The sequence below is a fragment of the Vagococcus sp. WN80Y genome (assembly GCF_059621045.1).
In genome coordinates this window covers 115,343-161,349 of record NZ_JCAQHY010000007.1, presented here as the reverse complement: position 1 = coordinate 161,349, position 46,007 = coordinate 115,343, and the positions used below count along the sequence as shown (strand labels likewise).

At 36.8% G+C, this 46,007-nt stretch carries 50 protein-coding genes, 1 tRNA gene and 1 other annotated feature (1 of these 52 cut by a window edge); of the genes, 42 read left to right on the top strand and 9 right to left on the bottom strand.

All coding sequences use genetic code 11. The features are described from left to right. Positions 1-262: 262 nt before the first annotated feature. Both AC5KOD_RS02325 and AC5KOD_RS02320 read right to left on the bottom strand, forming a co-directional pair. Positions 263-640 (bottom strand): hypothetical protein, encoded by a 378-nt coding sequence (locus AC5KOD_RS02325; RefSeq protein WP_496912934.1) that lies wholly within the window; start codon positions 638-640, stop codon positions 263-265. Further along, positions 637-1,938, bottom strand: a complete 1,302-nt coding sequence (locus AC5KOD_RS02320) for a Y-family DNA polymerase (protein WP_496912933.1) — start codon at positions 1,936-1,938, stop codon at positions 637-639. Before AC5KOD_RS02320 ends, AC5KOD_RS02325 begins: the two co-directional genes overlap by 4 nt. Positions 1,939-2,254: 316 nt before the next feature. On the opposite strand from AC5KOD_RS02320, the gene AC5KOD_RS02315 reads away from it, so the two are divergent. Further along, positions 2,255-3,016 (top strand): class I SAM-dependent methyltransferase, encoded by a 762-nt coding sequence (locus tag AC5KOD_RS02315; RefSeq protein WP_496912932.1) that lies wholly within the window; start codon positions 2,255-2,257, stop codon positions 3,014-3,016. 61 nt (positions 3,017-3,077) lie between these two features. On the opposite strand, the gene AC5KOD_RS02310 is transcribed toward AC5KOD_RS02315, so the two are convergent. Next, entirely contained in the window at positions 3,078-3,389 is a 312-nt protein-coding gene (locus AC5KOD_RS02310; protein WP_496912931.1) for a DUF1827 family protein, read from the bottom strand. A gap of 331 nt (positions 3,390-3,720) precedes the next feature. Further along, positions 3,721-5,943 carry an ATP-dependent Clp protease ATP-binding subunit gene (locus tag AC5KOD_RS02305; protein ID WP_496912930.1) on the bottom strand — a complete coding sequence of 741 codons (2,223 nt, stop codon included), beginning with the start codon at positions 5,941-5,943 and terminating at the stop codon, positions 3,721-3,723. 389 nt (positions 5,944-6,332) lie between these two features. Between AC5KOD_RS02305 and ykzS the strand changes: the two genes are divergently transcribed. The 20 genes from ykzS (at position 6,333) to AC5KOD_RS02205 (ending at position 25,651) form a co-directional block, all read left to right on the top strand. Next, positions 6,333-6,521: a protein YkzS gene (ykzS, locus tag AC5KOD_RS02300; protein ID WP_496912929.1), complete on the top strand. Its 189-nt coding sequence runs from the start codon at positions 6,333-6,335 to the stop codon at positions 6,519-6,521. A 180-nt stretch (positions 6,522-6,701) separates the two neighbouring features. Then, the gene (locus tag AC5KOD_RS02295) at positions 6,702-6,968 is read left to right on the top strand and encodes a phosphocarrier protein HPr (protein WP_209527462.1); all 267 of its coding nucleotides are present in this window, start codon (positions 6,702-6,704) and stop codon (positions 6,966-6,968) included. Further along, positions 6,968-8,689 carry a phosphoenolpyruvate--protein phosphotransferase gene (gene ptsP / locus AC5KOD_RS02290; RefSeq protein WP_496912928.1) on the top strand — a complete coding sequence of 574 codons (1,722 nt, stop codon included), beginning with the start codon at positions 6,968-6,970 and terminating at the stop codon, positions 8,687-8,689. The genes AC5KOD_RS02295 and ptsP overlap by 1 nt, the downstream gene beginning before the upstream one ends. A gap of 266 nt (positions 8,690-8,955) precedes the next feature. Next, positions 8,956-10,008, top strand: coding sequence for an LTA glycolipid anchor biosynthesis glycosyltransferase, IagA/BgsA family (locus AC5KOD_RS02285; protein ID WP_496912927.1), 1,053 nt, complete (start codon positions 8,956-8,958; stop codon positions 10,006-10,008). Between the two features lie 40 nt (positions 10,009-10,048). Next, the gene (locus AC5KOD_RS02280) at positions 10,049-11,254 is read left to right on the top strand and encodes a glycosyltransferase (protein ID WP_496912926.1); all 1,206 of its coding nucleotides are present in this window, start codon (positions 10,049-10,051) and stop codon (positions 11,252-11,254) included. A gap of 21 nt (positions 11,255-11,275) precedes the next feature. Then, on the top strand, positions 11,276-12,328 hold the full coding sequence (locus AC5KOD_RS02275) for a lysylphosphatidylglycerol synthase transmembrane domain-containing protein (RefSeq protein ID WP_496912925.1): 1,053 nt from the start codon (positions 11,276-11,278) through the stop codon (positions 12,326-12,328). 238 nt (positions 12,329-12,566) lie between these two features. Then, a complete protein-coding gene (locus tag AC5KOD_RS02270; RefSeq protein WP_496912924.1) occupies positions 12,567-13,448 on the top strand; it encodes an NAD(P)-dependent oxidoreductase in 882 nt (293 codons plus the stop codon). Positions 13,449-13,568: 120 nt separating this feature from the next. Next, on the top strand, positions 13,569-13,802 hold the full coding sequence (locus tag AC5KOD_RS02265; protein WP_496912923.1) for a YkuJ family protein: 234 nt from the start codon (positions 13,569-13,571) through the stop codon (positions 13,800-13,802). Positions 13,803-13,988: 186 nt separating this feature from the next. Beyond that, positions 13,989-14,999 carry a signal peptide peptidase SppA gene (sppA, locus tag AC5KOD_RS02260; protein ID WP_496912922.1) on the top strand — a complete coding sequence of 337 codons (1,011 nt, stop codon included), beginning with the start codon at positions 13,989-13,991 and terminating at the stop codon, positions 14,997-14,999. 275 nt (positions 15,000-15,274) lie between these two features. After that, positions 15,275-15,766, top strand: coding sequence for an RDD family protein (locus AC5KOD_RS02255; RefSeq protein ID WP_496912944.1), 492 nt, complete (start codon positions 15,275-15,277; stop codon positions 15,764-15,766). Between the two features lie 15 nt (positions 15,767-15,781). Then, positions 15,782-16,717 carry a hypothetical protein gene (locus tag AC5KOD_RS02250; RefSeq protein ID WP_496912921.1) on the top strand — a complete coding sequence of 312 codons (936 nt, stop codon included), beginning with the start codon at positions 15,782-15,784 and terminating at the stop codon, positions 16,715-16,717. Between the two features lie 123 nt (positions 16,718-16,840). Next, positions 16,841-18,124: a trigger factor gene (gene tig, locus AC5KOD_RS02245; protein ID WP_496912920.1), complete on the top strand. Its 1,284-nt coding sequence runs from the start codon at positions 16,841-16,843 to the stop codon at positions 18,122-18,124. A gap of 256 nt (positions 18,125-18,380) precedes the next feature. After that, positions 18,381-19,625 (top strand): ATP-dependent Clp protease ATP-binding subunit ClpX, encoded by a 1,245-nt coding sequence (gene clpX, locus AC5KOD_RS02240; RefSeq protein ID WP_496912919.1) that lies wholly within the window; start codon positions 18,381-18,383, stop codon positions 19,623-19,625. 192 nt (positions 19,626-19,817) lie between these two features. Then, a complete protein-coding gene (yihA, locus tag AC5KOD_RS02235) occupies positions 19,818-20,414 on the top strand; it encodes a ribosome biogenesis GTP-binding protein YihA/YsxC (protein WP_496912918.1) in 597 nt (198 codons plus the stop codon). Positions 20,415-20,432: 18 nt separating this feature from the next. Further along, on the top strand, positions 20,433-20,738 hold the full coding sequence (locus AC5KOD_RS02230) for a nucleoside triphosphate pyrophosphohydrolase family protein (protein WP_496912917.1): 306 nt from the start codon (positions 20,433-20,435) through the stop codon (positions 20,736-20,738). Positions 20,739-20,845: 107 nt separating this feature from the next. Then, entirely contained in the window at positions 20,846-21,616 is a 771-nt protein-coding gene (locus tag AC5KOD_RS02225) for an IclR family transcriptional regulator (protein ID WP_496912916.1), read from the top strand. Positions 21,617-21,623: 7 nt separating this feature from the next. After that, the gene (locus tag AC5KOD_RS02220; RefSeq protein WP_496912915.1) at positions 21,624-22,424 is read left to right on the top strand and encodes a hypothetical protein; all 801 of its coding nucleotides are present in this window, start codon (positions 21,624-21,626) and stop codon (positions 22,422-22,424) included. Positions 22,425-22,700: 276 nt separating this feature from the next. Beyond that, positions 22,701-23,531, top strand: a complete 831-nt coding sequence (kduI, locus tag AC5KOD_RS02215) for a 5-dehydro-4-deoxy-D-glucuronate isomerase (RefSeq protein ID WP_496912943.1) — start codon at positions 22,701-22,703, stop codon at positions 23,529-23,531. A 19-nt stretch (positions 23,532-23,550) separates the two neighbouring features. Next, entirely contained in the window at positions 23,551-24,342 is a 792-nt protein-coding gene (locus AC5KOD_RS02210; protein WP_496912914.1) for a gluconate 5-dehydrogenase, read from the top strand. A gap of 88 nt (positions 24,343-24,430) precedes the next feature. Further along, on the top strand, positions 24,431-25,651 hold the full coding sequence (locus tag AC5KOD_RS02205) for an MFS transporter (RefSeq protein WP_496912913.1): 1,221 nt from the start codon (positions 24,431-24,433) through the stop codon (positions 25,649-25,651). A 95-nt stretch (positions 25,652-25,746) separates the two neighbouring features. Here the strand turns inward: AC5KOD_RS02205 and AC5KOD_RS02200 are convergent, their stop codons facing one another. Continuing rightward, entirely contained in the window at positions 25,747-26,493 is a 747-nt protein-coding gene (locus tag AC5KOD_RS02200) for an LPXTG cell wall anchor domain-containing protein (protein ID WP_496912912.1), read from the bottom strand. Between the two features lie 267 nt (positions 26,494-26,760). Here AC5KOD_RS02200 and AC5KOD_RS02195 point away from each other — a divergent pair, with 267 nt between their 5' ends. After that, positions 26,761-27,801 carry an aldose epimerase family protein gene (locus tag AC5KOD_RS02195; RefSeq protein WP_496912911.1) on the top strand — a complete coding sequence of 347 codons (1,041 nt, stop codon included), beginning with the start codon at positions 26,761-26,763 and terminating at the stop codon, positions 27,799-27,801. 64 nt (positions 27,802-27,865) lie between these two features. Here the strand turns inward: AC5KOD_RS02195 and AC5KOD_RS02190 are convergent, their stop codons facing one another. After that, entirely contained in the window at positions 27,866-29,788 is a 1,923-nt protein-coding gene (locus AC5KOD_RS02190) for a fructose-1,6-bisphosphatase (RefSeq protein ID WP_496912910.1), read from the bottom strand. Between the two features lie 267 nt (positions 29,789-30,055). On the opposite strand from AC5KOD_RS02190, the gene AC5KOD_RS02185 reads away from it, so the two are divergent. Beyond that, positions 30,056-30,736, top strand: a complete 681-nt coding sequence (locus AC5KOD_RS02185) for an O-methyltransferase (RefSeq protein ID WP_496912942.1) — start codon at positions 30,056-30,058, stop codon at positions 30,734-30,736. A 121-nt stretch (positions 30,737-30,857) separates the two neighbouring features. Here the strand turns inward: AC5KOD_RS02185 and AC5KOD_RS02180 are convergent. Then, a tRNA-Arg gene (locus tag AC5KOD_RS02180) sits at positions 30,858-30,931 on the bottom strand. A 293-nt stretch (positions 30,932-31,224) separates the two neighbouring features. Between AC5KOD_RS02180 and AC5KOD_RS02175 the strand changes: the two genes are divergently transcribed. The 16 genes from AC5KOD_RS02175 to recN all read left to right on the top strand — a co-directional run bounded on the left by AC5KOD_RS02175 (position 31,225) and on the right by recN (position 42,800). Beyond that, positions 31,225-31,860 carry a TetR/AcrR family transcriptional regulator gene (locus AC5KOD_RS02175; protein ID WP_496912909.1) on the top strand — a complete coding sequence of 212 codons (636 nt, stop codon included), beginning with the start codon at positions 31,225-31,227 and terminating at the stop codon, positions 31,858-31,860. 89 nt (positions 31,861-31,949) lie between these two features. Then, positions 31,950-32,029: a sequence feature (ribosomal protein L21 leader region), on the top strand. Positions 32,030-32,048: 19 nt separating this feature from the next. Continuing rightward, entirely contained in the window at positions 32,049-32,357 is a 309-nt protein-coding gene (gene rplU / locus AC5KOD_RS02170) for a 50S ribosomal protein L21 (RefSeq protein WP_496912908.1), read from the top strand. Positions 32,358-32,390: 33 nt separating this feature from the next. Next, positions 32,391-32,735 carry a ribosomal-processing cysteine protease Prp gene (locus tag AC5KOD_RS02165; RefSeq protein WP_496912907.1) on the top strand — a complete coding sequence of 115 codons (345 nt, stop codon included), beginning with the start codon at positions 32,391-32,393 and terminating at the stop codon, positions 32,733-32,735. 14 nt (positions 32,736-32,749) lie between these two features. Beyond that, the gene (gene rpmA / locus AC5KOD_RS02160) at positions 32,750-33,034 is read left to right on the top strand and encodes a 50S ribosomal protein L27 (RefSeq protein ID WP_496912906.1); all 285 of its coding nucleotides are present in this window, start codon (positions 32,750-32,752) and stop codon (positions 33,032-33,034) included. A 119-nt stretch (positions 33,035-33,153) separates the two neighbouring features. Next, entirely contained in the window at positions 33,154-33,555 is a 402-nt protein-coding gene (locus tag AC5KOD_RS02155; RefSeq protein ID WP_496912905.1) for a GNAT family N-acetyltransferase, read from the top strand. Positions 33,556-33,705: 150 nt separating this feature from the next. Further along, a complete protein-coding gene (locus AC5KOD_RS02150) occupies positions 33,706-34,770 on the top strand; it encodes a M24 family metallopeptidase (RefSeq protein ID WP_496912904.1) in 1,065 nt (354 codons plus the stop codon). Positions 34,771-34,867: 97 nt separating this feature from the next. Further along, entirely contained in the window at positions 34,868-35,425 is a 558-nt protein-coding gene (gene efp, locus AC5KOD_RS02145; RefSeq protein ID WP_496912903.1) for an elongation factor P, read from the top strand. Between the two features lie 44 nt (positions 35,426-35,469). After that, on the top strand, positions 35,470-35,895 hold the full coding sequence (locus tag AC5KOD_RS02140; protein ID WP_496912902.1) for an Asp23/Gls24 family envelope stress response protein: 426 nt from the start codon (positions 35,470-35,472) through the stop codon (positions 35,893-35,895). After that, the gene (gene nusB / locus AC5KOD_RS02135; RefSeq protein ID WP_496912901.1) at positions 35,888-36,337 is read left to right on the top strand and encodes a transcription antitermination factor NusB; all 450 of its coding nucleotides are present in this window, start codon (positions 35,888-35,890) and stop codon (positions 36,335-36,337) included. The genes AC5KOD_RS02140 and nusB overlap by 8 nt, the downstream gene beginning before the upstream one ends. A 114-nt stretch (positions 36,338-36,451) precedes the next feature. Continuing rightward, entirely contained in the window at positions 36,452-37,285 is an 834-nt protein-coding gene (locus AC5KOD_RS02130; protein ID WP_496912900.1) for a bifunctional methylenetetrahydrofolate dehydrogenase/methenyltetrahydrofolate cyclohydrolase, read from the top strand. A 23-nt stretch (positions 37,286-37,308) separates the two neighbouring features. Continuing rightward, on the top strand, positions 37,309-38,664 hold the full coding sequence (gene xseA / locus AC5KOD_RS02125; protein ID WP_496912941.1) for an exodeoxyribonuclease VII large subunit: 1,356 nt from the start codon (positions 37,309-37,311) through the stop codon (positions 38,662-38,664). Beyond that, complete coding sequence (locus tag AC5KOD_RS02120) at positions 38,657-38,884, top strand: exodeoxyribonuclease VII small subunit (protein ID WP_496912899.1); 228 nt, start codon at positions 38,657-38,659, stop codon at positions 38,882-38,884. The genes xseA and AC5KOD_RS02120 overlap by 8 nt, the downstream gene beginning before the upstream one ends. A 2-nt stretch (positions 38,885-38,886) precedes the next feature. After that, positions 38,887-39,783 (top strand): polyprenyl synthetase family protein, encoded by an 897-nt coding sequence (locus tag AC5KOD_RS02115; RefSeq protein ID WP_496912898.1) that lies wholly within the window; start codon positions 38,887-38,889, stop codon positions 39,781-39,783. A 16-nt stretch (positions 39,784-39,799) separates the two neighbouring features. Further along, entirely contained in the window at positions 39,800-40,630 is an 831-nt protein-coding gene (locus AC5KOD_RS02110; protein ID WP_496912897.1) for a TlyA family RNA methyltransferase, read from the top strand. 28 nt (positions 40,631-40,658) lie between these two features. After that, positions 40,659-41,114: an arginine repressor gene (locus AC5KOD_RS02105; protein ID WP_496912896.1), complete on the top strand. Its 456-nt coding sequence runs from the start codon at positions 40,659-40,661 to the stop codon at positions 41,112-41,114. A gap of 12 nt (positions 41,115-41,126) precedes the next feature. Beyond that, entirely contained in the window at positions 41,127-42,800 is a 1,674-nt protein-coding gene (gene recN / locus AC5KOD_RS02100) for a DNA repair protein RecN (RefSeq protein ID WP_496912895.1), read from the top strand. A 159-nt stretch (positions 42,801-42,959) separates the two neighbouring features. On the opposite strand, the gene AC5KOD_RS02095 is transcribed toward recN, so the two are convergent. Beyond that, positions 42,960-43,073: a DUF4044 domain-containing protein gene (locus tag AC5KOD_RS02095; protein ID WP_496912894.1), complete on the bottom strand. Its 114-nt coding sequence runs from the start codon at positions 43,071-43,073 to the stop codon at positions 42,960-42,962. A 71-nt stretch (positions 43,074-43,144) separates the two neighbouring features. Continuing rightward, entirely contained in the window at positions 43,145-44,098 is a 954-nt protein-coding gene (locus AC5KOD_RS02090) for a magnesium transporter CorA family protein (protein ID WP_496912893.1), read from the bottom strand. A 294-nt stretch (positions 44,099-44,392) separates the two neighbouring features. On the opposite strand from AC5KOD_RS02090, the gene AC5KOD_RS02085 reads away from it, so the two are divergent. The 3 genes from AC5KOD_RS02085 to rsmH form a co-directional block, all read left to right on the top strand. Further along, positions 44,393-44,758, top strand: coding sequence for a DUF3397 domain-containing protein (locus AC5KOD_RS02085; protein WP_496912892.1), 366 nt, complete (start codon positions 44,393-44,395; stop codon positions 44,756-44,758). A gap of 299 nt (positions 44,759-45,057) precedes the next feature. After that, positions 45,058-45,489, top strand: coding sequence for a division/cell wall cluster transcriptional repressor MraZ (gene mraZ, locus AC5KOD_RS02080; protein ID WP_496912891.1), 432 nt, complete (start codon positions 45,058-45,060; stop codon positions 45,487-45,489). 20 nt (positions 45,490-45,509) lie between these two features. Next, positions 45,510-46,007, top strand: partial view of a 16S rRNA (cytosine(1402)-N(4))-methyltransferase RsmH gene (rsmH, locus tag AC5KOD_RS02075; protein ID WP_496912890.1) — the 5' portion only. 456 nt of this gene lie beyond the right edge of the window; the window shows 498 of its 954 coding nt (coding positions 1-498); its start codon is at positions 45,510-45,512; its stop codon lies off the right edge, out of view.

Below are 46,007 nucleotides of genomic sequence, written 5' to 3'. Positions count from 1 at the left end.
AACAGATACCTAGAAAAAATTTGTATTCTTCTCTAGGTTTATTTATGTTGCATTAAAAATCACAACAAACAATTTTAAAATAGTTCAGTTTTTACTTGACCTTTTTATAGCTGGCTTAATAGTAACTCTATCTATTTGTTGATACAGTTTCATTATATATGTTAATTATTATTAATGGAAGAGTAATTGTACGTTTGTGTTTTTTTTAGTTATTAAAGATACATTTAATTATTTAATTATTTTTTTAAAATCATTTTTATCATTATCGGTTAAAATTGTACCATTTATGAAACTCGTATAAAATTATGTGTCTAATTTCGTCATAGTCTATTTTTTGATTAGCAACGTAAATACTTCGGGAATCGTGACCTTGAATTGTGCCAATAATCGCTTCGTGGTACTGTTCTGCTTGAGTGACGTCTTTTTTTTGAATGACAATAGGAAGATTTTTTAGTAAGGCTTGTTCTAAGAGTTCACTGATTTCTTTATGTGACAGTTGGGGCTTTTGAGGGATTAGTTGAGCTTCCTTTTCTCCAAGAGCCTCCATCATGGCAGTATGTTCTGAGAGATAAAAACCAGCCCATTTTTTCATCCCTCTATCTTGATAATTATCGAAAAAGCCTGCTTCATCCGAGTTCATTGTAGTCCCTCCAAACCGCCAGCATGGCCACCTACTAAATTGCTGCGAGAAATAGCTGTCCCGCCTTCCAATAATGAGTTTGCATGAAGAAGAGCATCATAACCGTATCGTTGTCTAATAGTATCAACCAATGAATCTAAGCGGTGGTTTGCTAGCTGTTTATTGCTTTCGGTAAAAAGGTCTAGCTGAATATCAGTGTGCTCGACTAGACTTGAATAGGTGATTCCGAGGTGGCGAACGGTTTGCCCCTGCCAATGCCGATTGAATAAAGTTAAACAATAGTCAGCTAATTTTAGAGAGTGATTGGTCATTGGGATTTTCATCTGTCTTGAAAAATGTCGTTTACCCTCTGAGTCAGTATCTGAAAAACCGACAAAAAGCTGAATACACTCAGTTTGATAATGATTCTTGCGCAAGCGAGCGGCAACTTGATCAGCCATCTCACGAATGACGATTTCAATTTCGTCTTGCTTGGTGTAATCTCTGGTTAATATCTGAGAATTATTGAGTGACTTTTCTTGGGGAAGATATCGATCAGCTAAGTGACTTCGATCTACTCCCCAAGCATGTGCCCAGAGCTGTTCACCGATGATTCCCAGGCGTTCTTTTAGCCGGAATTGGTCTGTATGAGCCAATTCATAAATCGATGTGATTCCCATTTTATTTAGTGTTTTAGCTGTTCGGTGACCAATTCCCCACATCTCAGTCATAGGTGAGATTTTCCAAATAGTGTTAGGAACGTCTTCGTAGCGCCATGTTGCGATGAAGTCATCATTGTGCTTAGCTTCAATGTCTAAGGCGACTTTTGCTAATAAGGGATTATCACCAATGCCAATGGTGCAGTAAAGTCCTGATTCTGTTAAAATGGTGGTTTTAATTATTTGTGCCACCTCATAAGCATTTTTACCAAAGAGGTGATAACTATGGGTAATATCAATAAAGAATTCATCGACTGAGTAGCAAAAAAAATCCTCATCGGCCGCAAATCTTCGAATGATTTCGGCAATCTCCATGTTCCTTTTGAGGTATAAAGACATTCGAGGAGGGACAATTTTTAAGTCAGGATGCTCAGGTAAATCAAATTTACGCATAACATTGGTAATACCGAGTCGTTCTTTGGCTGCAGGAGAAGAGGCTAAAATTAAGCCTCCGATGTTTTCTCCGTTACTCATGACGACTAACATTGTCTCAAGTGGTGGCCATCCGTTTTCAACACACTCGATTGATGCATAAAATGATTTCATATCGATACACAAAATCTCTCTTCTAGGCTCGTTATCATATCGTTTATCGCTCATTTTAATCTCTCTCCAGTATAAAATAGTAATGAGGAACATTTGTACATACCTAATTATACGAACGTATGTTCTTTTTGTAAAGGAAGAAATAGTTAAGTATAAATGGAAAAATAGCAAGTGGATATGATAGACTAATTATAAGAGCCTTATAGAAAGGATTGTTATTATGGTGAAACAACGAAGTAATTTCTCGGAACAGTTGAGTTAACTGACAGAACTGAGCTGAGTTGAATCATGCATTAGTCACAATCTGTCAGTGGTTCTCTGTTCCGCTTCTAACCTGATGATAAAGTGTAAGGAAGAAAGGAAGAGAAAGATGATAACAAAAGAACAGGCTAAAGTAATGTGGCAATTAGAGGAGAAAAGAGGATTCTCAGGGTGGGATTTTTCGTATCTCGACGATCGTTGGAAGTTGTCTGAAGTACCATGGGAGTATGAAAATTTGATAAAGGATCATCTAAAGTTAACAGACATGCTGCTGGATATGGGGACAGGTGGCGGCGAGTTTTTACTGACCTTAAAGCATCCTTATTTACAAATTGCTGCGACGGAGGGCTGGTTACCAAATTTTAATTTGCTACAGAAGCAATTAGTTCCCTTAGGAATAGCGGTACAATTTGTTGAAGAGGATGACCAATTAGCTTTTCCTGATCAGATGTTTGATTTAGTTATCAATCGGCATGAATCATTTGATATTAAAGAAGTGAGCCGAGTACTAAAGCCAGGTGGGATTTTTATTACTCAGCAAGTCGCAACTGGAAATAATCAACGGTTGATTCAATTGATGACACCGAATATGCCACCTCTTTTTCCCGAGGTTAATTTAAAAGCGATGAGTCAAGCTTTTATTACTCATGGTTTCGAGGTACTTTTGGCTGAAGAGGCGTCATTGCCCTTTTATTTTTTTGATGTGGGGGCATTTGTTTATTATGCGAAAGCAATTCCTTGGGAATTTCCTAATTTTTCTGTTGAGAAAAATGTCGAGGAGCTTTGGCAACTACAAAAAGAAATTGAAGAGGTTGGCTACATAGAAAGCAGAGAAGAGCGTTTCATTTTAGTTGGAAAAAAAGAAAGTTAAATCAATAAAAGACGAGAAAAGGTTCTTTTCTCGTCTTTTGTTGACTCATAATAGTTAAAAACTAGGCTTCGACAACTGTTTCACTTTTTGAAGGGAGTGGAATAGATATTTCTACAATACCATCTAGCTGGATAATACTTAGAGAATCTTTGTCGTCGGGGTCTTTTACTAGCCGTCTAAGGACAGTCTCAACCTCATCTTTTTTGATGTTACGTTGTTTATTTGTAATCAGTATTTCTTTATGAGCAGGGGCTTCAGTATAGATAACGGAAGTTTTCCCAAGCGTAAACACTTTAATAAAGTTCGCATCAGTGCTTTCTAATTGTTTGTTGACTAAATCAGGATAACTATTAGTGACGTCAATCAGTTTCATTTCTCTCACCTCACACATTCATTTTACAAATCGGAATACTTAAGGTTAAGCTTTCTGATTCTTTATAAGATTGTCTTAAGCATAGTATAACGCTTTTGCCTCAATAACTCAAAGATATCTGCTTGATTTTTATGCAAAAAATGTGCTTTTTATACTAAGTAACTGAAATCGTTGAAAACGTTTCGTTTTTTCTATTTAGATCAGTGATTGGATAGGATAGTTCTAGCTTTTTTTAGCCATTCATGAATGGTGGGCTTAAATAAAAGAAAAATAGAGACTTAGCAAATGAAAAAGTGATGGGCTAAGTCTCTATGTTTCTCTTTAGCGATAATTAGTTAGGAATATCTTCTGTTATAACTATCGCTTCTTCTTGTAGAACGGCAATTTGGTCATCCTCATCAATAACCGCTTGTAGTTGTTTAATGGTTGGATGATCTAAGTAAAACTCTGCAATATTATCTTCTAGTTGCTCTTGAATTACTCGGCGAAGTGGGCGAGCCCCCATTGTTGGATCGTAACCTAAATCGACTAACTTTTCTTTCACAGCAGGAGTTACATTGATGTGAAGGTGTTGATCAGCTAGCATTCTGTTGACATCAGCCAACATTAAATCAACGATTGTTAAGAGACTTTCCTTAGTCAATGGTTGGAATTCGATAATTCCGTCAAATCGGTTTAAGAACTCTGGCTTAAAGTATTGATCTAAACGGTCCAATATCGCTCGTGATTTACTTTCTCGACTTGCGCCAAAGCCAACATTTGCTTCTACGTTACTTGTTCCAGCATTACTGGTCATGATGATTAAGGTGTCCTTAAAGCTAACAGTTCGTCCTTGAGAATCAGTTAAACGTCCGTCATCAAGAATTTGTAAGAACATATGTAAAACATCTGGATGGGCTTTTTCAACTTCATCTAATAAGATTAAACTGTAAGGATTACGACGAACTTGTTCGGTTAATTGACCAGCTTCATCATAGCCAACATAGCCAGGAGGAGCTCCAATTAGTTTCGCTACACTATGTTTTTCCATAAATTCACTCATATCAAAACGGATCATTGTTTCATCAGAGCCAAACATTTCAAGCGCTAATTGTTTCGCCAATTCTGTTTTCCCAACACCAGTCGGCCCTACGAATAGGAAGGAACCAATTGGTCGACTCTTTTTATTTAGACCAACACGGTTACGACGAATAGCTTTGGCTACTTTATCGACAGCCTCATCTTGACCAATGACGTGATGTCTTAAATCAGTTGCTAAGTTTTTCAATTGAGTTTGTTCTTTTTCTTTCAAATCACCAACTGGGATACCTGTTTGCATTTCAACGACTTTTTCCATGTCTTTTTCGGTGACAATTGGCATATCCTCATCACTGACTTGTTTGTCTTTTAAGGCGGTTAATTTGGCCACTTGATCACGATAGTAAGCAGCTTTTTCATAATCTTCTTCAACAGAGGCAAGTTGTTTTTGCTTTTCTGCCTCTACTAGGCGCTCTTCAATAACTTTTGGGTCCATAGTTTGAATAGTTAAATTCTTTTTTGACCCTGTTTCATCTAATAGATCGATTGCTTTATCAGGTAAAAATCGGTCTTGGATGTAGCGACTAGAAAGTGTAACTGCACTATTAATCGCCTCATCAGTATATTTAACATGATGATAGTCTTCGTAGCGTTTTTGAATCCCTTGAAGAATCTTTATGGTTTCTTCCTGTGTTGGTTCGTTAACTTGAACAGGCTGTAAACGTCGTTCTAAAGCAGCGTCTTTTTCAATGATTCGATATTCATTGAGGGTTGTAGCTCCTACCATTTGCAACTCGCCTCGAGCTAAAGCTGGTTTCAAGATATTTCCTGCATCCATGTTGCCATCCCCAGCGCTCCCAGCACCAACTAACTCGTGAACTTCATCAATAAAGAGGATAATTCGTTTATCATTTTGAACCTCAGTCATTAATTGTTGCATCCGCTCTTCAAACTGACCACGAATCCCTGTTCCTTGAACTAATGACACGACATCCAACTGGATCACTTCTTTATCTGCAAGCTTTTGCGGAATATCACCACTTGCGATCATTAGCGCCAAACCTTCGGCAACAGCTGTTTTACCAACTCCAGGTTCCCCAATTAAGACAGGGTTATTTTTAGTTCTTCGGTTAAGAATTTCAATCACACGAGTTATTTCTTGGTCACGACCAATAACAGGATCGATTTTCCCTGCTCTAGCTTGTTCTGTTAAGTTTAATCCGTATTCATCCAAGAGAGTTCGTTTCCCACCGTTTTGAGGGCCACGAGGAGGCAAGCCTCCCCCACCTTGTTGTGGATTCAGTTGATTTGGTTGTCCTTGCTGATTTCCCATTTGTTGAGAGAGGGCGCGGAACCAATCATCAATTGAACTAAAACCATAAGGATCTTGGTTTGCTGCCATTTTATGTTGACCTTGTTGTTGGGCTTTTAATTCTTGGTAACAACTTTGGCAATAATCTAATTGTTTTCTTTCGCCTCCGACATTTGCATAGAGGTGAATGGAGGCTTCATTTTTTTGACATTTTTGACATAGCATTCATGCTCACATCCTTTTATTAGTTGTCTAGCTAAATCGGTTTGACCAATCCTAATCAAACAAGGATTAATCATTAGCCTATTGGTTAAAACGGGGTTGACCTATTTTGACCTTTGAATTAATTATAACATTTTTTTTGAGACAATCAAGAAATGTGATTGCCCATTTATCAGAGCTGTTTATTTCTTATTTAAAGGTAAGGGGTTTAGATGAGCTAGCTATCGAAAATGTGCTAAAATAGAGACATCCTTTCAATTATTCTTTATTTCTCAGTTACTAGATAATTAGGAGTAAGGCAGACAATTAAAAATAGAAGGGATCAGACTAATATGTTTCAAAAAGAAAAGCAGTTAGTATTAATCTGATATTATGGAAGGTGAGGTGGAAAAATGATTGTTAATCCTTATGAAGAACAGCTAAAAAAATTAGTGTCAGGGGAGCTTCAAGACCTTGTGGTAGAGCAAGAAGATTTTTTAGTTTTTCGTGAGGCATGGCTGGCTCATCCTCAGCGGAAAGAGATTGTAGGCGAGGCCGGTTTAAATGGTCGAATTGTTTATAGATTTCTGAAAGAAATGTAAAAAATTGAAAATATTAGGTGAAACTTCGTCAAAAGATATAAAAATGTTGTAACTGTGCCAAAAAAATGGTAATCTTTACAATTGAAAGGGTAAATAATTAAAACCTTAAATTTAGTCCATGAAAGGCTTTAAGTAAAACCCTCGATTAAACAAAAACATACTCAAAGGAGAACGATTCTTATGGAAAAAAAAGATTTTCACATTGTAGCTGATACAGGGATTCATGCACGTCCTGCAACTTTACTAGTTCAAACTGCTAGCAAATTTAACTCTGATATTAACTTGGAGTATAAAGGCAAATCAGTTAACTTAAAATCAATTATGGGTGTTATGTCTCTTGGTGTAGGCCAAGGTGCTGACGTCACTATTTCAATTGAAGGTGCTGACGAAACTGAAGCTTTAGCAGCAATTGTTGAAACAATGACTAAAGAAGGCTTGTCTGAATAATGGCGGAAATGTTAAAAGGGATTGCGGCAAGTGATGGTGTTGCTATTGCAAAAGCTTATTTGTTAATGCAGCCTGATTTGTCATTTTCTAAAAAAACAGTAGAAGATTCTGAAGGTGAACTGGCTCGTCTTGAAGGCGCGTTAGCTAAATCAACAGAAGAATTACAAGCCATTCGTAATAAGGCAGCTGAAACATTAGGTGAGGAAGAAGCGCAAGTTTTTGATGCTCATTTGATGGTCTTATCTGATCCAGAAATGATCGGCAGTATTGAAACAAGTATTCGTGACAACAAAACGAATGCTGAATCTGGTTTAAAAGAAGTTACTGATATGTTCATTGGTATGTTTGAAGGCATGGAAGATAATCCTTACATGCAAGAACGTGCTGCAGACATTAAAGACGTAACTAAGCGTGTTTTAAGTCACTTATTAGGAGTTAAATTGCCAAATCCATCAATGATTGATGAAGAGGTAGTAGTAGTCGCTCATGACTTAACGCCAAGTGATACAGCACAATTAGATCGTCGTTTTGTTAAAGCGTTTGTGACGGATATTGGGGGACGTACGTCTCACTCAGCTATTATGGCGCGCTCTCTTGAAATTCCAGCAATTGTTGGAACTATGGAAGTAACGACTAAAGTAGCTGAAGGCGATATTTTAGCTGTCAATGGTATTGATGGCGAAGTATTCATTCACCCGACTGACGAACAAAAACAAGCGGTAGAAGCAAAAGGTGACGAGTTTGCTGCTCAAAAAGTTGAATGGGAAAAGCTGAAAAATGCTGAAACCGTTACAGCGGACGGTAAACATATTGAATTAGGTGCAAACATTGGTACACCAAAAGATCTTGATGGCGTTAGAAATAATGGTGCGGAGGCGATCGGTTTATACCGGACGGAATTCCTATACATGGACTCACCTGATTTCCCAACGGAAGAAGATCAGTACCAAGCCTATAAAGCGGTGTTAGAAGGCATGAATGGTAAGCCAGTTGTTGTTCGTACAATGGACATCGGTGGCGATAAAGAATTGCCATACTTAACACTACCACATGAAATGAACCCATTCTTGGGCTATCGTGCAATCCGTATTTGTTTAGCTGAAGATGAAATGTTCCGGACACAGTTACGTGCGCTTTTACGTGCGTCAGTTCATGGACCACTTCGTATTATGTTCCCAATGATTGCGACACTTCAAGAATTTAGAAGTGCAAAAGGTCTATTGGAAGAAGAAAAGGCTAAATTGGTTGCTGAAGGTGTGACAGTATCTGATGATATTCAAGTTGGTATCATGATCGAAATTCCAGCTGCGGCTGTAATTGCGGACAAATTCGCTAAAGAGGTTGACTTCTTTAGTGTTGGTACGAACGATTTGATTCAATATACAATGGCTGCTGACCGGATGAATGAGCGCGTTTCTTACTTGTATCAACCATATAACCCTGCTATCTTACGTTTGCTTAAGAACGTGATTGATTCAGCTCATGCTGAAGGTAAATGGGCGGGTATGTGTGGCGAAATGGCTGGGGATCAAACAGCTGTACCGTTACTTGTTGGTCTAGGTTTAGATGAGTTTTCAATGAGTGCTACTAGCATCTTGAAAACACGTAGCTTGATGAAACGTTTAGATACAGCTAAGATGGCTGAATTGGCTGATAGAGCAATCAATGATTGTGATACAGCGGATGAAGTTGTTGCGTTAGTTGAAGAGTATACTAAATAATAAATTGAAGCCCCGAGTCAGTTCAAGTTGCTGACTCAGGGCTTTTTTGTTTATCTGACTGTTCCAAAGTAATAAGGCTTTTCTAAGAAACAGCGATAGATTTATGAAATCTGATTAATTATGGTATAATATCTCAAGAAGAAAATTGTCATACATTAACCTTGAGGTCAGATAAAAGGAAGTATGCGACACTTATTGAAACAAGTAGAAGGCTAAAGCTTAGGGACAACCTTAGTAATGTTATTGTAACTATTGGAGGGAACTGTATGAAAGTATTACTGTATTTTGAAGGCGAGTTCGCCTTAGCAAAATCAGGCATCGGGCGGGCTTTAGAGCATCAAAAGAGGGCGCTAACCGAGGTGGGAATTGCGTATACGACAGACTCTACTTGTACTGATTACGATATTTTACACATTAATACATATGGAATAAACAGTAAGCTGATGATAAAGAAGGCTCGGAAAATGGGAAAAAAAGTGATTTATCACGCTCATTCGACGGAAGAAGATTTCAGAAATTCATTTATTGGGTCTAATCAAGTTTCGCCATTGGTTAAGAAATACTTAGTAAGTCTTTATACTAAGGCTGACTATCTAATCACTCCAACGCCTTACTCTAAACGATTATTAGAGGACTATGGAATAAAGTTACCAATTCGGGCGATTTCAAATGGAATTGATTTGGAAAGATATGCGAAAGATTCTCGGAAAGAGGAACTTTTTAGGAATTATTTTCAGATTTCTGAGGATGAAAAGGTCATTATTTGTGTCGGGCTGTATTTTGAGCGGAAAGGTATTACTGATTTTATTAAATTGGCAGAAGAATTTCCGGATTACCGGTTTATCTGGTTTGGTCATACGCCACTTCTATCTGTTCCTGTACATGTAAGAAAGCTCGTGCTAGAGGATCACCCAGAAAATGTTGAATTTCCAGGCTATATTAAAGGCGATATTATTGAGGGGGCTTTTTCGGCCTCCGATTTATTCTTTTTTCCTTCTTACGAAGAAACTGAGGGAATTGTGGTATTAGAAGCTTTGGCCAGCCATCAATGTGTCTTGGTCCGAGATATACCTGTCTACGATGATTGGTTGGAGGATGGGATTAATTGTTATAAGGGTGCTTCAAATCAAGAGTTTTATGATTTAATTAAAGGAATTGTTGAAGGGGAGTTGCCCGATACTCGTCAACAGGCTTTTGAAGTAGCAAAACAAAGAAGTATTGTTGAAGTTGGTAAGGGGCTGAAAGAAGTTTATGAGGAGCTTTTATCTTCAAAGACAATGACGTCAACGGATGCTGATTACGCTTATCAGCAAAATTAGTTTAGTGTAGGGGATATCAGGTAATATGGAGGAAAGAACAGTGAAAATTGGTTTTTTTACGGATACGTATTTTCCACAAATTAGTGGCGTTGCTACATCCATTAAAACGTTAAAAAATGAATTAGAAAAAAAGGGACATGAGGTTATTATTTTTACGACATCAGATCCTAATGCAGAAGAAGAGTCTGGAATTGTCAGAATGCCAAGCATCCCTTTTATTTCGTTTAAGGATCGCCGTGTTGTGGTGAGCGGAATGATTGATGCTTATGAACAGGCAAAAGGTCATAATTTAGATATAATCCATACTCATACAGAATTTGGGACTGGCTGGTTAGGGAAATACATTGCCAAACAATTAAGTATCCCGACCGTGCATACGTACCATACGATGTATGAGGATTATTTGCATTATATTGCCCACGGCAAGCTGATTCGTCCTTACCATGTTAAACAGGCTTCTCGAGCTTTTTGTCGTAATCTTAGTGGCGTCGTTTGTCCTAGTGAACGAGTGGTTGATAAATTACGTCAGTATCAAATACACGCCCCAATGGCAATTATTCCAACAGGGGTTAATTTGGAAAAGTTTGAAATGACTGGCGATGAAATTGCTTCACTTCGAGAGGAATATATGTTGGCCGAAACAGATGTTTTATTATTATCTTTAAGCCGTTTATCATATGAAAAGAATATTCAAGCAATTATTAAAGGGATGCCAGCTATTTTAAAGGCAGTTCCTACTGCCAAATTGTTAATTGTTGGCAAGGGGCCTTATTTAGAAGAGTTGCAGGAACTTACTACGGACCTTAAAATAGATAATTCGGTGATTTTTGTCGGAGAGGTGTCGAATGATCAAGTTGGGCGTTATTACCGAGAAGTGGATTATTTTGTTAATGCCTCAGACTCAGAGTCACAAGGGTTAACTTATATTGAAGCTCTTGCTTCATATACAAAAATAGTTGCTAAAGGAAATGATTATTTGAGGCAATTGATTGTTGATCCGTCTTTGGGTCAAACCTTTGTGAAAGATGAAGAGTTTGCAGAAGCGTTTATTACGTACTATCATCAAGAAATAGTCGATCAACCAGACATTCGTCAAGCTAAATTATTTGAAATTTCAAGTGAAAATTTTGGAAATAAGATTGAGAAATTCTACCATGAGGCACAGTCTTATTATGATGTTTTTATCGAAGAGGACGAGGAAGATCGCGCCCATCTACCTTTACGTTTATTTAAGAAAAAAGAATAAATTCTTATTGGAGGTTAGTTGATGACTAAAAAGAATCGCCTATATTTGTATCTCGCTCTTTTAATTGGATCAGGAGTTTTGATCAATGAGTTACGAAAAATTAGCCTTCAGGAGCTTTTACAAGAATTAACGGATTTAAACATTGTTTGGTTTTTAGTTGCTATTGGGTGTATGTTGGCCCATTGGTCAATTGAAGGGAAAATAATTCAGGGGTTGTTAAAACGACAGCAAGGTGATTTTTCTTTTAAAAATGCCGTTAGAATACCGTTAATTGAGCATTTATTTAATGCAATTACGCCTTTTTCAAGTGGTGGTCAGCCAGCTCAACTCTTAGCGCTAGTTAAATCTGGCGTTGATCCTGGTGTGAGTGGTTCGGTATGTCTGATGAAGTTTGTTGTCTATCAAGTGATGATTGTGTTGAATTTTGTTGCATGTATCATTTTTGGTTTCCGCTTGATTGCTCATGAGTTACAGGAGCTTTCTTATTTTGTTTTATTGGGTTTTGCTATTAATGTCATTGTAGTGGTTGGATTATTGATGCTGATGTATTGTTACCCGCTAACCAATGCTTTAGTTACGCTGATTATGAAGGTAGTTAAGAAAGTTGTTCGTGGGAAACGTGGTGATGAATTGGAAACAGCTGTTTTTGAAAAAATGGCTAATTTTTATGATGAAAGTCAGTACATGCGTCGTGAGAAAAAAGTGATGCAACGAACCTTTAGTTTAACCTTTATTCAGTTGATCTGCTATTACATTGTACCTTATTTTATCTTACTTAGCCTTGGTGTAAGTCAGGTAGATGTGTTACAAATCGTTGTTTTTCACGCGTTTATTATTCTTATTATTTCTCTTTTTCCAGTTCCTGGTGGGACGGGAGGAGCAGAGTATAGCTTTACTTTATTGTTTGGAAGTTTTATAGCTGTGACTAGTAAATTAGTTGTTGCGATTGTTCTATGGCGAATTGTGACGCATTATATAGGGATTTTATTGGGAATGGTTGCTTTGTTTATTAAGCCAGATGTACCTAAAGTAAAAACTGTACCTGTTGAGGCTTCCTTAACAGAATTATCTTAAATAATAGGGTGGGACGAGTTATTGAGTCTCAGCCTTTTTTTGATTAGAAATTAAGTGGCGGTTGGTAACTACTTAGATAATCATGGGTATTTAACCTGATTTTATAGGTGATAGACTTGGCAATTATTTCATTTTTTAGGCTTTCTTGTTGGTAAAGAATGACAGTAAGGTTATAATAGAGATAGAATTTTCAGGAGTAAAATGACTTAAAAGGATGCAATCAGGGAGGAACTTATCAATGAAAACAATTGGATTTATTGGAACAGGTGTCATGGGAGCATCGGTTGTGAAGCATTTGCTAAAAGATGGTTATACAGTTAACGTGTACAATCGTACAAAAGCTAAAACAGATGAGCTTGTTTCGCTAGGGGCTATCTGGAAAGAGAACCCTCGCGTGATAACTGAAACGAGTGAGTTGATTTTTACAATGGTTGGCTATCCAGCAGATGTTGAAGAAACTTATTACGGAGAAGTGGGAATTTTCTCAACAGATGTCACAGGTAAAGTATTGGTGGACATGACGACTAGTACGCCATCGTTAGCTAAAAAAATTGCTAAGAGTGCCAGTGAAAAAGGTAGTGCAAGTTTGGATGCTCCTGTTTCTGGTGGGGACTTGGGAGCTAAGAATGGGACATTAACGACAATGGTTGGTGGGAATCAACAAACTTATGAGCAAATAGCGCCAATTTTTCAGGTCTTTAGTTCGAAAGTTAATCTTCAGGGTGAAGCTGGTGCTGGCCAGCATACTAAAATGGCCAATCAAATCATGATTGCCGGAACAATGACAGGAATGACTGAGTTATTAGTTTACGCTGAAAGAGCGGGATTAGATTTAGAAAAAGTATTGGATACAGTTGGTGGTGGCAGTGCAGCTAATTGGTCATTGACTAATTATGCTCCACGGATTTTAAGAGAAGACTTTTCGCCAGGATTTTTTGCTAAACATTTTTTAAAGGATTTAAAAATAGCATTAGATGAGGCGGACAGGTTGGGAATTGAATTGCCAGCTACAGCACGCGCTAAAGAGTTGTACCAAACGCTGACAGAAAAAGGGTTTGAGAATGATGGGACACAGGCATTAATAAAGCTTTGGTGGCCAAATGGAAAGCCGCAAGATTAAAATTAGATTAAGAGTTGCATAAATTATAAAAAAAAGTAAAAAAAATGATTATTTTCGGTGCATCTATTATAATAGTCTGATACAATGTAACAGAAAGTGAAATTGAAGGAGGCTTGCCCTATGAAACATTCACAATTGGTTGCAATTATCAAAAGATTGGAAGCAATGACTGAAGCGACTGATAACGAAATTCAAGTTCGCCGCTTTGAACGTGAAGGAAATGAACGATGTATTGTTACTTATGACTCAGCAAACGAGATGTTTGAATTAACGGAAACTGACACGCAACAGGTGTATCAATTTGATGATATTGATTTAGTTGCGATGGAGATTTACGAACTATTACAAGCCTAATAAGGACATAAACCAACTCAAGGAGAGATCTTTTCTTCTTGAGTTTTTCTATATAATTATTTAATTGTACTATCGTTCTGCGAGGGTGCCTGTGGTAAACTTATATGAGAAGGCTGTATGATGGAAAGTTGCAGTTTATAATTATTCCGAGCTGTAAGAGGTCGGACAATAAAAAGGAGAATTTGTATGACGAGTAAACGGTGGATAGCAGTTGGAATAGCTTTGGGTTTGTTTTTACTTTGGTTACTGGCACCAACAGCAAATGAGAAAACGTCTGTAGAAGAGTTGTTGGAATCCTCTAAAATAACTGAAAAATATGTGCGCCAGCGCGGCGATGAAAAAATAGCGTTGTTGGAAATTAATGGAACAATTGCGGCTAGTTCAGGAGACTCGCTGTTTTCGACGGCAAGCTACAATCATGATTTTTTTATGGCACAGTTAGCTGAGATTGCTGAGGATGAGTCAGTTCAAGGAATTCTTTTAGAAGTAAATACACCTGGTGGTGGAGTCTATGAAAGTGCAGAAATTGCCCGTGCAATTAAGCAAATTCAAGCTGATCGTAAGATTCCGTTTTATGTCTCTATGAAAAACATGGCGGCAAGTGGCGGTTACTATGTCTCGGCAAGTGCTGATAAAATTTATGCGGCGGATGAAACAATGACGGGGTCTATTGGGGTGATTATGTCTGGTTTAAATATGTCTGGCCTGATGGATAAGTTAGGCATAACAGACGAAACTGTTAAAAGTGGCGACTTAAAAGATGTCGGTTCAACTACTCGGAAATGGACAGAAAAAGATCGTCAGGTCTTACAAGAAATGATTGATAGTTCATATGGTCGATTTGTGGATATTGTTGCAGATGGTAGAGGAATGTCGAAAGAACGTGTTCGGGAAATTGCAGATGGTCGTATTTATGACGGGGTTCAAGCCAAAGAAAATGGACTAGTTGATGAACTTGGGTTTCCGGAAGAGGCGATGGCTGCTTTACAAAATGAGAATCATTTGAAAAATGCTTCAATTATTCAATATGAAATGCCACGTTCATTCGCTGATAATCTGGCTAATACATGGCTGGGAGCGAAAGTTAAAGGGATTTTTGGGCAAAAAGAATCGCAAGCGGATGCTTTTGCAAAGGTACTTAATAATTTTAGCTCAGACGAAGCGCCACGGATGATGTACTTATACGGAGGTGAGTAAGAATGACTGAACAAAAATATGTTGAGGATGAGCAAGAGGAAGTCAGGGAAGAAACGTCTGCTGTTGAGTTTCCTTCTGAAGATAATTTGGAGGAATGGCAAGCTAAAAAGGGTGAGCAATCCGAAGAGACAGAGAGTGTTAAAGAGGAATTGCCTAAAGAGATATCTGCTAAGAAGAGTGCAGCAGATTTTTTAATACAAAATGAAAAGAATCGTGACAATCGATTACATAGCCAACAAGAGAGAGCGGATAACCGCAAAAATTGGCAACGTTTTGTGGAGTCGCCGAAGCGTCAACAGGAGTTTAATAATTTTCCAAATTACTTTTTTGCGGGTTTTTGGATACGTGGTTTTGCTTACTTAATTGATTTAATTTGTATCAGTTTTATCACGAGTGTTTTATTAGATAGCTTATTAGGTTTTATTGGATTGACTGCAAGTAGTGGAAATTTGACACCTTACGGAGTGTTAAGTCTAGTTATTTACCTGATGTACTTCATTTTATTAACAAAGCTAACAAATGGACAAACAATTGGTAAGATGATATTTGGCATTCAAGTGGTTTGTTTTAAAGAAGAGAGCCTAAGTTGGGGAACGGTTCTAATCAGAGAAGGCGCTTGCCGTTTTATATTGAAATCTGGTTTATTTTTACTAGGTTATCTACCAGCTGCATTTACTCCTAATAAACAGCACTTGGGTGATTTCTTCAGCGATACAAGTGTTGTGACATTAAATAGTATTAAGGCTTATGAAGGGGCAAAATTTTAGAAGGAGTGACGGCCAGTGAGCGAAGCAATTGAGTTTCCCTTGAATTTTGAGCGGTATATGGAGATGGGGCAGCTAGCGTTAGATGTGGGGCAGTTAGATGAAGCTTTTATAAATTTTGAAGAAGCTTATAATTTGCGTGAAGATTTTCAAGCGAATCAATCACTGGTAGCGGTACTTATGGCTAAAAGTGAATTTATTGAGGCTAAAAAAATTGCGGATGAAATGAAGCAAAATTATTTAAGTGATAGTCAACCGTTTGAAATGTATCTAACGCTATTGGTGGGAGCACAGTATTTTATTCAAGCTCGAAAATTAGTATATAGATGTCTATTTTCTGAGAGTATAAAAGACTCCATATTGACAGAAATCGAACAAGGTGAGCAGTTCTTTCGCAAGTTTCAAAGTAAGGAGTTAATTACTAGAAAAGAGATGATTCAAGGGATTTCTGATTTGAATTTTTACCAACAGGGTAACAGCTTGCGTGAATTGGAACGCTTGCCAGAGTCGGATTATCTCACTGTCTCTATAAATTTAATTGAACAGCAATCGCTCCCGTTATTGCTTAATAACGGGTTAATTGAATCCTTAGTTGAATTGGGAGGAGAGTATGAGTTTACTACTCAAACGGTAGATGGTCTTCAAAAAGTAAAGAGTGGACTGCTTCCATTAGTTAATGAACAGAAAAGCTACTTAGCAAGTCGAGCGATTTTATTGACTCAATTAGAAAACACTGAATCAGAAATGAGTCGTTCTTTATTAGAGGAACTACGCTTGCAGTTTATTCTCCTTTATCCTTTTGCTGATGAAATAATTATCGAGCCAGAGGAGTGGGTGAAGCTGTTTATGGCTAGCTACTTTGGTCAAGACTCTGATCACTCAAGTGAGGTGAGAAAAGAGTATGTTAAGCTTCAAAAATTACTAAGAAATGAGTTAGCTCTGCTGACCTTTTAAGCGATTTTCCTATGTAAGGAAAATCGGGGATAATTGTTTACAAGCACCGCTTGATAGTGTATTATTGTGAGGTATGCAATTGATAGAATGAATAAAATTAGATATTCTGGAGGGAATTATTAGATGACAGCCAAGTGGGAAAAGAAAGGCACCAATGATGGTGTATTAACATTTGTAATCGACAAAGATACTATTGCGAAAGAATTAACAACAACTTTCAATCGCGTGAAGAAAAACCTTAGTGCGCCGGGTTTCCGTAAAGGAAAGATTTCTCGTCAACTTTTTAATAAAATGTATGGCGAAGCGTCTCTATATGAAGATACATTAAATGCTTTATTACCTAAAGCTTATGATACTGCTGTAATTGAGGCTGGAATCGATCCAGTTGCTCAACCAAAAATTGATATCGAGAGCATGGAAGCTAACTCTGATTGGGTTATCACTGCTGCGGTTATCGTTAAACCAGAAGTGAAATTAGGCGAATATAAAGATTTAACAGTTGAAAAACAAGACCGTGCTGTAACTGATGAAGAAGTTGATGAAGCGATCAAAACTAAACAAGAGTCTTTAGCTGAATTAGTTATCAAAGAAACTGAACCGGCTGTTAATGGCGATACCGTTGTCATTGATTATAAAGGAATGAAAGACGGCGTAGCCTTTGATGGTGGTACTGCTGATAACTATTCATTAGAATTAGGTTCTAACTCATTCATCCCAGGATTTGAAGAGCAATTGGTTGGTGCTAAAGCTGGCGATGACGTGGAAGTTAAAGTAACATTCCCAGAAGAGTATCATTCAGAAGATTTAGCGGGCGCGGAAGCAATTTTTGAAGTTAAAGTTCACGAAGTAAAAGGAAAAGAATTACCTGAACTTGATGATGAGTTTGCCAAAGATGCTGATGAAGAAGTTGAAACACTAGCTGAATTGAAAGAAAAAATCCGTAAAGAGCTAGAAGAAAGCAAAGAAAACGCTGCTGAAGAGGCTGTTCAAGAGTTAGCTATTCAACAAGCTGTTGCTAATGCTGAAATTGTAGACTTACCACATGAAATGGTTCATGATGAAGTTCATCGCGCAATGGATGAGTTCTTAAACAATATGCAACGTCAAGGAATCGCGCCTGATATGTACTATCAATTAACAGGTACAACAGAGGCTGACTTACACACTCAATTTGAAGGTGAAGCAGAAACTCGTGTGAAAACTAACTTAGTAATTGAAGCTGTTTCTAAAGCTGAAAATTTTGAAGCTTCTGATGAAGATATTCAAAAAGAACTTGAAACGTTAGCAGAAGCTTATGGCATGGAAGTAGATGCAGTCCGTAAAGTATTGACAGATGACATGTTGAAACATGACATCGTGTTGAAAAAAGCGTTAGATGTTATTACTGAGACAGCTAAAGAAGCATAAGGTATTAATAGGTTGGTGACTGTTTTGTACGGTTGCTACTAAATGATAGTAATACTTTTAGAGGTATGAAAGCTGTTTTTCCAGAGATGTCATAGATGATAAAAGAGCGAAGGATTTCCTTTGCTCTTTTATTCTCTTTAATCAATATTATTCACAACAGAGTGATTAATATGTTAAGATAAGTAAAATTGTTAAATATTGTAAAAAGAGTCCCTTATTCAAGGAGGCTTTTTACAAACCTATTAGGAGGGTTATTATGTACGATAATACGGACGATAATGGTTCGGTTCGTTGCTCATTCTGTGGGAAATCTCAAGAAGAAGTAAAAAAAATTGTAGCTGGACCAGGAGTCTACATTTGTAATGAATGTATCGACCTGTGTAAAGATATTATTGATGAAGAGTTTCATGAAGATGCTGTTCACGATTTCTTAGATGTTCCCAAACCAAATGAAATCTTAAACGCATTAGATGAGTATGTAATCGGTCAAGACCGAGCTAAGAAGGTTCTTTCAGTTGCGGTTTATAATCACTATAAACGTGTGGGGAATATGGAAGAAGTAGAAGATGGAGTAGAGTTACAAAAGAGTAATATTTGTTTAATCGGACCGACTGGTTCTGGTAAAACGTTCTTGGCTCAAACGTTAGCTCGGACATTAAATGTGCCATTTGCAATTGCAGATGCGACAAGTTTAACTGAGGCGGGCTATGTCGGTGAAGATGTAGAAAATATTTTATTAAAGCTTCTCCAATCGGCTGATTTTAATGTTGAACGGGCTGAAAAGGGAATCATCTATATTGATGAAATCGACAAAATTGCGCGTAAGAGTGAAAATGTCTCGATTACTCGTGATGTCTCTGGTGAAGGTGTACAACAAGCCTTACTAAAAATTCTAGAAGGAACAGTTGCTAGCGTACCGCCTCAAGGTGGCCGTAAGCATCCTCAACAAGAGTTTATTCAAATTGATACGACTAACATTTTATTTATTGTTGGTGGTGCTTTTGATGGCATTGAAACAATTGTTAAGGAACGTTTAGGTGATAAGGTTATTGGATTTGGTAAATCAAATTCTAAATTGGATGATAATAAGAGTTTAATGCAAGAAATCATTCCAGAGGATTTATTGAAATTTGGATTGATTCCTGAATTTATTGGTCGTTTACCTGTCACGGCTGCTTTAGAAAAATTAACCGTGGATGATTTGGTTAGAATTTTAACTGAACCTAAAAATGCGTTAGTAAAACAATACAAGAAGTTGCTTGCGTTGGATCATTCTGATCTTGAGTTTCAGACAGAGGCGCTACAAGCGATTGCTAATCAAGCAATCGAGCGCAATACTGGGGCTCGTGGCTTGCGTTCGATCATTGAGCATATTATGATGGATATTATGTATGAAATCCCGATGCGTGAGGATATTAAGAAGGTTATTGTTACTGAGGATACAGTAAAAAATGATGCGAAGCCAACACTTGTTTTGGAAGACGATAAAAAAGTGAGCTAAGTATAAAATGAGTGAATCAGCGTTAAGCCTAGGCTTACGCTGATTTTTGTTGCTGTTGTTGATTTGTAATATTAATCGCCTAGTTAGTTTATAGTAATTATGTTAAAATGAGTGGTGGAATAAATCTGGTTTATTTGAGAGTGTTCAAGAGATTGGGGCATTGCCACAGTCGAAGTAGGGAGTGAAAAGAAAATGAAGGTACATAACGCAGAGATATTAATTAGTGCAGTTTCACCTAAACAATACCCAGAAACGGATTTACCAGAGATAGCATTGGCTGGTCGTTCTAATGTAGGGAAATCATCATTTATTAATACTTTGATAAACCGTAAAAATTTGGCGAGAACATCAGGGAAACCAGGAAAAACTCAGACATTGAATTTTTATTTGATTGAAGATATTTTTCGTTTTGTAGATGTTCCTGGCTATGGTTATGCGAAAGTTTCTAAGTCAGAGCGAGCTAAATGGGGCGAGATGATTGAAACCTATTTGACGCAACGCAATCAACTGCGAGCGGTGATTTGTGTGGTTGATATTCGTCATAAACCTAGTGTTGAAGATATTCAAATGTATCAGTTTTTAAAATTTTATCAAATACCGGCAATTGTTGTGGCAACGAAGGCGGATAAAATACCTCGAGGCAAATGGAATAAGCATGAGTCAATTGTCAAAAAGGCATTAGAGTTTGATAAAAGTGACGCCTTTGTTTTATTTTCTTCAGAAACTAAACAGGGGAAAGAAGAAGCATGGCAAGCTATTGAACTGTATTTGGAATTAGAAAATGACTAAAGTAGGGGAATGAGTTACATGGATTTTAATAACTATCAATCGTTGGCTAATCGGACGCTTTATGGAAGTGAACAAGTATTAACTAATTGTGCCTTAGGCTTAGCAAGTGAAACTGGTGAAGTATTGGAAGTTATTCAAAAGTATACATTTGAGAATCATCAATTAGATAGGGATGAGTTAGTGAAGGAAATGGGTGATGTGCTGTGGTATTTATCACAGATTGCTGAATGGGCAGATATCCCCTTTGAAGAGGTTGCTAGTACTAATATCGAGATGTTAAAACGCCGTTACCCAGAGAGTTATAAAATGTCGTCAAATGGTTAGAAGATGAAAAGATGCTTGTAAAATTTACAGGTGTCTTTTTTTTACTTTACTTTTGTTTTGATTTCTTATATGGTATAGATAGTTTCTTATAAAGAAAAGGTGATAAAGTGGCAAATGAGAAAAAACCCTATGGAACTGTTTTGATTCGAGCAGCCAAAATAATGGATTTTCTTTCTGAATCGGCGGGAACAGAATGTCTAAAGGATATTTCTGAGGCAACGAAAATGACTCCTTCAACAACGTTAAAAATACTAGATACATTATTGTTGATAGGGTATGTAACGAGAGATAGAGTGACGAAAGAATATTCTTTAGGACCTTCTCTAGTTCGTTACGCGAATAAGTATATTAATGATTCTGTCTTAGTTAAGGTCGCGGTTCCGTATTTAGAGGAACTTCATGACCAAGTAGATGAAACGATTCATTTAGGGATCTACAGTGGCAATGAAGTCATGTATTTAAATAAACTGGAGCCAAAAAAGCAATCGATCTATATGACATCAAAAGTGGGAAGTACTAGACCGCTCTATAGTTCAGCAATGGGAAAAGCTATTTTAGCGACTTTTACGGAAAAGGAGTTAGTCGACTATTTAGATAATACGGAATTAATTCCGTTTACAGCTAATACGATGACTAATACGATGGCTTTGAGAGCTGAGATTGAGAATGTAAAAGAGTTGGGTGTGGCATTTGATGATGAGGAGATGGAACAAGACTGCTTTTGTATTGGTGCAACTCTTTGTTTAGAAGACAATCAGTATGGAGCATTTAGTGTCAGTATGCCGAAATTCCGGGTGACAGAAGAGGAAAAAAAACGATTAATTATGTTAATTAAAGCGACCAAAGAGGCTATTGAAAAAGAATTAATGGAGGCGTGAGATTGAGATGAGTATTAATTTGGCTATTGTTGATAAAGAGGGTATGGTTAGAAAAGAGCATGGTGATGAGAGATCAACTTACATTGGCTTTAAGGAAGTTTATTATCCCGGGGATACTATTCGAGTTGAATTGACGACAGAAAATAATTATTTAGTCGTGTCTCTAGATGGGTTACTTGAATCAAGTTTAGTTTATGTGCCGAGTAAGGAATGGCGCTATCAAGTTGTTTCAGAAACTGAAGCTACGGCGTATCACCCTAATTTATTTAAGGGGGATCGACATTACTTAGCTGTTCGATACGCAGTTGATTCTGAAATTGAAGCCTATCAAAATTTGGCAGTCAATGCTCATGACCAAAAGGAGGATAGTGGTGCGTATCCTCATGCAAGTGCTAATGTTGAAACTCGAAATGATACAACTTTTTTTGCGCGGAATGCGATTGATGGTATTTTAGCGAATGAAGATCATGGTAGTTATCCTTTTCAATCATGGGGGATTAATCAAAACCCAGAGGCTTGTTTGAGAATCGATTTTGGGCGCCCTGTTACAGTGGATAAGCTAGGTGTTGTTTTGCGTGGCGACTATCCTCATGATAGTTATTGGACAGAAGGATTATTTGCTTTTTCTGATGGATCAGAAGTCGTGGCTCAATTTGATAAGGTCTTAACTGAGCAAGTGATAGAATTTGATGCGAGAAAAGTTGAATGGCTAACTTTTTCTAAGTTGGTTAAGGCTACTGATGATTCACCGTTTCCAGCCTTAACACAACTAATGGTTTACGGAAAAAATGGTTTAGTGGAAAAATAAGTCAAAGGTTTTTAAAGAAGAGTCAAAAGCGTACGTTCTTTTGCCTCTTCTTTTTTTGTTTCAATGGGACTAATGGATAAAGTTAATTCTTTTAAAAGAATTGAATGAAAGCCCTTGAATTATTTTTACTTACGATATATACTGTAGTTGTATTTCTTTTAAAGAAAGTTAAGTTTCTTATTTGGAAATTTAACCGTAGTGATAATGACTTTTTAATCTGTGGTAGTAGGGTGAGTCGTTATTTAAAAAAATTGAAGGAGAAGATTGTAGATGAAAATGGAAACAAGATATGCGCATAGCCCAGAGGATATTAAACATTATTCAACTGAGCAATTACGAAAAGAGTTTTTAGTAGAAGAGTTATTTGTTCCTGGCGAAGTTTTATTGACTTATACTCACAATGATCGAATGATTTTTGGTGGAGTAACCCCAACGACTGAAGCTTTGGAGATCGTCCTGACAAAAGAGCTTGGTGTTGATTACTTTTTAGAGCGTCGTGAACTTGGTGTAATTAATATCGGTGGAGCAGGTAGTATTTCGATTGATGGTAAAGAAGAAACGATGAAAAAGCAAGATGGCTACTATATTGGGAAAGAAACAAAGCAAGTTTTATTTAAATCTGATGATGCTCATAATCCTGCTAAATTTTACTGTGTATCAGTTCCAGCTCATAAAATTTACCCAAATGTTAAGATTAGCATTGATGCAATCACTCCGATGGAAACAGGCGAACCGAAAACGTTGAATGAGCGTAAAATTTATCAATATGTGCATCCTAATGTTTGTGAGAGTTGTCAATTGCAAATGGGCTATACGATTTTAGCTGAAGGCTCATCATGGAACACAATGCCTTGCCATACGCATGAAAGAAGAATGGAGACCTATTTGTACTTCGATATGGATCCTGATACACGGGTTTTCCATTTTATGGGCAAGCCAGATGAGACAAAACATTTAGTTATGTCAAATGAGCAAGCGACTATTTCTCCAAGTTGGTCAATCCATACAGGAGTAGCGACTGCTGATTATACCTTTATTTGGGCAATGTGCGGTGAAAATATCACTTATACGGATATGGATATGCTTGCAATGGATCAACTAAAATAGACTAAGAGGAGAGCTTAAAATGACAGAATTTAAGATGGATAACTTTAATTTAGATGGTAAAATAGCCTTAGTAACAGGGGCAGTTTATGGGATTGGTTTTGGAATTGCTTCTTCTCTTGCGACTGCAGGCGCGAAAATAGTTTTTAATAGTATTAATCAGGAATCTGTGGATCAAGGACTGGTCGCTTATAAAGAAGCTGGAATTGAAGCTTATGGTTACGTATGTGATGTGACGGATGAACCTGGAGTTCAAGCGATGATCAAAAAAATTGAAGAAGAAGTCGGTGTAATTGACATTTTAGTTAATAATGCTGGAATTATCAAACGAATTCCGATGTTAGAAATGTCTGCGGAAGATTATCGTCAAGTTATTGATGTCAATCTTACAGGACAGTTCATTGTGGCGAAAGCAGTGTTGCCTTCGATGATTAAAAAAGGGCACGGTAAAATAATTAATATCTGCTCGATGATGAGTGAGCTAGGCCGCGAAACGGTTAGTGCTTATGCTTCGGCAAAGGGTGGCTTAAAAATGTTGACGAAAAATATTTGTGCAGAGTTTGGTGAGCATAATATTCAATGTAACGGGATTGGACCAGGGTATATTGAAACACCGCAAACTGCTCCATTGAGAGTGGAAGGACATCCTTTTAATAACTTTATCATTGATAAAACTCCTGCGGCTCGTTGGGGGACTGTTGAAGATTTGCAAGGTCCAGCTGTTTTCCTAGCTTCAGATGCCTCAAATTTTGTTAATGGGCATGTCTTATATGTTGATGGTGGAATCTTAGCATCTATTGGTAAACAACCGTAAATCACAGGTATAATAAGTAGGCATTGATTGAAAGGAGAGTGGTGTTCTATACCATTCTCCTTTTCAGGTTATTAGAAGAGAAATTAGGATGAGAAAGGGTTTAACTGACGTGTTGAAAAATTCGTTTTATGATGATTTAAGTGAAACTAACCAATATATCATTAAATGTTGTTTCTTTATCTTTTTTGTTAATGGACTGTATGCGATGGTTTTTGGTTCAATCTTACCATTGTTAAGTGAGGCTTATGACTTAAATGATACAGTTAGTGGTATGTTGATTTCTAGTCACCAGGCTGGAAATCTTCTCGCAGGATTTCTTGCTGGGATTTTGCCGGTTTATCTGGGACGTAAGAATGCTATTTTATTTTTAAGTAGCTTTGTTGTTATTGGTTTTATATTAATTATAGTAACAGGTGAACCTTGGCTATTGTTGATTGCTTTTTTCTTTACTGGGATTAGCCGCGGCAGTATTTCAAATTTTAATAATAAAACAGTAAATGATGTCTCAAATAGTAGTCCGGCTGCACTTAATTTTCTTCATAGTTTATTTGCAATAGGAGCATTGTTGGCACCTTTTTTGGTTATTTTTTCGACAGATTTATTCGCTGAAAAAGGTTGGCAGGTGACTTGTGGAGTGATTATTATGTTAGTATTAATTTCGCAAGTTATGTTTTCTAAAATGCCAATTGAAAGTAAGGTAATCCGCGTAAAAAATGCCTCAAAAAGAACTAATTATGATTTTTTTAAAGATAGATTATTTTGGAACACAGTGATCATTTTATTTTTTTATTTGTGTGCGGAAGCAGCAATTACGGGCTGGTTGGTTAAGTATTTTGTTGATGCAACTATTATGAGTGTTCAACAGGCACAATTGTTAGCATCATTACTTTGGTTGGCGATTCTTATTGGTCGTCTAGGCTGTACTTTTTATGGGGATCGTATTAAACGCAGTCGCTTGCTTTTGTCTATTAGCGTTGGAACTAGTTTTTTTTATTTTTTGTTGTTATCAACAAAAAGTTATGTTCTCATTATTTTAGCAGTTTTTGGGTTAGGAGCATCAATGGGTGGTATTTATCCGACGGCAATGACGATTGCAGGTGCTTCTATTAAGAAGTATCCAATGGCAATGGGATGGCTTTTAATTATTGGTGGGATTGGTGGGATTACAATGCCGATTGTGACAGGAATTTTATCTAGTAATTATGGAATATTTGCTGGTATGGCAGCGATTATTATCGCAATTGTTGTCATGCTTCTCGCTGTGGGGCTTTATATTTATTCTGAGAGGAAAGAAGAGAGTGTAAAATGAGTGGTAGAGTGACGACAAGTTACCTAACGAAAACGAGGGTGAGACAAAAGTCTCGCCCTCGTTTTTTCACGTATGTTATGTCCCAGCTTTTTTGCTTAATTAGTTTTCTTTTTTAGGAGCCAATAGGCAGATAGGCTAGTGACGGTGGTTAGGATACCAATCGTCATAAAGGTAGTTGGTGATGATTCACTTGTTTTTGGGAGCAAATTAGTTAATTTATTTGAGTCAATTGCTTTTGGCTGCTTACTGTTGATAGGTTTTAGAGTGCTACTTGAAGAGCCATTCGTTATAGTCTCATTTTTTCCTTCTGTTGACGTTTGTTCGCTATTACTTTGGCTGCTTGACTCATCAACAGAGGGGTTAGATTTCTGAGATTTAGTAGCTGAGGACGTTGTTTGTTCATCCAGTGATTCAAGGCTATCTATTGGTTGAGAATCTGCAGCAGATTGATTGTTATCAATGGCCGCTGCTGGCGAATTCGTTTCTATATTTTTAGCGTAGCGGATCGGAAAGGTATAGTTAGTTGATAAGATGTCAACTTCTTCGACCAGAACAACATCTGAAAGGTCGTAACCAGGAATAGCTTTCACCTCAACAGAAATAGTTGAGCCAATTGAGCTAGTTTTGGAGCTTCTAGTGGCAATCTCTTCGTTTGTGTCAACATCTATATACGTAAACGTGATTGTTGCTGATTGTTCAGAAGGCGGTGGTGTATCTTCAGAAGGTTGAGTAGTCGAAGACGACGTACTGGTTGATTCAGTCTGTTCTTCGGCAAAGCTCGTGCTGGCAGATAAGTTAAAAATACTTAAAATCGAGAATAGCATAAAGATTAACTGTTTCATTATTTCTCCTCCTTAAACTAGAAAAGTTAGACTTCTTTGATTAATTCTATTATACGATAACAAAATGACAACTAGATTACAAATTTCTGAATTTTGATTACAGAACTCTCTTAATTAATTCTTAATTATTTTTTTAGAACACTAACTTAGAATAATGGTCATATTGACGAGAAACTATTGTGTAGAATGGTCAATGTGCAAATGATGGGTGACGAAAAGTGTGATAAACTGGAGACAGTGTTAAGAATGAATGTAGGAGGCTACTTTATGAAAGTAACAAAGAAGAGCTTTGGAAACAATGGGGCAACATTATTTATTATTGAAAATGATAACGGTTTAATTGCAGAAGTCACTGATTTTGGTGCACGGTTAGTTCGCTGGTTAGTCCCAAGTAAAACAGGTGAGCTGGTCAATATTTCTTTAGGATTCTCAGATGAAGAGACCTATCGTGAACATGGGACTTATTTTGGTGCAACGATTGGCCGAGTAGCGGGACGCATAGCTAAAGGGCATTTTGAAGGCGAAATGGGAGTACAAAATTTTGACCAAAACGAAGGTGATAATACATTGCATGGGGGAGAAAATAGTTTTGAGGAAAAACAGTGGGAAACTGAAATAATTGAAAAGCCGAGTGAAGTGTCGCTTATTTTTTCTTACCGCAGTCCCTCTGGTGAAAATGGTTTTAAAGGTAATTTATTGGCAAAGGTACGTTATACATTCAACAATCAAGATGAATGGATTCTGAGGTATGAAGCTGAAACTGATCAAGAAACATTATATAATCCTACTAACCATGTTTATTTCAACTTGGCCGGTAGTTTAGCTAAGTCTATTGATTATCATAAGCTGTATGTTGAATCAGATCGTTATGCCGTAATTGATACAGAAAGTTTGCCTACAGGAGAGTTAAGAAACGTTAATGGAACAGCCTTTGATTTTACTAATCCGCATGGTCGTCAATTAAAAGATGGATTTAGTCAGTCGGATCAACAAGTTGCCCTTGTTTCAGGTTATGATCATCCCTTTCTTTTGCGTAAGCCGAGTTTAGAAAAGTGTCAAACAAGATTAGAGGATGAGATGACAGGTATATCACTTGAAATGCGAACAGATGCGCCTGCTGTTGTTATTTATACAACTAATATTGGTGAGGTTGAATTACCTATGTTTGGTGAGATGGTGACCCACCATAATGGCATTACATTGGAAACTCAAATCCTGCCTGATGCGATTAATCATTCAGACTTTGGCGATATTGTCTTGAAGCCAGGTAAGAACTTCAGTTCAACAACCATTTTTTCAATCTTTTAATTTAGTTTAATTGAGCAAACAAGGCTAGGAAAAAAAATCCTGGCCTTGTTTAACTATCTGCGTATCATAAATGGAATGGGAAAGGAGAGTCAATTGAGTGTTTGAGTCGCTTTTCTAACTCATTAATTTCGCATTGTAACTGTTCGCCGACATCTGTGTCTTTTACTTTTTTTCGCTTTAAGACTCGATCGACTACTCGCTTAGTTGATACAATATCGGTAAAGTTTTCAATCGCAGCTTCTTTTGAAAGAAAAGGTTGATGCGCGACTAATTGCATACCATAAGAATTGTAAATTAAAGTATAGCCAGCAATACCGGTAGTTTCTTGGTAAGGTTTTGAAAAACCACCATCAATGACAATCATTTTGCCTTTAGCTTTTATGGGACTTTCACCTTTAATTTCTTTAACCGGCGTATGCCCATTGATGATATGGCTATCTGTATCTGTTAAGCCAAACTCGTTTAAAATGGCTCGGCAAGTTTCAACTTGATTACGTTGTTCATAGTACTCATTTTTTATTTCATGATGTGTGGCTTTGTCAGAGATGAAATAACGCTCAAAAGTGGTCATTTCATTTTTACCAAATAAAGAAGAGCATTCTCCAGTCCAGAGGTACCAAATCAAGTCTGTTGCCAAATCATTCGATGTTGTTAAGCGGTTATAACTTGATCTTAATGCGGCTTCAAAAGTATCAAGTAAGGCTTTGCCCTTTAATACATGTTGATTAATAGTCAGTTCTTTGAATGAGCCATCTGAATTTAGAGGGATACAGCCATGAATCAGTAAATTATTGTTATAACAGAGATACATGCTTCCTTTTTCCATTAAGAAGTCAATGTGACGTTTTAGTTTTTCTGATGATTGGAAGACCTGGATTAAGTGAGCGATAATCTTTTCTTCTTCAACAGTTAAACGTTCAGGTTCTTTGAAATCAATAGTTTGAAAACATGTTTGAGTCAATGGATATGCTTTACCATTCAATTTGATTGAAAGTTGTTCATAATCGATTTTATCAAGTAATAATCGATGCTCCATCTTAAATTCTGGTCGGCGTTTAATCAATTGAGCTTCAAGTTTAAATTGAATAATGGCGACAGCTTGCTGCATTTGAGTCAGTTGCTTTTGCTCAGCATCAGTTAAATAATCCCCATCTTCTATTTTTGGATGGAAGGAGGGGTTGTCTTGATAGTGAATTTCTGAAAAAGTTTGTAAGGGGCGAAGGTTTATTCCATAGACATTCTCTAAAATGCTTAGATTATTGTAGCGAGCAGAGATGCGAATAACGTTCATAATACAAAGTGCTGAGCCAGAATAAGCGCCAATCCACGTGATATCATGATTTCCCCACTGAATATCAAGAGAATGATGAGCAATTAAATCATCAATAATTTGATCAGGTGCAGGCCCCCGATCATAGATGTCACCAACAACATGAAGGTGATCAACAATTAAGCGCTGAATACTGTAACACAAGCCGGTTATCATGGCAGGAGCTTGGTCAAGTCGAATAACTTCATTAAGAATTTCTTTGAAATAAGCCTCCTTGTTGTAATCATCTTGCTCTCGATAAAGCAGCTCTTCTGTTATATAACTGAATTGTTTAGGTAGAGCTTTACGGACTTTTGATCGACTGTATTTAGTTGCAACAAATCGGATTAGCTCAATAATCTGTAAAATTGACTGTGTATACCATTTATCTAGCACAGGCGGACTGTTAAGCTCCTGTTTCCTTTTTAGTAGCATCTCTTCAGGATAATAAATAAGAAAAGTAAGAAGTTCCCTCTCCTCAGATGTCAGACTTTGATTAAAGCACAACGTAATTTTTTCTTTAAGACTACCAGAAGCATTCCGTAAAACGTGTTGGAAGGCTTCATACTCTCCGTGAAGATCGCTGATAAAATGTTCGGTTCCCTTCGGAAGGTTCATAATAGCTTTTAAATTAATTAATTCAGTCATCATTTCATTTTTTGTCAATGTTACTGTCATATGACACCTCATCTATACCAATTTTAATTATTATCTACTATAATAGTTCTTTAAAAAGTTTATGTCAACAGTACCAATTATTTGTTGAGGGAACTTTTCTATCAAAAATAATGGAGTCAAGATTGATTATTAGTGTTGAAATGAGTATAATGATTTGTTGTACTTAATGATTGGACGGAAGAGACTAATAATAAGATTAAACCTATTACTGTGATGATAAAAGTAGTTTGATTCAGGTATTATGGGAAATGAAGGAGAGTAATAGTGGTGCGAAACAGAATGATGAGAATGCCAGTAGTTAAAGAAGAAATAGTCAAATTTATGCGAACTAGACAAAAACAGTTAGCAGGTCAATTGGGAGAATTAGAAAAGCAAGCTAATGAAGCTAATGTCCCAATAATTCCTCATGAAACAGTTGTCTTTATGCAATTCTTGTTAGGGCAAATAAAACCTCGTCAGATATTAGAAATTGGAACAGCTATCGGATTTTCTGCAAGTTTAATGACAGAAATTGCGTGTGACAGTCATGTAACGACTATTGATCGCTTCGATGTGATGATTGAGAAAGCCAAAGTTAACTTTAACTCTTTGGGAGTGACAGATAGGGTCACATTATTAGAGGGACAAGCGGCCGACATTTTACCAACCTTGTCTGGTCCATACGATTTTATCTTTATGGATAGTGCTAAATCAAAATATATTGAATTTTTACCAGAGTGTTTGAGGGTGTTAAAAACAGGTGGCGTTTTAATGATTGATGATGTGTTGCAAGGAGGTACTATTTTAGAACCTATTGAGGAGATTGATCGAAGTCAACGAGCGATTCATCGAAAATTAAATCAACTCTTTGATGTAGTTTTGACACATCCAGATTTAACCACAAGTTTAGTGCCTTTAGGGGATGGCATTTTGCTAATCACTAAAAATAAAGATGAAATTGACCTTTAAAATGGTGGTCAATTAATAGTATGAGATTCCTAATCTATATCATAGGACATAAAAAAATTAGGAATCAAGCAAAAAGAGACAAGACAGAAAAGTAGAATCTGTTTTGTCTCTTTTATTATGACGTCGCAGGAGGGATTCGAACCCCCGACCGTCCGCTTAGAAGGCGGATGCTCTATCCGGCTGAGCTACTGCGACATTTTTTACCGCAACAAAACCATTATATTCAAAAAATTACATAAAGTCAATAATTATTTTTTTACACTAAGTTAAAAAAATAGAAATGAGTTCAATGAAGGAGACAATAAACATGAAGATGTTGATACTGTGCTGTTTTCTGTCAATATTGTGTTCTAAAACCTCCTTTTATCCTATTATAATACTTTCTTTTAGCTAGACAAACAAAAAAAATCAAGATATACTGAATTTGTTGGCAAAAATGCTGGGGAATGCAGAAAAACCACACAAAATAAGGGAAGAGGTAAAAGAAAATGGGGAAAATTGATCCACGCGTTATAAAAACAAGAAGAAAGTTAAAAAAAGCCTTCTTAACATTGCTATCTACACATAAGCTTACTGAAATGAATGTTAAGGATCTAACAGAAACTGCTGATGTTACAAGAGGAACCTTCTATTTGCACTATAAGGATAAGGAAACGTTCATTAACATCATGATGAAAGAGCTAATCAATGAGTATTTTGATACAGTTATTTTTAATGTTGGTTTAGGCGAAGATACTGAAGAGGTACAGCCTGTTTTATCATTAGTCCATACTTTTGAGTATGTTGGGGAGCATCCAGATTTCTTCACAGTTTTGCTAAAGGAAAATGATGCGGCAGATTACCAAGTGTTGTTTAGTGATCAATTATTTGAGTTTATTCAAGCTCATCAGACAATGAATAATGAGATAAAAGAAAGTAAAGTACCTAAAGAGCTATTGATGAGTTTCTTAACTTACGGCTTATTAGGCTATCTTGATAGTTGGTTGGAGAACGGTAAAATTTATGCTAATCATTTCATGGCAACAAATTTGCAAAAAATGTTGGACTCAGTATTGATAGAAGAGGCCGGTTTAGCAAACTTTTTTGTAACAGATGCGACAGAACTTGAAACGATTGTAAAATAGATAGTTAAATTTAAGAGAGTGGCTATTGTCGATTTTAATTGACTTAGCTTCTCTTTTTTGATATGATAATAACGTTGTAATTGTGGGCACCACAGCTACAACCGCTCGAAGTAAGTAGTGTAAGAACAAATTCAATTTGTCGCTTATGCCGGCGAGTCTAAGTAAACTATAAGGAGGTGCTTAACAGCATGTACGCAATTGTTAAAACAGGTGGTAAGCAAGTAAAAGTAGAAGTAGGTCAAGCTATTTACGTAGAAAAATTAGACGTAGAAGCAGGCGGAAAAGTAGTATTTGACGAAGTGATTTTAGTTGGTGGCGAGTCTACAAAAGTAGGAACTCCAACAATAGCTGGTGCAACTGTCGAAGGAACTGTTGAAAAACAAGGAAAACAAAAGAAAGTTGTCACATTTAAATACAAACCTAAAAAACATACTCACCGTAAACAAGGTCACCGTCAACCATACACAAAAGTGATGATTGATTCGATTAACGCATAGTATAGGTTTAGTTAAATGAAAGAAGGCAAATGAATGATTAAGGGCAGTTTTAAGCGTGATGAAGATGGACGGATTATTTCTTTTGAAGTAAACGGACATGCAGACGCAGGACCTCATGGCAGTGATATTGTTTGTGCTGCTGTTTCAGCGTTAACGTTTAGTACAGTTAACGGAGTTGAGGCTCTAGCCGGATTTACACCTATTATTGAGGTGGATCATGAAGTAGAGGGATATCTTTATGTTGAACTACTTGCGGATATTAGCCAAGAACAATCAAACATTGCTCAAATTTTATTAGAAAACCTATTGCTCGGTTTACAGAGTATTCAAACAGAACACTCAGAATTTATTATGATTGAAACAGTTACAAATACTTAAGGAGGTGCAACCAAATGTTGAAAATGAATTTACAATTCTTCGCGACAAAAAAAGGTGGGGGGTCTACTGCCAATGGTCGTGATTCACAATCAAAACGTCTAGGTGCTAAAAGTGCTGATGGCCAAACTGTCACAGGTGGTTCAATTTTGTACCGTCAACGCGGAACAAAAATTTATCCAGGTGAAAATGTTGGTAAAGGTGGAGACGATACATTATACGCTAAAGTTGATGGCGTTGTTCGTTTCGAACGTAAAGGACGCGACAAAAAACAAGTGTCTGTTTACCCAGTAGCGCAATAATAAAACAAACGTTTAGGCTAATCTCTTTAAAACGGGATTAGCTTTTTTTTATGAAAAAGTAAGAGGGTGTAAACATAATTATTAGAGAAGCCACTACGAATGATTTAGCAGAGTTACAATTGATATACTATCAGTCCAGGCTGGCCAACTTCACATGGTTAGACAGAAAACACATTATGCTGTCTGATTTTACTGAAACTGTAAGAGGTGAAAAGATTATGCTTGCTGAAGATATAAATGGAATACAAGGGTTTATTTCAATTTATGAGCCAGATAATTTCATCCACTTATTGTTTATAAAGCCAGAATATGAGGGGAATGGAGTGGGTAGTTTTTTATTACAAAGCTATTTAAATGAGTGTCAAGAGGTTGTCACGTTAAAGTGTTTGACTGGTAATAAAAAGGCCTATCATTTTTATGAGAATCATAATTTTCAAAAGGTTAGTGAAAACGTTGATGAGCAAGATGGCTCTTATTACGTGATGAAACGATTTCCAAATATAGAAACTCACTCGATATGAACGCAAAATCTTAATTAATATGTTGAATCTGTGTTTGTCATTAGTAGACTGAAATTAGGAAGGTAGTTACTAACGTCTTTGGTTTAATTAATTGATCTTCTTTGTTATAATTGAGTTATTAGTAAGAAATAAATGAAAGAAGGACAATTGATGACAAATCGAATTGATAAAATAAGAAACAACTTAAACGAAGCTGGTTTACCCGCTATATTAATTACTAGTCAATATAATTTACGTTATGCTACTGGTTTTACTGGTACGACGGGTTTAGCAGTGATCACTTTAGATAAAGCCTATTTCGTAACAGATTTTCGCTATACAAGTCAGGCGAAAAAACAATGTCAAGGGTATGAAATCGTGCAAAATACAAGTTTAATTTACGATGAAGTAGCAAAAATTATCAAGGATAATCAGTTATCTGAAATTGCTTTTGAAGAGGATCATGTACCTTATTCTACGTACAGTTTGTTAGATGATTTGCTAAATGCTAGTCTAATACCGGTGTCAGGAATAATTGAAAAATTACGAGAAGTAAAAGAGGCCGATGAAGTAGCGATAATTCGCAAAGCTTGTGAAATTTCGGATGCTGCTTTTACTCATATCTTGACATACATAAAACCAGGAATGACAGAGATTCAAGTGGCAACAGAGCTCGATTTTTATATGAGATCACTAGGTGCTTCAGGAATTTCATTTGAAACAATTGTTGCGAGCGGTTTGCGTTCAGCGATGCCACATGGCGTAGCAAGTGATAAGGTTATTGAATCTGGTGATATGGTGACTCTTGATTTTGGCTGTTATTATGATGGGTACGTCTCTGATATGACTCGGACGATAGCTGTTGGAGAACCTAGTGATAAAATGAAAGAGATTTATCGACTAGTTCTTAATGCTCAATTGAAAGTAATTGATGCTGCTAAACCGGGTGTTTCGGGGTTTGAATTAGATCATGTTGCACGTGGTTACTTTGCTGAAATGGGTCATGCAGAGGCGTTTGGCCATTCCACTGGTCATGGCATTGGATTAGAAATTCATGAAGGCCCTAATGTCTCGCGTTTGGCAGAGAAAAGGTTTGTACCAGGCAACGTAATTACTAATGAGCCAGGGTTGTATTATCCTGAAATCGGTGGAGTTAGAATTGAAGATGATTTGCTAATAACTGAAACGGGTGTTGAAATTTTGACCCATGCTCCTAAAGAATTGATCATCATTTAAGAAGTCTGTAAAACCTGTGCTTATTTGATCTTTATAATGACAAAAGAGGTCATTTAATGATAAACTGAAGACGAGTCTACATAATAGGAGGAAGTCGATGATTTCTGTAAATGATTTTAAAACAGGATTGACAATTGAGTTTGATGGAGGCATTTGGCGTGTCGTTGATTTTCAACATGTTAAGCCCGGTAAAGGAGCTGCTTTTGTCCGTTCTAAATTGAAAAATCTTCGTAATGGATCGGTACAAGAAAAAACATTTCGTGCAGGAGAAAAAGTCGCAAAAGCTCAAATTGATAATCGAAAAATGCAATATTTGTATGAAAGTAGCGGTAATCATGTTTTTATGGATACTGACAACTATGAACAAGTTGAATTACCGACTGAGCAAATAAAAGATGAGTTGAAATTCTTGTTAGAAAATAGTTTATGCAATATTATTATGTATGGAACAGAAACAATTGGTGTGTCATTACCAAATACCGTAGAGCTGAAAGTAGTTGAAACTGATCCTGGGATTCGTGGAGATACCTCTTCCGGTGGCTCCAAACCAGCTACAATGGAAACGGGACTTGTTGTTCAGGTGCCATTCTTTGTAAATGCAGAAGATGTCTTAGTTATTAATACAGATGACGGATCTTATGTATCGCGAGCGTAATTTAGTGACTGTATTAACTAGTTTTTGAAGAAGGAGGGGTCCAAATGGCTGAAGAAACAACATTTGTGATTGAAAATAATCAAGAAAATATGGGTGGCGAGATTGTAATCGCACCTGAAGTAATTGAAGTAATCATTGGCATTGCAGCATCTAAAGTTTCAGGTGTTTATGGCATGCGTGGTGATTTGGCTTCCAATGTTAATGAATTGTTGGGCAGAGCTGCTCATGGTAAAGGTGTTTATTTAAAAAATGACGATAACGGTTTGAAAGTTGAACTTTATTGTTACTTAAATTATGGTGTATCTGTTCCGAAAGTTGCATTAGACATGCAAGAAAAAGTTAAACAACAGGTGCTTTATATGACTGATATTGACTTAGCGGAAGTGAATATTCATGTTGTTGGTGTTGTACCAGAGAAATTAGCTAGTCCAAGTTTAGAAGAATTATTTGATTCAGAAGAGGATGAATAGGGTGGAATTAACTCGTCACGAAATAAGAGAAAAAGCATTACAATCGCTATATCCTTTTGATTTTAATCAAGAGATTAGTAAGGAAGAAGCTATTAATTATGCATTAGAGTATAACAATGCTGATTTAGTGAGTGAAGATGGGGAGGCCTTTATTCCAGGATACCTAGATACGCTAGTGACAGGGGTTTGTCAAAAGCGTGAAGAGCTCGATCAGTTAATTCAAAATAACTTAAAAAAATGGACATTGTCAAGAATAGCTAAACCAGATTTAATTATTTTACGAATTGCCATTTATGAAATGCTCTATGTTGAGGAAATACCAGCTAAGGTTGCATTAAATGAGGCATTGGAATTGACTAAAAAATATAGTGATGATGAATCACGTAAGTTTGTTAATGGTGTTCTATCAAATATTGTGCCAACTTTAAACTCAGAGAAATAGTTCGCTATTTCTTTGAGTTTTTTCTTCCTAAAGAATGATATGAGAATCTTTCTTGAATAAATAAACTATGCTAGAATGAAGGCAGTGAACAAAATAAGAAAAGAGGCGTTTTGGATGGGGAACATTATTGATGGTCGTGGTTTAGCGGATAAAATGCAAGCAGAAATGGCTGCTGAAGTAGCCAATATGACAATAAAACCTGGATTAGTTGTGATTATAGTTGGTGAGAATCCTGCTAGTCAGACTTATGTGCGTAATAAGGAATTAACGGCTCAGAAAATTGGCTTACATTCAGTTGTAGAGCGTTTAGCAGCGGATATTTCAGAAGAAGAGCTAATTGAAGTGGTCTCTAGCTATAATCAAAATGATCAATTTCACGGGATTTTAGTTCAATTGCCATTACCAGCCCATATAAATGAAGAGAAAATATTGCTGGCTGTAGAGCCAGAAAAAGATGTAGATGGTTTTCATCCGATAAATGTAGGTAAATTATTCAGTGGACAAGCTGGTTTGATTCCTTGTACACCATATGGCATTATGAAGATGTTTGAAGCCTATGATGTAGATATTGAAGGGAAAGAAGCTGTGGTGATTGGTCGAAGTAATATAGTTGGTAAACCGATGGCTCAGTTGTTATTAGATAAAAATGCGACTGTTACAATAACCCATTCAAGAACAGTTGATTTGCCGTCAGTGACGCAACGAGCTGATATTTTGGTTGTTGCCATTGGTCGTGGTCATTTTATTCGAGCGGAGCATGTTAAACCTGGGGCGGTTGTGATTGATGTCGGGATGAATCGTAATTCCGAAGGTAAATTAATAGGTGATGTGGCTTTTGATGAAGTGAAAGAAGTCGCTAGCTTAATTACTCCCGTACCAAAGGGTGTAGGGCCAATGACAATTACGATGCTAATGGAACAAACAATAGCGAATGCGCGGAAGAATTAATAGGTAATAAGGAGATGAGTGACCTGGAACAACAGTATTTAACAGTCACAGCTCTGACGAAATACTTAAAACGTAAATTTGATGCAGATCCTTATCTAGGAAGAGTCTATTTGACTGGTGAGATTTCTAATTTTAGAATGAGAGCCAATGCTCATCAATATTTTAGTTTAAAGGATGATCAGGCAAAGATAGCGGCTATTATGTTTAAAGGGGCATTTCAAAAGCTAAAATTTAAGCCTAAAGAAGGGATGAAAGTTTTAGTTGTTGGAAGAATATCCTTGTATGAGGCTAGTGGTAATTATCAAATTTATGTGGAACATATGGAACCTGATGGAGTTGGAGCTTTGTACCAAGCTTTAGCAGAAATGAAAGAGAAATTATCGAGTGAAGGCTTATTTACTGCTGAAAAACAATCGCTTGTAACCTATCCTCGCAAGATAGCTGTTATTACGAGTCCCAGTGGAGCTGTCATTCGGGATATAATAACAACACTGAAACGGCGTTATCCAATTGCTCAGCTAATTCTTTATCCAACATTGGTACAGGGAGATAAAGCAGCTGATGATATTTGCCGAAACATCGCACGAGTTGAAGCTCGTGGTGATGTTGATACCCTAATTGTGGCTCGTGGAGGTGGTTCGATTGAAGATCTTTGGCCATTTAATGAGGAACGAGTTGCGCGAGCTATTTTTGAAGCGAAAACCCCTGTTATTTCGTCGGTAGGACATGAAACAGATGTCACCATTGCTGATTTAGTAGCAGATGTTAGAGCTGCAACTCCGACTGCTGCTGCGGAACTGGCTGTTCCTGTTTTAAGTGAAGAATTATTGAAGATAAAAGAGCGAGAAAATCGCTTGATTAAAAGCTATTCTTATTTAGTAAATCGCCAGAAACAACGCCATCAACATGTCATGAATTCTTTTATTTTCAAACAACCACAACGTTTGTATGAAGGGTTCTCTGTTAAGTTAGATTTAATGGTGAGGAAGTTTCAGCAAAATAGTCAAAAGTTAGTAGCTGATAAACAAGCGAATTATCATGCGCTAGATCATCAATTGAAGCTGTTAACACCGATTAATCGGGTTAAGAGTCAATCGCAACAATTAGAGTTGTTGAGTCGACAGTTGAATAATGAAATGATACGGCTACTAAAAGAGAGACAAAAACAATTTGGACAACTGACTCAGTCATTGGATATATTAAGTCCGTTGAAGACGATGGGAAGAGGCTATACCTATGTCACAGATGAATCGCAACTGCTATCTAGTGTTACGAAATTATCTGCTGATGATGAGTTGATGCTTCATTTTGTTGATGGCGAAGCAGATGTAATAGTTAAAGAGGTTAGAGTAAATGAAGGTGGGGAGAGTCATGGCTAAAAAGGTAATGTCTTTTGAAGAATCAATGATGGCTTTAGAGGTCATCGTTAAAGAATTAGAACAAGGTGAAGTTCCGTTAGAAACTGCTTTAGAGCAATTTCAAAAAGGAATTGAGCTTAGTAAAGTTTGCCAAGAAACATTATCTAAGGCAGAAAAAACTTTAACAAAAATTATGACAGAAAACGATGAAGAAGTAGTTTTTGATGAAAGTGAGTCATAGAGATGGTAAGTAGTTTACTTGCAGCGTTTGCTGAAAATCATTTGCCTCAAGTGGATCAAGAGGTCAATCACTTTATTCAACGACAAGCGACTGAAGAGCATCTATATGAAAGTATGGTTTATTCTTTAGCTGCAGGTGGAAAAAAAATGCGCCCATTATTGCTACTTGCGACGGTTGATTTCTTCAACGGTCAGATTACAAGAGGCTCTTATCAAGTAGCGGGAGCGCTCGAAATGATTCATACTTATTCGCTAATTCATGATGATTTGCCAGCTATGGATAATGATGATTTGCGTCGTGGTAAGCCGACTAACCATATTATTTTTGGCGAAGGGTTAGCGATACTAGCTGGTGATGGGCTCTTGACAGAAGCGTTTCATTTAGTTGCTCAAGGTGAAATTGAAGCAAACTTGAAAGTGACATTACTTGAGTATTTAGCTAGGGGAGCGGGGACTCAAGGGATGATTGGGGGGCAGGTCGCTGATATTGAAGGCGAATCACAGCAATTAGATTTAGCTAGTTTGCAATCAGTTCATCGTCGTAAAACGGGTGCGTTAATTCAATTTGCTGTTGAGGCTGGGCTGTTGTTGAGTGGTCAAGAGAAAAAAATTAGAGATTTGATGATGAGTTATGCGGAAAATTTTGGGATAGCTTTCCAGATCAGGGATGACTTGTTAGATGTCATCGGAGATGAAGCTTTAATAGGCAAAAGAACTGGGATGGATCAAGTAATGAATAAGAGTACTTATACCTCTTTACTGGGTGTTGATGGGGCGAAAAAAGCATTGGCTGACCATTATGAGCAAGCCCTATCTGCGATAAAAGAAGTGAAAAGCGAGCTTGAAATGCCAGGTGATCAAAGTATATTAGAGGAATTAATTCAAACATTAATGATCTAGACTGAGAGTGGGAATTATGAAAAAAGAGCGAGTAGATATCCTTGTTTATAATCAAGGCTTGAGTGAGACACGTGAAAAGGCTAAAAGGGCTGTGATGGCGGGATTAGTTTATGATCAGAATAATCAGCGAATGGATAAACCGGGAGAGAAAGTCCCTGCTGATACCGAGCTTCATTTAAAAGGGGAAGGATTAAAATATGTTTCTCGTGGAGGTCTCAAGTTAGAGAAGGCTTTAAATGTTTTTCAAATCGACATGACAGATAAAATTCTTTTAGATATCGGTTCTTCAACGGGTGGTTTCACCGATGTCGCATTACAAAATGGGGCTAAAATGAGTTATGCCTTGGATGTAGGTTACAATCAGTTGGCTTGGAAACTTCGACAAGATGAGCGTGTTGTGGTAATGGAACGAACAAATTTTCGTTACTCAAAACCAGAAGATTTTACTAAAGGCTTACCAACAATTTCATCAATTGATGTTTCCTTTATATCTTTGCGTTTGATCTTACCTGTTTTGAAGACGATTTTAATCTCTGGTGGCGAGGTGGTCGCTCTCATAAAACCTCAATTTGAAGCTGGGAAAGAGTTTGTTGGGAAAAATGGCGTGATTCGAGATTCTGAGACACATTGTATGGTTTTGGAGCGTATGCTAGCTTTTATGGAAGCAGAGGGCTACCAAATTGACGGCGTTGATTTTTCTCCAATTAAAGGTGGTGAAGGTAATATAGAATTTTTAGCTTACTTAAAGTGGGCCGAAGAAGCTATTGAGCCTATTGATATTGAACAAGTGAGTAAAGAGGTTGTTGAGCTAGCTCATAGGGAGTTAAAAGTCAAAACTATTGGCTAGTTAGAGCAGTGACAGAAGGAGGTAGTTTATGAGGAAGTCAGACCGTCAACGATTGATTAAACAATTGTTGAAAGAACACCGAATTCAAAAACAAGAGGAGTTTGTTGAATTATTGACTGGACGTGGAATAGATGTTACCCAAGCGACTATTTCTCGTGATATTAAAGACATGCAGTTAATTAAAGTGAGTAATGAGGATGGTTCTTTTCATTATAGTCTTTCAAATCAAAAACAGGATGTTGATGATCGAAAGTTGGCCAAGATGCTTGAAAGCAGCTTACTTAATGTGACTATTATGGATAAAATGGTCGCTTTGAAAACAATTCCTGGGAGTGGAGGGGCTCTAGGGCTGCTTGTTGAGAAATTATATGAGAAAGAGTTGTTTACCAGTTTAGCAACGGATGATAAGGTGTTGTTGATTTTTCAGGAAGAAAGTCAAGCTGTAAGTGTTCATCAACAAATAAGCTTGTTAGTCTACGGGTAAGAGGTGAAAGTGATGTTACAAGAATTGTCTATTCAAAATTTTGCAATTATCTCTGCGCTAGACGTTTCATTTAGTGAAGGGATGACTGTTTTAACTGGTGAAACTGGTGCTGGGAAATCAATCATCATTGATGCTGTTGGTCTTTTAGTTGGTGGACGTGGATCAGTTGATTATATTCGCCAAGGAGCATCCAAATGTGTGTTAGAGGGACAGTTTAGTGTAGCGCCTGATTCCAAATTAGAATCTCTTTTAGCCGATTTAGCAATAGATTTTGAAGATAATACGGTAATTATTTCGCGAGAAATATCCAAAAATGGAAAAAATGCTTGTCGGGTAAATGGCCGTCTGATTAATACGGCTACTTTACGTGAAGTAGGGAGTTTTCTTGTGGATATTCATGGTCAAAATGAGCATCAAGAATTAATGCATGCCGAAAATCATTTGAGGTTATTGGATCAGTTTGGTCAAGAAGCACTCAGTCATTTAAAAAGTGACTATGAAGCTTCTTTTGGTGTGTATCGGGAGCTTTTGGAAAAGGTTAGAAATAAACAAAAAAATGAAAAAGAGTTTGCACAGCGTATTGACATGCTCAAATTTCAATGCGAGGAAATTGAGGCAGCTGATTTGAAAGTTGGTGAGGAAGCGCTGTTGATGGAAGAACGACATCGTCTAAATAATTTTCAAAAAATCGCGGATGGTCTAACGAATAGTTATGAAGCACTGACTGGTGGAGAGGCAAGTAGTTTGGATCAGGTCGGGTTTGCAATGAATGAGTTGATTGAAATTGAAGGAATTGATGTTGAATATTTAGAAGTATCTGATGTGGTCAAAAATAGTTACTATCAACTACAAGAAGCGGCGACAGCTATCTCTAGAATGGTTGATTCGTTGGAGATGGAAGAAAATCGAATTGATGAGGTGGAGTCTCGTTTAGATGTAATTCGTCAATTGAAACGCAAATACGGTGAGTCTGAAGAGTTAATTTTAGCCTATCTTAATGATATATCGATTGAATTAATGGAGTCAATTCAAGGTGAAAACCTTAGTGAACAGCTTGAGGTACGTTTAGCGGAACAAGAGTTGGCAGTTAAGGAACTTGCGACTCGGATGTCTGATGTTCGTTTGGCAATTGCTCATAAGTTGGAAAAAGCAATTGTGAAACAATTGAAAGAGTTATATATGGAGAAGACCGTCTTTGATGTTCGGGTTACCAAAGAAAATCAGCTGACTGAAACGGGTCAAGATAAAGTTGAATTTTTTATTACAACCAATCCAGGTGAACCTCTGAAACCTTTAGTTAAGGTAGCATCTGGTGGGGAATTGTCCAGAATAATGCTAGCATTAAAAACTATTTTTTCTCAAACTTATGGCGTCACAAGTATCGTATTTGATGAGGTTGATACAGGAGTGAGTGGTCGGGTAGCCCAAGCGATTGCTAATAAGATTCATCAAGTGGCAGAGAAATCTCAAGTTTTGTGTATTACTCATTTACCACAGGTGGCTGCTGTAGCTGATGTCCAATATTTTATTGAAAAACAAGTTAAAAACAAACGGACAGAGACTTCGGTGAGGCAACTTAATCAAGAGGAGCGAGTTTTGGAAGTCGCTCGTATGCTGTCAGGTGACGCAATTACGCCACTTACAAAAGAACATGCTCGTGAGTTGTTGGCATTGGCAAAAAAATAAAAACGATTGGGAATTGAACTCCCAGTCGTTTTTATTTTGAGAAAATATGTGTTAGCATGCATTCATCGAACTTGCACAATTTATTGAGTAAAAGTTCTGATTAAGAAAGCTTATGATTACGGCGATAACAAATCGATTAAAAGGTGATTTGTGCGGTTTCTATATAACTGCCATGACTCCGCCTAGGATGGCCGCGCCAAGAATTGCGATTAACATAACCCATACAACAACTTTTGTTACTTTAGAAAAAGTACTTGGTTTCTTACTACTCACAGGAAGACACTCCTTTTTTTATTCAATGCCATAAGTGTACACCTTTTAGTGCAGCATTAGCAAGCCCAAAGTTAAAAAAACTTTTTCTTTTTCAGTATCCAGAACGTTAAAAGACTGAAAATTACGGTCAAAATGACCAACCACCAAAAGGCATTCTTTTCTTGTGCAAAAGATAATTCGACGTTCATACCATAAACACCGCCGATAATGGTTGGAATAGTCAACACGATGGTTATTACAGTTAATACTTTCATGACAATATTCATATTATTAGACACAATGGCTGAAAAGAGATTACCTAACTGGGACAATAGTTCGGCTTGGATTTTAGCAGAAGCCAAGGCTTGTTTTGTTTCAATCATAATATCATAAAGAGCAGTCGTACTTTCTTTGCTAGTCATGATGAGCGGGGATTCATAAGCTTTCTCAATAACAGTTAAATTTTGTTCTAATGCTGAGTCAAAATAAACCAAACTTTTTTGCATATCCATTAGTTGAAAGAGCTGTTTATTTTCAGTTGATTTTTGTAATTCACTTTCAAGGCCATCAGTTTCAGTTTTTATTGCTTTGATGTAGTAGTTAAACAAATCAGAAAAATGCCATGCTAGTTGAATAGCTAATTTCTCTTTAGTTTCTATTTTTGAAAAAAAAGCCTTTCCTTTGAGTAAGTTAGGGCCCAACTCAAGGGTATCATTGCAGCTTGTGATAATTTTATCTGGTGTTATGATGATACTGAAAGGAAGAGCTTCGATCTGTTTAAAACCACTGGGGCTCATGACAATTTTAGGATACTGTAATAATAGTAATAATGGATGTTGAAAATCAGGTTGTCTGAAGCCTTCATACCGAGAAAATTCTTGATTATCTAAAACTGCAGAAAGATAATCATGTGGGAAATGGTAACGTTTAGTAAAGTGATTGATGTCCTCACTAGTTGGCTTTTCTATGTGAACCCAATTGGCTGATAATTCATCAGTTACTCTAACGATTTTGCTTTCTTCTGTGACTGAAAAGTAATTAATCAATGATTGTCATCCTTTCAAAGTATGCTTATTAATTTAAAGTTTACACAAATAAGCTAAGACAAGCAACTTTCAATTGCCAGAAGCCTTTTTTTTGACTATAATTATTAATTGGTCTTACTAACAGAAGTTTTTAGAGACTCGAACGAAGCGGTCTAGCCACTGTGAAGAATATTACACGATTTCGTAATAAATGTCGTTGAAAGACAATGGAACTTAAACTGACTGACATACGTGTGTAAACTAAACAGTGTATAGTTACTCTAGTAGTTGGAGAACAGAAAGGATTAGTTAATCATGTCGATACCAGTTTTAATGATTTTTTGGTATATTTTCCCAATTATCTTACTATTTGCTTGTAATTTTATTGTTCAATCATTAGCATTAGTAAAAAAATACAAATTAAAATCGCCTGATTTAGCCACCCCATTGTTATTTTTGGGAATTCATGCTATTTCAGAAGATACATTTAAAGTATCAGCAGTTCCTTACATGCTTATTTTAGTTTTTCTGTTAGGGATTATTATTGCCGTAAGCCATGCGTATTACTATGGTGATATTCAATATAAACGATATTTTAAAATGTTTTGGCGAATAGTCTTTTTACTTACTTTGATATTATACATTCTTTTAATTGTTTTAAACATTATTCAATATGTGTAGTGTAGACATGTAAAATAAAAAAGCAACGTAGACTATTCTATGTTGCTTTTTCTATTTTTAGGGAAAATTCCCCACCTGCCTCCCACTTTTGAATTAAAGTTATGTTCTCATTTTTTTATTATCTAAAAACTCTTTGTTACCAAGGGATAGGATAGTTTTTATCAAATTATCTATTTAGACTATCCTTTCGTATATTTAGGGTTAAGTAAAAAAATGAAAAAAAATTAACTACTTTGTGGTAGAAAGTGGGGGAATGTGGTAGACTAAATATACTAAGTGGGTAAATGAGGTAGTCTATCATGTTAATGGGTGAATTCAAACATAATATAGATGCAAAAGGTCGCTTGATCATGCCTTCAAAATTTCGCGATGATTTAGGTGAGAAATTTGTTGTGACAAGAGGGATGGACGGCTGTTTATTTGGTTATCCTCAGAGTGAGTGGGAAGTATTAGAAGACAAGCTTAAAGAAATGCCCTTGGCGAAAAAAGATGCTCGGACATTTGTTCGTTTCTTTTATTCAGCGGCTACAGAATGTGAAATTGATAAGCAAGGTCGAATTAACATTCCTCAAACTTTACGAACCCACGCTAATTTGGAAAAAGAATGTGTCGTTATTGGTGTCTCTAATCGAATTGAAATTTGGAGTCAGGATAAATGGGACGAGTTCTCTGATGAAGCAGAAGCAAATTTTGATGAGTTAGCTGAAACAATGATTGATTTTGGCCTATAAGAAAGAAGAGGAATAATAGGATGACTGAGGAATTTCGCCATACAACAGTCTTACTACATGAGACGGTTGACCAATTGAAAATAGACCCTACAGGCACTTATGTCGATTGTACATTAGGTGGAGCGGGGCACAGTGAGTATTTATTGTCACAATTAGAAGATTTGGGTCATCTATATGCGTTTGATCAAGATCAAACGGCAATTGATCACGCTCAGGAAAAGTTGAAAGAGTATATAGAAAAAGGTATGGTCACCTTTATTAAGGCGAATTTTAGAGAGTTAAAAGATAGATTAAACGAATTGGGTGTTAGTCAGGTAGATGGAATCTTATACGATTTAGGGGTCTCATCACCACAATTAGATGAAGCCGAACGAGGCTTTAGCTATCATCAGGACGCTCCTTTAGATATGCGTATGGATCAAGAAGCAACCTTGACAGCTCGTGAGTTGATAAATACCTATGAGTATCATGAACTTGTGAAAATTTTTTATCGATACGGTGAGGAGAAGTTTTCAAAG

What these genes read in the sequence shown, in the direction of transcription:
- AC5KOD_RS02200 (WP_496912912.1), bottom strand. Translation starts at nt 26,493, where the DNA reads ATGAAACAGTTAATCTTTATGCTATTCTCGATTTTAAGTATTTTTAAC.
- ptsP (WP_496912928.1), top strand. Translation starts at nt 6,968, where the DNA reads ATGGCGGAAATGTTAAAAGGGATTGCGGCAAGTGATGGTGTTGCTATT.
- AC5KOD_RS02190 (WP_496912910.1), bottom strand. Translation starts at nt 29,788, where the DNA reads ATGACAGTAACATTGACAAAAAATGAAATGATGACTGAATTAATTAAT.
- AC5KOD_RS02130 (WP_496912900.1), top strand. Translation starts at nt 36,452, where the DNA reads ATGGGGAACATTATTGATGGTCGTGGTTTAGCGGATAAAATGCAAGCA.
- AC5KOD_RS02275 (WP_496912925.1), top strand. Translation starts at nt 11,276, where the DNA reads ATGACTAAAAAGAATCGCCTATATTTGTATCTCGCTCTTTTAATTGGA.
- AC5KOD_RS02175 (WP_496912909.1), top strand. Translation starts at nt 31,225, where the DNA reads ATGGGGAAAATTGATCCACGCGTTATAAAAACAAGAAGAAAGTTAAAA.
- AC5KOD_RS02120 (WP_496912899.1), top strand. Translation starts at nt 38,657, where the DNA reads ATGGCTAAAAAGGTAATGTCTTTTGAAGAATCAATGATGGCTTTAGAG.
- efp (WP_496912903.1), top strand. Translation starts at nt 34,868, where the DNA reads ATGATTTCTGTAAATGATTTTAAAACAGGATTGACAATTGAGTTTGAT.
- tig (WP_496912920.1), top strand. Translation starts at nt 16,841, where the DNA reads ATGACAGCCAAGTGGGAAAAGAAAGGCACCAATGATGGTGTATTAACA.
- AC5KOD_RS02325 (WP_496912934.1), bottom strand. Translation starts at nt 640, where the DNA reads ATGAACTCGGATGAAGCAGGCTTTTTCGATAATTATCAAGATAGAGGG.
- AC5KOD_RS02315 (WP_496912932.1), top strand. Translation starts at nt 2,255, where the DNA reads ATGATAACAAAAGAACAGGCTAAAGTAATGTGGCAATTAGAGGAGAAA.
- AC5KOD_RS02210 (WP_496912914.1), top strand. Translation starts at nt 23,551, where the DNA reads ATGACAGAATTTAAGATGGATAACTTTAATTTAGATGGTAAAATAGCC.
- recN (WP_496912895.1), top strand. Translation starts at nt 41,127, where the DNA reads ATGTTACAAGAATTGTCTATTCAAAATTTTGCAATTATCTCTGCGCTA.
- AC5KOD_RS02305 (WP_496912930.1), bottom strand. Translation starts at nt 5,943, where the DNA reads ATGCTATGTCAAAAATGTCAAAAAAATGAAGCCTCCATTCACCTCTAT.
- AC5KOD_RS02140 (WP_496912902.1), top strand. Translation starts at nt 35,470, where the DNA reads ATGGCTGAAGAAACAACATTTGTGATTGAAAATAATCAAGAAAATATG.
- yihA (WP_496912918.1), top strand. Translation starts at nt 19,818, where the DNA reads ATGAAGGTACATAACGCAGAGATATTAATTAGTGCAGTTTCACCTAAA.
- AC5KOD_RS02230 (WP_496912917.1), top strand. Translation starts at nt 20,433, where the DNA reads ATGGATTTTAATAACTATCAATCGTTGGCTAATCGGACGCTTTATGGA.
- rplU (WP_496912908.1), top strand. Translation starts at nt 32,049, where the DNA reads ATGTACGCAATTGTTAAAACAGGTGGTAAGCAAGTAAAAGTAGAAGTA.
- AC5KOD_RS02270 (WP_496912924.1), top strand. Translation starts at nt 12,567, where the DNA reads ATGAAAACAATTGGATTTATTGGAACAGGTGTCATGGGAGCATCGGTT.
- AC5KOD_RS02295 (WP_209527462.1), top strand. Translation starts at nt 6,702, where the DNA reads ATGGAAAAAAAAGATTTTCACATTGTAGCTGATACAGGGATTCATGCA.
- clpX (WP_496912919.1), top strand. Translation starts at nt 18,381, where the DNA reads ATGTACGATAATACGGACGATAATGGTTCGGTTCGTTGCTCATTCTGT.
- AC5KOD_RS02150 (WP_496912904.1), top strand. Translation starts at nt 33,706, where the DNA reads ATGACAAATCGAATTGATAAAATAAGAAACAACTTAAACGAAGCTGGT.
- rpmA (WP_496912906.1), top strand. Translation starts at nt 32,750, where the DNA reads ATGTTGAAAATGAATTTACAATTCTTCGCGACAAAAAAAGGTGGGGGG.
- AC5KOD_RS02265 (WP_496912923.1), top strand. Translation starts at nt 13,569, where the DNA reads ATGAAACATTCACAATTGGTTGCAATTATCAAAAGATTGGAAGCAATG.
- AC5KOD_RS02310 (WP_496912931.1), bottom strand. Translation starts at nt 3,389, where the DNA reads ATGAAACTGATTGACGTCACTAATAGTTATCCTGATTTAGTCAACAAA.
- kduI (WP_496912943.1), top strand. Translation starts at nt 22,701, where the DNA reads ATGGAAACAAGATATGCGCATAGCCCAGAGGATATTAAACATTATTCA.
- AC5KOD_RS02115 (WP_496912898.1), top strand. Translation starts at nt 38,887, where the DNA reads ATGGTAAGTAGTTTACTTGCAGCGTTTGCTGAAAATCATTTGCCTCAA.
- AC5KOD_RS02220 (WP_496912915.1), top strand. Translation starts at nt 21,624, where the DNA reads ATGAGTATTAATTTGGCTATTGTTGATAAAGAGGGTATGGTTAGAAAA.
- AC5KOD_RS02205 (WP_496912913.1), top strand. Translation starts at nt 24,431, where the DNA reads ATGAGAAAGGGTTTAACTGACGTGTTGAAAAATTCGTTTTATGATGAT.
- ykzS (WP_496912929.1), top strand. Translation starts at nt 6,333, where the DNA reads ATGATTGTTAATCCTTATGAAGAACAGCTAAAAAAATTAGTGTCAGGG.
- AC5KOD_RS02195 (WP_496912911.1), top strand. Translation starts at nt 26,761, where the DNA reads ATGAAAGTAACAAAGAAGAGCTTTGGAAACAATGGGGCAACATTATTT.
- AC5KOD_RS02165 (WP_496912907.1), top strand. Translation starts at nt 32,391, where the DNA reads ATGATTAAGGGCAGTTTTAAGCGTGATGAAGATGGACGGATTATTTCT.
- mraZ (WP_496912891.1), top strand. Translation starts at nt 45,058, where the DNA reads ATGTTAATGGGTGAATTCAAACATAATATAGATGCAAAAGGTCGCTTG.
- AC5KOD_RS02320 (WP_496912933.1), bottom strand. Translation starts at nt 1,938, where the DNA reads ATGAGCGATAAACGATATGATAACGAGCCTAGAAGAGAGATTTTGTGT.
- AC5KOD_RS02285 (WP_496912927.1), top strand. Translation starts at nt 8,956, where the DNA reads ATGAAAGTATTACTGTATTTTGAAGGCGAGTTCGCCTTAGCAAAATCA.
- AC5KOD_RS02105 (WP_496912896.1), top strand. Translation starts at nt 40,659, where the DNA reads ATGAGGAAGTCAGACCGTCAACGATTGATTAAACAATTGTTGAAAGAA.
- nusB (WP_496912901.1), top strand. Translation starts at nt 35,888, where the DNA reads ATGAATAGGGTGGAATTAACTCGTCACGAAATAAGAGAAAAAGCATTA.
- AC5KOD_RS02085 (WP_496912892.1), top strand. Translation starts at nt 44,393, where the DNA reads ATGTCGATACCAGTTTTAATGATTTTTTGGTATATTTTCCCAATTATC.
- AC5KOD_RS02110 (WP_496912897.1), top strand. Translation starts at nt 39,800, where the DNA reads ATGAAAAAAGAGCGAGTAGATATCCTTGTTTATAATCAAGGCTTGAGT.
- sppA (WP_496912922.1), top strand. Translation starts at nt 13,989, where the DNA reads ATGACGAGTAAACGGTGGATAGCAGTTGGAATAGCTTTGGGTTTGTTT.